Below are 55,363 nucleotides of genomic sequence, written 5' to 3'. Positions count from 1 at the left end.
CGGCGCGCCGCGAACTGGTCGCCGGTGGCCTGGTCGAAAACAAAGTCAAGCGCATCCTGGGGCTGGGCGATACCGTCGACCTGATCAAGGACGACCCCATGGCGGCCGTCAATCGCCGGATCAGCATCCTGGTTCTGAACCGCCGCGCCGAACGGCGCATCGACGAACAGAATTCTGCCGGCCAGGACAGCGTGAAAATCCGCGAACAGCTGGAATTGCTCCGGCATCCCGCTCCGGACCCGGGGAGTGCCGGCAGCGGCTCCGCGCCGCCGGGAAGCTCAGTACCTCAACCAGGGGGCGGTTCTGCCGCGCCGGCCGTCCAGCCGGCGCCTGCCGTTTCCGGGCCGCCGGCTGCGGGCTCCGTCCCTGCGCCGGGCGCTACGACCGTATCCCCTCCGGCAGGGCAATCCACAGGCGCGCCAGCCGCTTCCCCGGCTGGCGCATCGGGCAATCAAGGGTAAGGATGGATCATGAGTGCAGGTGTGGACCTGAGTGAGTTTTTCGATACGTTCTTCGACGAGGCCGACGAACTGCTGACCAATATGGAGCAGCAGTTGTTGAATCTGGACCTGGACCAACCCGACCCGGATGTGCTCAACGGCATCTTCCGGGCAGCGCATTCCATCAAGGGTGGTGCCGGCACATTTGGCTGCTTCGAGGAACTGGCCAAGACCACGCATTTGCTGGAGAACCTCCTGGACCTGATCCGTCATGGGGAAATGCCCCTGCGGCAGGATATGATCGACCTCTTTCTGGAAACCAAGGACGTGTTGACCGAACAAGTCGCCGCTTACCGCGGCTCGGAAAAGCCCGATCAGCAGGTCTACGAGCGTATCTGCGCCCAACTGCGCCAGCTTGCGCTGGAACAGCAGCAAGGCGGTGCGGCGGGAGCGCCCGCTCCGGCCCCGGCTGCGCCCGCAGCGGCCCCTCAGGCGGCTCCTGCCGCTGCAGCGGTCCCGGCCGGCGATCTGCCGATCCGCATCCGGATCAGCCGGATCCAGGACAAGGATGTCGAACCGCTGGTCAACGAGATGGCCCTGATGGGCGAGATCCTGCATCGGGACCACAGTGGCGGCGATCTGTCGCTGTGGTTGCAGACCACGACCCCGGCCGATGATCTCGAAGCCGTCTGTTGCTTCATCGTGAACGCCGACCAGGTCAGCGTGACGCGCGAAGCCGTGCCGGGTGCTGCCCCCGCTGCGGCCGCACCCGCACCCGCACCCGCACCCGCGTCTGCGGCGGCTCCCGCGCCTGTCGCTGCCCCCGCCCCGGCGCCGGCCGCCGAGCATGCGCCCGCGCCCGACGCCGCGGAACCGGCCGGCACCCGGGACGCCGGCGAATCCGCCGACAAGTCGGGCGGCGCGAACGGGGTCAAGGCCCACAAGCCCAAGGAAAGCGGCACCATCCGCGTGGGCGTCGAAAAAGTCGATCAGATCATCAATCTGGTGGGCGAGCTCGTCATCACCCAGGCCATGTTGCTGCAGACGTCCCAGACGCTGGATCCGGTCCTGCACGATCGCCTGCTCAACGGCATCGAACAGCTGGAACGCAATGCGCGCGACCTGCAGGAAGCGGTGATGTCCATCCGCATGATGCCGATGGACTACGTCTTCAGCCGTTTCCCGCGCGTGGTGCGGGAAAATGCCACCAAGCTGGGCAAGCGCATCCGGCTGGTCACCAAGGGCCAGGCCACCGAGCTCGACAAGAGCCTGATCGAGCGCATCATCGATCCGCTCACCCATCTGGTGCGCAACAGCCTGGACCACGGCCTGGAAACGCCGGACGTCCGCATCGCCCAGGGCAAGGATCCGGAAGGCACGCTGATCCTGTCGGCTCAGCACAATGGCGGGCAGATCATCATCGACGTGATCGACGACGGGGCCGGCCTGAACCGCGAGCGCATCCTGAAAAAGGCGATCGCCTCCGGCTTCCCGGTGTCCGAGGCCACGCCCGATGATGAGCTCTGGCAATTGATCTTCGCGCCCGGATTCTCCACGGCCGAGAAGGTCACCGACATTTCCGGCCGCGGGGTCGGCATGGACGTGGTCCGGCGCAACATCCAGAGCATGGGGGGGCACGTGCAGCTGTCCTCCCGCAAGGGTGAAGGCACCACCACCCGGATCGTCCTGCCCCTGACGCTGGCCATCCTGGACGGCATGTCGGTCAGGGTCGGCGAGGAAACCTTCATCCTGCCGCTGTCCCACGTCACCGAATCCATGCAGGCCACGGAGGACCAGATCCACCGCATTTCCGAGACCGAGCAGGTCCTGCACGTGCGCGGAGAATACCTGCCCATCGTTGCACTGCACGAGGTCTTCAATGTGGGCCAGGCCGAAACGGATCTGACGCGGGCCATCGCCGTGATCCTCCAGGCCGAGGACCAGCGCTTCGCGCTGATGGTGGATCACCTGATCGGCCAGCATCAGGTCGTGGTGAAGAATCTCGAAACCAACTATCGCAAGGTGCCGGGCATTTCGGCGGCGACCATCCTGGGCGACGGCAGCGTGGCCCTGATCGTCGATGTGTTTGCCCTGCGCCGCACAACCTCGCTGCGGGCGGGCGCGGCCGCCTGATCTTCATCCCCAATTTGGAGCCATCATGAATCAAGCCACCTCGAAGCAGGAACAGGGAGAAACCCAGGGCAAGGAATTCCTGATCTTCACCCTGGCCAACCAGGAATACGGGATCGACATCCTCAAGGTGCAGGAGATCCGCGGCTACGACAGCCAGACCGTCACGCGCATCGCCAATGTGCCGTCCTTCATCAAGGGCGTCACCAACCTGCGCGGCGTGATCGTGCCGATCGTCGACCTGCGCCTGAAGTTCAACATGGACAATGTGGAATACACCTCCCAGACCGTGGTGGTGATCCTCAACGTCCGCTCCAGGGTCGTGGGCGTGGTGGTGGACGGCGTGTCCGACGTGCTGATCCTTCAGCCGTCGCAGATCAGCGCGGCGCCGCAGTTCGGCTCTGCATTCTCCACGGAGCATCTGACCGGCATCGGCACCGTGGGCGAGCGCATGCTCATCCTGGTCGATATCGAAAAACTCATGACCAGCGAAGAAATGGCGCTGGTCGAAGAAGCGGTCGCCTGAACGGGCGGCCTCGGCTTTTCTCTCCGGCGGTTACATTCACTGGGTCTCGATCTTATGCAATCAGGCGGAAAATCGCTCATTGGCGCGCTTAAAGTCCGCACCAGCCTGGTTCTGGTGCTTGTTTTTTTCTTCTTCATGCTCATTTCCGGGGCGCTGCTGGGCGTGCTGTCCCTGAAGATGAACAACGAGGCGCTGCAGGAAATCGCGGGCGACGATGAAACCGTGCGGTTGCTGGACGATTCGGTCGCCCGCTACCGCGAGGTCCAGATATTGCTGGGCCGGACCCTGGGCAGCATCGTCATCAACAGCGATCTGGCCAACAGCGCCATCCTGTCCGAGTGGGGCAGTGGCGGCGATTCGTCGACCGGGGCCGGCACGCTCAGCGACAGTTCGCGGGCGCTGATCGCCCAGGCCGAAACCCGTCTGAAGGAAGCGCGCGAAGCGCTCGACCGGTTCCATGCGGCTGCCAAGGCGCACATGACCGATCCCCAGCAGGCCGGACAGATCGAGCAGATCGTCCAGACCTATGCCCAGTTGCTCGACAAGGAACTGCCGCCCGTGCTGGTGCAGCTCAAGACCGGGAATATCGAGCAGTACGAGAAGCTGCAGACCGAAAACATCGACCCCGTCGAGCGCCGCTTCGAGCAGGCCGTCCAGACGCTCAAGCAGTATCAGCAGGAACAGACCGCCCAGGCGGTCCAGGACGAGGCCGCGCATCTGCGCCTGGTCATCCTCATCGTCGGCGTCTCCATGGCAGTGGCCCTGATCTTCGCCGTGGCCGCCTACCTGTTCCTGCAACGGGTGGTGCTGCGGCCGCTGCGCCTGGCCGGCCAGCATTTCGACCGCATCGCGGCGGGCGACCTCACCGAGGCCATCCATGTGCCTTCGAGCAATGAGATCGGCGTGCTCTACATGGCGATGCAGCGCATGCAGGACAGCCTGGTGCGCATGGTGTCTTCGGTGCGCAATGGCGTGGGCGAAATCCGCCTGGGCGCCCAGGAGATCTTCGCCGGCAACACGGATCTGAGCAGCCGCACCGAGCAGCAGGCGGCCTCCTTGCAGCAGACCGCCGCCAGCATGGAGCAGCTCGCCAGCACCGTGCGCCAGAATTCCGACAATGCCGCCCAGGCCGATCAGCTTGCCAAGACGGCGGCGGACGTGGCCGAGCGCGGCGGAGCCGCCGTCACCAGCGTGGCCGAGACCATGGCCGGCATCACCCAGAGCTCGAGCAAGATCGCCGAGATCGTGAGCGTGATCGACGGCATCGCCTTCCAGACCAATATCCTGGCCCTGAACGCGGCAGTCGAGGCCGCCCGTGCCGGCGAGCAGGGCAAGGGCTTTGCCGTCGTGGCGGGCGAAGTCCGGTCGCTCGCCCAGCGCAGTTCCCAGGCTGCCAAGGAAATCAAGACGCTGATCGACGATTCCGTGGGGCGGGTGCGCGAAGGTTCCGAACGCGTCAAGGACGCCGGACAGATCATGGGCGAGATCGTCCGTTCCGTGCAGGGCGTCACGGCCATCATGAACGAGATCTCCTCGGCCTCCCGCGAGCAGGCCGACGGCATCAGCCAGATCAACTCGGCGGTCAACGACATGGACCACGTTGTGCAGCAGAACGCTGCCCTGGTCCAGGAAGCGGCCAGCGCTGCCGGGTCGCTGCAGGACCAGGCCGAGCATCTCAGCATGGCCGTCGCCGCCTTCCGGCTGCAGGAAGGAGGGCCGGTCATCGATGTCCAGGGCGGGCAACTGGGCTATACTCCGCGCGCCGGCCAGCCGGCCCTGGCGCTGGAGCAGGCCTGATCCCAGCACGTCCCGCCACGACACCGCCATGATCCACGACGCGCCCACTGCTTCCTATTTTTCACAGCCGGCCCTGCCCAAGGCCGATGCAGCGGACCTGGCGCGCGCGGTGCAGGTGCTGCATCGGCGGGCGGGCATCATCCTGGGCGATCACAAGAAGGACATGGCGGCCCGCACCCTGGGCCTGCGGGCCCACCATGCGGGATCTTCCACGGTCCGCGCCTATCTGGACTACCTGGAACAGAACCCCCAGGCCGACGAATGGGATCGCTTCATCAGCGCCTTCACGATCAACCATACGGCCTTCTTTCGCGAGCAGCACCATTTCCGCATTCTTGCGGATTTCGTGCGCAAACGGCGCAAGCCGATCTCCGTCTGGTGCTGTGCCTCGTCCACCGGCGAAGAGCCCTACACCCTGGCGATGACGCTGCACGATGCCTGCGGCCAGTCCGAGACCGGCCTGTCGGTGCTGGCGACGGATATCGACACCCACGCCCTGGCCCAGGCTCGCAAGGGGGTCTATACCCTGGATCGCGTCAAGCCCGTGCCCCCGGAATTCCTGAAACGCTATTTCCTGCGCGGGACGGGACGCCAGGCCGGCATGGCCATGATCAAACCGCTGATCCGCAACATGGTGACCTTCGAAGAGCTGAATCTGGTGGCGCCCAGCTGGCCGGTCAACCAGAAATTCGACGCGATCTTCTGCCGCAACACCATGATCTATTTCGATAAACCGACTCAGACCCGGATACTGGAGCGCTTCGTGCCCCTGCTCAAGCCGGGCGGCCTGATGTTCGCGGGCCATTCGGAAAATTTCACCTACCTGACCAAGTCCCTGCGCCTCGAGGGGCAGACGGTCTATTCCGTCGCCTGAGCCGGGGATCCCGCTGAAAAATGGCCGTCAACAAGAAAATCCGTGTGCTGTGCGTCGATGACTCCGCCCTGGTGCGCAGTCTGATGACGGAAATCATCAACAGCCAGCCCGATCTTGAGGTCGTGGCCACTGCGCCCGATCCGCTCATCGCGCGCGAGCTCATCAAGCAGCACAACCCCGATGTCCTGACCCTGGATGTCGAAATGCCGCGCATGGACGGCCTGGACTTCCTGGAACGGCTGATGCGGCTGCGGCCCATGCCGGTGGTGATGGTGTCCTCGCTCACCGAACGCAATTCCGAAGTCACCATCCGGGCGCTGGAACTGGGCGCGGTCGATTTCGTCACCAAGCCCAAGCTCGGCCTGCGTGATGGTCTGATGGACTATGGCGACATGATCGCCGACAAGATCCGGGCCGCCGCCCACGCGCGCCTGCGCCCGCGTCCGGTCCATCCCTCGGACGAACCTGCCCGGCCGCGCCTGTCGGGCAATTTCTCCACGACCGAGAAACTGGTCATGATCGGCTCGTCGACGGGTGGGACGGAAGCCATCCGCCACGTCCTCGAACCCCTGCCGGTCAACAGCCCGGCGATCATGATCACCCAGCACATGCCGGCCGGTTTCACCAAATCCTTCGTCCAGCGCCTGGACGGCTTGTGCGCCGTGCAGGTCCACGAGGCGGAAGATGGCCAACGTGTGCTGCCTGGACACGTCTACCTGGCCCCGGGCGGCGTGGCCCACATGAAGCTTGCGCGTTCCGGGGCCAACTATGTGGTCAAGCTGGAATACAGCGATCCCGTGAACCGCCACAGGCCTTCCGTGGACGTGCTGTTTCATTCGGCAGCCCAGGTGGCCGGCAAGAACGCCATCGGTGTCATCCTGACCGGCATGGGCAAGGATGGCGCCCAGGGCCTGCTGGCGATGCGCCAGGCGGGCGCGCGCACTTTCGCCCAGGACGAGGCCAGCTGCGTCGTCTTCGGCATGCCGCGCGAAGCGCTGCTGATCGGTGCCGCCGAGGAAGCCGTCCCGCTGGACGAACTCAGCGAACGTATCCTGAAGAGCGCCGGTTCCTTCGGAAACCGGGTTTGACGGGTTTGAACAGAGGCACCGGGTACCCGAATACCCTGCTTTTTTTATTGATTGGAGAGTGATCCGTGGTACAGAAAACGATGAAAATCCTGGTCGTCGACGACTTTCCCACCATGCGTCGGATCGTCAAGAACCTGCTCAAGGACTTGGGGTTCGAGAATGTCGACGAAGCCGAGGATGGCGCCATCGCGCTGGAAAAGCTGCGCAACGGCGGCTTCGAGTTCGTGGTGTCGGACTGGAACATGCCCAACATGGATGGGCTGACCATGCTGCAGAACATCCGCGCCGATCCCAACCTGGCCAGCCTGCCCGTGCTGATGGTCACGGCCGAAGCCAAGAAGGAAAACATCATCGCGGCGGCGCAGGCCGGCGCCAACGGCTACGTGGTCAAGCCCTTCACGGCGGCCACCCTGGAAGAAAAACTGAACAAGATCTTCGAAAAACTCTGATCGGAGGCGCATCATGACGACGGATCAATCTTCCGGTCAGCAGGATTTCGTGGAACCTTCCATGGATCTGATCCAGCGCATCGCGCAGCTTACCCGCACCTTGCGCATGAGCATGCGCGAACTGGGCCTGGACCAGGCCATCAAGGACGCCGCCCATGCCATCCCCGATGCGCGCGACCGCCTGCACTATGTCGCCCAGATGACCGAACAGGCCGCCAACCGGGTGCTCAACGCCGCCGAGCAGATCCAGCCCTGGCAGGATTCGATGCAGCGCGAGGCCAAGGCCCTGGATGCCCGCTGGCAGGACTGGTTCGATCATCCGGTCGAACTCGACCATGCGCGCGAGCTGGTGGATGACACGCGGTCCTTCCTGAAGGACGTTCCCGAAAAGACCCAGGCCTCGCAGAACAACGTGATGGAAATCATCATGGCTCAGGACTTCCAGGATCTGACCGGCCAGGTGATCATGAAGATGCTGGGCGTGATCGGCGCCATCGAAACCGAACTGGTCCAGGTGCTGATCGACAATGTCCCGCAGGAAAAGCGCGAGGAAACCAAGACATTGCTCAACGGCCCGGTGGTCAACGCCGCAGGCAAGAACGACGTGGTCACTAACCAGGACCAGGTCGACGACCTGTTGGCAAGCCTGGGATTCTGACGCACTGCCGGCGCTTTCGCCCGGTTTTCCGCTTTTTGATGGCATCCTGCCGGGGGTTTTCCCTGGACTCTGTGACAACAGGGTAAGATGTAAGTCTCGTGTAAGGTCTGAAACCCAATATGAACCGAACCGGGCGGGGCTGTTGTGATCCGGGGGGGTTCGTGTCGTGGCCGGTGTCGGCCCCTTCTTCACAAAGGAGGCAGCATGTCCAATATGCGCGGAAGGTACGTGGGTCTGGGGCGTCTGCTGCGGCAGCTGCGCCGCGGCCGGGCAACCTTGAATGACCGGGCCTGGACCTTCAGCCCCCTGGCCCTGCCGGTCGGGCGCTTCCTCGGGGCGTTGCGCGAGCGCTTCATCGTCATGCGCCAGTCCAGCATCCGCATCGCCATCAATGCCGCCCGCCTGCAGTCGCATACCCAGGCCTGCCAGAGCATGGCCGACGAGCAGGCCAGCGAAGCCGAAAGCCTGTCGGCCCAGGGCACGCAGATCGCCAGCCTGTCGCAGCAGACCAACGATATCGTGGTGGCTGCTGCCGATGTGTTCCGCCAGCAGCTCAAGGACCTGCGCTCCACGCAGGAACAGCTCGCCGACCTGCATCGACGCGTGGCCCGGGTCACGACCCAGATGCAGTCCTTCGCGGAAGTCATCGCCCAGCTCAGCCACCGTGCGCGCTCGGTCGAAGACACCAGCCGCCTGATCAAGGACATCGCCCTCCAGACTCATCTTCTGGCCCTGAATGCCGGGGTCGAGGCCGCGCGCGCCGGAGAGGCGGGCCGGGGCTTTGCCGTGGTCGCCAGCGAAGTCGGCAAGCTGGCCGAACGTGTCAATGCGGCCACCGGCGACATCGTCCAGCATACCGGCGAAATCCTCGGCCTGGTGTCCGACACCGAGCAGCAGAGCCAGTCCATCCATGCAGACATGCGTGCCTCCGACCGCCTGGTGGACGACTTCGACCGACAGTTCGACGGCCTGGTGCGCGAACTAGGCAGCGTCGGCGCCCAGCTGGACGACATGGCCGAGCATGTCGCCCAGGTCAACCAGACCAACCAGGACATGAGCCAGTCCATCGGCCGCATCGCCGACCACAGCGCCATCCTGCGCCAGCGCATGCAGTCCATGCGCGAGCAGGTCCATGGCGTGCGCAGCCAGACCGAAAGCCTGCAGGAAATGCTGGCCGCCTGGCGTACAGGCGACACGCCTTTCGATGACCTGGCCGCCTGTCTGGGCCAGCTGCGCGACCGCTGCGTCGGCCTGCTGCGCCAGGCACGTGCAGAAGGCCTGGATATTTTCGACAAGGCCTACCGCCAGATCCCCGGCAGCCAGCCGCCGCGCTATCACGTGGCCTACGACAGAGCCATCGACCAGGCCCTGCAAGGCATTCTCGATACGGTGCTCGATCAGGTGCCGCATGGCTACTATGCGATCCTGGTGGACACGAACGGTTATGCCCCGACGCACAACCGCCGCTACGCCCGTCCGCCCACCGGCGACCTGGCGCACGACATGCTGCATGTACGTGACAAGCGCCTGTTCGACGACGAGATCAGCCGGGGCGCGATCGGCAACAGGGGCGGCGTGCTGTGCCAGACCTACATGCGCGATACCGGCGAAATCATCACCGACGTATCTGTGCCCGTGGACCTGGACGGCACCCGCTGGGGGGCTGTGCGCATCGGCCTGGACTACCTGCAGTTCGAGCAGGCCGTCTCCCCGGTCGCCGTGCCCGCCGCGGCCGCCCAGCTTGCAAGCCCTTGAATTGCCGCGCCTAACACGCTTTTATCCTTGCTTCGCCGAGACAGCCTGGACACTACAATCCAGGCTGTCTGCATTGTCGTCGGCTGAGCATGGCCCAGGATAGCGATCTCGAGAAAACAGAACCAGCGACCCCGCGGCGCCGTGAAAAGGCGCGCGAGGAAGGCCAGGTTGCGCGTTCGCGCGAGCTGGGTACGTTCCTGGCCCTGATCTGCGGCATTGGCGCCTTGTGGCTCGGCGGCGAGAAGATGTTCCGCACATTGCGTGGCATCATCCTGAACGGACTGTGGTTCGATCCCCGGATCACGCGCGATCCCCAGGTCATGCTCAACGTGGCGGGCGATTCGGCCTGGCACGGCTTGCTGCTCGTGCTGCCGATCATGGCCTTGCTGCTGGTGGTGGGCATCTTTTCCTCCGTGGCGCTGGGGGGCTTCCTGCTCTCGCCCAAAGCCCTGGAGCCCAAGTTCGAGCGGCTCAACCCGCTGGCGGGCATCAAGCGCCTGTTTGCCATGCAGACCCTGATCGAACTGGTCAAGACCCTGGCCAAGGCCGGGCTGGTCGGATTCGTCGGCGTCAAGGTCATCTGGGCCTACCGGGGCGACATGCTGGGCCTGTCCCACATGGCGCCTACCGAAGCCCTGGCGCGCGGCCTGGACCTGGCCGCCCTGTGCTGCCTGCTGATCGCCTCGTCGTTGATCATCATCGTGTTGATCGACGTACCCTGGCAGATATGGAACCACGCCAAGCAGTTGCGCATGTCCAAAGAGGATATCAAGCAGGAGCACAAGGAAAGCGATGGCGATCCCCACGTCAAGGGGCGCATCCGCCAGCAGCAGCGTTCCATGGCCCGGCGGCGCATGATGAGCGCCGTGCCCGATGCCGATGTGGTCGTCACCAACCCGACGCATTACGCCGTGGCGCTGCGCTACCGCGAAGGGCAGGGCGGGGCGCCCGTCGTGGTGGCCAAGGGCACGCGCCTGATCGCCGCTCAGATCCGCGAGCTTGCCAGCCAGCATGGCGTCGCCCTGCTCGAGGCGCCGCCGCTCGCGCGCGCCCTGTATCACCACGTCGAGATCGACCGGGAGATCCCGGTCGCCCTGTACGCCGCCGTGGCTGAAGTCCTGGCCTGGGTCTATCAGCTGCGCAACTGGCAGCCCGGCTCGGGTACACTGCCGCAGGCGCCGCAGGACCTGCGCGTGCCGCCCGAACTCGATCCGCAACATGGACCTGGACAGGTTCCAGTCCCCGCCTCATGAACAGTTTCCTGGATTTCCTCAAGACCCACGGCTCCGGGCATGCCCGCCTGATGGCCGGCCCCGTGCTGATCCTCATGGTCCTGGCCATGATGATCCTGCCGCTGCCCCCCTTCATCCTGGACCTGCTGTTCACGTTCAACATTTCCCTGTCGGTGATGATCCTGCTGGTGGCCATGTTCACCCGCAAGCCGCTGGATTTTGCTGCCTTTCCCTCGGTGTTGCTGTTCGCCACGCTGCTGCGGCTGTCCCTGAACGTCGCTTCCACCCGCGTGGTGCTGCTCAATGGCCACAAGGGGCCGGCAGCGGCTGGCCAGGTCATCGAGGCTTTTGGTCATTTCCTGGTGGGGGGGAACTTCGCCGTCGGCATCGTGGTGTTCATCATCCTGGTGATCATCAACTTCACCGTCATCACCAAAGGTGCGGGGCGCATCGCCGAAGTCGGCGCACGCTTCACCCTGGACGCCATGCCCGGCAAGCAGATGGCCATCGACGCCGATCTGAATGCCGGGCTGATCGGCGAGGAAGAGGCCCGCCGCCGCCGCGCCGAAGTCTCCCAGGAAGCCGAGTTCTACGGCGCGATGGACGGCGCCAGCAAGTTCGTGCGCGGGGATGCGGTGGCCGGCCTGCTGATCATGGTGATCAACATCATCGGCGGCCTGATCGTCGGCATGGCCCAGCACGGGCTGTCGGCCTCCGACGCGGGCTCGGTCTATACCCTGCTGACCATCGGCGACGGCCTGGTGGCACAGATCCCGGCGCTGGTGATCTCCACCGCGGCCGGCGTGGTGGTCTCGCGCGTTGCCGACGATCAGGACGTCGGGCAGCAGATGATGGGGCAGCTGTTCTCGAACCCCAACGTGATGTTCATCACCGCCGGCATCCTGACGCTGATGGGCCTGATTCCCAACATGCCGCACGTGGCCTTCCTTCTGCTGGCCGCCATCATCGGCGGCGGCGGCTGGCTGCAGCACCAGCGCCAGCAGCGGGAGCTGCAGGCCGCAGCGGCCGAGCCGGGCCAGGAACAGGTGGCGGCCGCAGCCGCTGCTGCGGAAGCCAGCTGGGACGACGTGTCTCCCGTCGACCCGTTGGGGCTCGAGGTTGGTTATCGCCTGATCTCTCTGGTGGACCACCAGCAGAATGGCGAACTGCTGCACCGCATCCGCAGCCTGCGCAAGAAGTTCGCCCAGGAAATGGGCTTCCTGCCGCCCGTCGTGCACATCCGGGACAACCTGGAAATCAAGCCGACGGACTATCGCATCCTGCTGTTCGGCGTGGAGATCGGCCGCGGTGTCGCCCAGACCGGACAATGGCTGGCGATCGACCCGGGCGGTGTGACGGGCACGGTCCAGGGCACGCCCACCAAGGATCCAGCCTTCGGCCTGCCCGCGTTCTGGATCGATCCGGCGCTGCGCGAACAGGCGCAGATCGCGGGCTATACCGTGGTCGACGCCGCGACGGTGGTGGCCACCCATCTGAACCACCTGATGCACCGCTACGGCTCACGCCTGCTGGGCCGCCAGGAAACTCAGCAGTTGCTCGATCACGTCGCGCGCGACGTGCCCAAGCTGGTCGAGGATCTGGTGCCCAAGACCGTTTCCCTGCCGCAGTTGCAGAATCTGCTGCGCAGCCTGCTCGACGAGGATGTGCCCATCCGCGACATGCGCAGCATCCTCGAGACCGTTACGGAACATGCGCCCCGCCTGGCCGCACTCAATCCGGCGGGTACCGGCCCGAACCTGGACGAACTGCTGGCGCAGGTCCGCGTGGCGCTGGGACGCGCCATCGTCCAGCACTGGTTCGCGGGTGAAACCGAGCTGCGTGTGATCGGTCTGGATGCCCGCCTGGAACGCGTGCTCATGCAGGCCTTGAGCAGCAGCGGCGCGCTGGAGCCCGGGCTGGCGGAAAACCTGCTGGGCGACGTCGAGCGCGTTGTCCAGGGGCAGGAAGAGCGGGGCGATGCCCCCGTGCTGGTGGTGCCGCCGGTGTTGCGGGCTTCGCTGTCGCGCTTCCTGCGCCATCACCTGCCGCACATGGCAGTCCTCTCCAGCGCCGAAGTCCCTGAAGAGCGTATCATTCGGGTCACTGCTGTCGTCGGCGGGAGTCCTGCGTGAACATCAGTCGTTTCTTCGGTGCCACGAACCGCGAGGCCATGCGGCAGGTGCGCCTTGCGCTTGGCCCCGATGCCCTGATCATTTCCAACAAGCGGGTCAACGGCGGGGTCGAAATCCTCGCCACCGACCAGACCTCGCTGCCGGATGGAGGCAGCGCTGCCGCTTCCGCCCAGCCATCGCCGCCGCCCATGGCGGCCATCCGTCCCGCCGCGCCGCGTGCCGGTACGGAGCATGCAGCCGCTGCTCCGGGAGTGGACCTGATGGACGCCATCGGCGAACTCAAGGGCTCGCTCGAAACCCGCATCGACGAATTGCTGTGGGGCAGCCAGTTGCGCCGTTCCCCCCAGGCGGTGATGTTGTTCCAGAATCTGCTGCGTTCCGGTTTCAGCACGGCGCTGCTGCGGGCCATGCTCAAGCGCATGCCCGAGCAGGCAGCCGCCAGGGCCGCCTTCCAGTGGGCGCGCAACGAACTGATCGGCCACCTGCCCGTGCTGCAGTCCGAAGACGCCCTTTGGCAACCCGGACTGGCGCTGGCGCTGGTGGGGCCCACGGGCGTGGGCAAGACCACCACGGTGGCCAAGCTAGCTGCTCGTTGCGTGCGCCGCAGCGGCCCGGGCAGCCTGGTGCTGCTGACCACCGATACCTACCGTATCGGCGCCCACGAGCAGCTGAAGATCTATGGCCAGATGCTGCGTGTGCCGGTGCATGTCGTGCAGGACGTGCACGAGATGCGCCGGATCATGCAGACCGTGCGCCCCGACCAGACGCTGCTGATCGACAATGTCGGCATCAGCCAGCGCGATCGCTATATCCACGAACAGGCGGCGCTGCTGGCCGGTGCCGGGCGCACGGTCGAACGTCTGCTGGTGCTCAATGCCGTCAGCCACGGCGATACGCTGGATGAAGTCGCCCGATCCTACGCCGGCGATGGCGGCACGCCGTTGCGCGGTTGCATCATTTCCAAGATCGACGAGGCCTCGCGCCTGGGGCCGGCCCTGGATACGGCGATCCGCTACCGGCTGCCGATCCATTATGTGTCGAACGGCCAGAAAGTGCCGGAAAACCTGCTGTTCCTGTCGGCTTCCGATCTGGTGGACCGGGCACTGGCGCCGGCCCAGTCCAATCGCACCCTGTATGCCCCTTCCGAGGCAGACCTGGCGGCGTTGTTGTCCATGACGCAGCCGGCCGACAATCCGGCTGCCGCCGCCGAGCGCCGCCGCCAGCAGGTACTGCTGCCGCAGCTGCTGACCGGCTCGGCGCATGGCGAGGCGCTGGGCATGGGGCAGCTGCAGGCTGCCGTGGCCCTGCAGGACGAGGACCCGGTGTTGTCCGAAGCCTATGATTTGTGGCGCAGCCGAGCCGCGGGCAATCTGCCGCCGGCCGCCGAGGCCATCGAACACCTGCGGCGGATCGCCCATGGCGGTCTGGAAGAAAGCCAGCCTGCCGTGGTCGTGCATGCGCGCCTGCCGCTTGATTGGCCGGGCCGGCGCGGCACCTGGTCCGGGGCTGCCTGGTTCGATGGCCAGGGCCGGCCGCTGGCTGCGGCCACCCAGCAAGTCGGCCTGGCCGATGGTTGGCATACACCGCAAGGTGCCTGGTTCCTGCCACCTGGCCGTGTACAGGCTGGTGGAAGTGTTTCCCCGGAGGGCGGCCGGCCGGAGACGCCGCGCATAGATCGTCTGTCGGCGCCTTCTGCGGCCGATGCGTTGCTGGCGCAGATCGAGGCCGAGAGCGGTGATGGGGCAAACACAGTCTGTCATGTGTTCGATGGTGGCAGCCAGGTCTTGTTGCGCGCCCTGAGCGCACGCGGCAGTTGCTGGCTGGCTGCGGCCGGTTCCCGTGCCCGGGTCTACCTGGACGATGAGCCCGCCGTTCTGTCCGCTGCCGCCCAGACGTTGATGTACCAGCCACTGGATGCACAGACGTTCTGGCCGTTGCTTTCGGCAGCCGGACTGGAAGAAATCCGGCCGGCCTGGTGGGCGGCTGTGGGCTTGGCAGAGCTGCGTTCTCGTGGCGAGCCCGCCTTGCCTGTCCGCCTGTTCAGCCTCAGGGCGGTGGATCCACGGGACGGGCGCCTGCTGAAAGTCTGGCATGCCCTTGCCGGGATGACAGTGGATCCCGATCCGGGCCGGATCGCTCAGGCGCTCATCCTGCGGCAGGAATGCCATGCGGCCTGGCGCCAGGCTGTGCCGCTGCTGGCCGAAAGCGGCCGCGAACCGTTGGCCGACCGGGCGGTGTTTGCTGCCCAGATGGGGCTTGCGGCCTGGCGGTTGACTCAGGATCCGGCGCTGGCGCCCGCGGCCCAGGTCGTTGCCCGCATGCTGGGCACGGAGCGGCTGTCGCCGCGCCATGCCCATGCCGGGCTGCTCAAGCTGTATGCCCTGAAGGAATTGCTGGCGAATTGACGGAGCCCCGGCGCGGCCTTCTGGCCGCCGATGCCGGGCGTTATTTCAAGGGCGGCGCAGCCGGCCGCGCGCGTCGTACAGATCCTGGCTGATCAGGGAATGCAGGGTATCCAGCGCCCGCTGGTTGTGTTCCATGAAGGTGCGCAGCACCTGGCCATTGTCGCGGTTCAGCCGGCTGGCCCGGCCGACGCGTTCGAACAGTGCGTCGAAGGCCGTGCGCAATTCAGGATGGACGGCGCAGACGGCATCGATGCCCGCCGCGTCGTCGGCTTGTCCCAGTTCCCCGAGCAGACGGACGCGGTCCCGGTCCAGGAGGCTCAGGCGTTCGGCGTAGTCGTTCTTGCGCAGTGTCAGTTCGGCCAGGGTGAGGTTCGAGGGCTCATCCAGCAAGCTGGCGGATTCGGCTTCCAGAGCCTGGATGAATTCATCCAGCAGGGCCGACTGGGCCTGCACGCATTGCAGCAGGGTGTCCGCCAGGCTCATTTCAGCAGATCGCGGACACTGGCAAGCAAGCCATCGGCGATCCGGCTGGGGTCGATCTTCAGTTCCCCGGAGGCCAGGGCGTCGCGGATCTGCTGAACCTGCTCGGTGCGGACATCGGCATCGCTGTCGTTCAGCGCGGCCAGGTGGCGGGCAGCCGGGCTAAGATCAACCGCCGAGCGGCTGCCGGAGCCTGTGCCGGATGCGGCATGCGAGGCCGAATCGCTGCGCGTTCCCCCGGCCACCCCGTTCAGCAGGGGATTGGACGAAGTGGAATTGATTTTCAAGGCTCGCCTCCGGCTTGGGTGAAAAGGATCATTGGTGCATCCCTGGTAACGGCTGGCAGGGCGGATTCTTTAGGCACCGCCGGAACGCCCCGCGCGCGGCCGGTTTCACATCATAACCTGGACTGTGTGGGCATCGATCACCGTGCCGGTGATGATCTGTCCCCCACGGGTGCGAACCTGGATCTGAGCGCCGGGCCCGCCGGATTCCAGGGCCTGGCCTTCGCTGGTGGCAACAAAGCCCACGCCGCGCGCGACGGTTCGCACCTGCTGGCCGCGCTGGATCGCATTCGGGTCGCGCAGGGCGCTGGATTCGATCGGGCTGCCGGCGCGGATGCGGCGCGTGGTGATCCAGCCGACGATGTGGGCGGGGTCGCCGATCAGCCGGCGATTGCGCAGCAGATCGCCTTCCCGGGTGTCCAGGTCGTCGAGGCTCAGGACCTCGTCGCGCCGGATCAGGCGGTTGGCGACGAAATAGGTGCCCAGGATTTGCACGCTCGCCTGGACATAGATCGTCCAGGGCTGCGGCGCCAGGCAGCGGACGCCCACAGGTGTGCGCGGCTGCAGCCCGGAGCCCGCCAGGAAGGTTTCCATTCGTTCGCAGGCCGGCTGGTTCACGATCCGGGGCGGCTCCACGCTGATGATGGCACGCCCCGGCCAGGACGCCGCCCGGTCTTGCAGCAGGGCTTCGGCCTGGGCGACGACGGCGGCAGGGTCCTGCAGGGTCGGGCGGGCCGTCTGGGCGCGCGCCAGTGCGGGCAGGGCCGTGGCGAACAGCAGAAAAGGCAGGAACAGGAAAGCGCGCATGGCCTCATTGTAGTGTCTCGGGTGGTTGCCCGGATCTTCCGGCCGGACCCGGTGGGACGCTGGCGCCCCGGCCGCTCCGGGCCGAGGGCGCGCATCAGCCGAATAGGGCTTCAATCCCCGCTTTGTTTTGGCGTTTATCCCCCGAGAGGGGACCGTACTATGGTGGCGTGCGAAAAAGCCGCGAATGGTCAGGGGATCATTTGGTGCACGGTGGCAGCGCACACTGCTCATCCGTTTCAGTGTAAAGCCATGATCGATCGAATCGGTAAGGACTTCGAGTTCTATCAGAAGGCCCTGGCCCTGCGTCAGCAGCGGCAGGAAATTCTGGCGTCCAACATCGCCAACGCCGACACGCCCAATTACAAGGCGCGCGACATCGACTTCAACGCCACCTTGCGCGAAGCCATGGGCGAGGGCGGCCTGCCGCGCCTGCCGGACACGTCTCTGACGCTGACATCGGCGCGCCATATCCCGGCCAAGGCCCACAGTCAGTGGCCTGCCCAGGAACTGTACCGTGTGCCCGCGCAGCCCAGCCTCGACGGCAATACGGTCGAAATGGATGCCGAACGCACCCAGTTTGCGGACAACACCATGCGCTACCAGACGGACCTCCAGGTCCTGAACGGGCGCATCAAGTCCTTGCTGGCCGCAATCCAGCAATAACCGGCCCCGCCACGGAAACTGCCATGTCCACCTTCAGCATCTTCCAGATCGCCGGTTCCGCGCTGTCGGCCCAGTCCCAGCGCATGAATGTATCGGCCAGCAATATCGCCAACGCCGACAGCGCCGTCGGGCCCGACGGCCAACCCTACAAGGCGCGCCAAGTCGTGTTCCAGATGACGCCTTCGGCCCGGTCCGAGGCCGTGGGCGGCGTGCGAGTTGCATCGGTGCTCGAAAGCAATGCGCCCCCGCGAGTCCAGTATGATCCCGGCAACCCGCTTGCCGACGCCCAGGGCTATGTCACCCTGCCCAACGTCGACGTCGTCGCCGAAACCGTCAACATGATCTCCGCCTCGCGGTCCTACCAGGCCAACGTGGAAGTCATCAATACGGCCAAGACGCTGATGGCCAAGACCCTGACCCTGGGTCAATAAGGAACCCCGCCATGTCCACCGTCAACGACATCTACGGCTCGAACGCCGCCTCCGCACTGGCCAATGCGCAAAGCAGCAACGTGATGGGCGACACCCAGGACCGCTTCCTGAAGCTGCTGGTCACGCAACTGCAGAACCAGGATCCCCTGAACCCCATGGACAATGCCGAGGTCACTTCGCAGATCGCGCAGCTGTCCATGGTCAACGGGATCCAGAGCCTGAACAATACGCTGCTGGCGCTGTCCGGCCAGATGGACATGTCCCAGTCCCTGCAGGCCGCCAGCCTGATCGGCAAGGACATCCTGTATCCGGGCGAGAAGATCTCGCTGGGCAGCGATCCCGACACGGGTGCCAAGTCCGCCACGCCTTTTGGCATCGACCTGATGTCCGGCGCGGCCAAGACCAAGGTATCCATCCAGGATTCCGCGGGCAAGGTCGTGCGCGAATTCGAATTCGACGCCCAGGACGCGGGTATCTACCCGATGACCTGGGACGGCCTGGACAGCGCCGGCGCGCCTGTGCCGGACGGGGCCTACACCGTCCAGGTGACCGCATCCGACGACAAGGGCCAGCCGGTCTCCGTCCAGGCGCTTACTTCGGGCCACATCAGCAGCATTGCCTATACCTCCGAGGGCCTCAAGCTGAACCTGGCGCTGGGGCAGAAGATTTCCCTGCTGGACGTCCGGCAGGTCATGTAATCCAGACGGCAGGCGCGGGACGCGCCGCTGTTTCCACGAATCAACGCATTACGCACTGAAAGAGGTCAACCATGGGTTTCGGACAAGGTCTTAGCGGATTGAACGCCGCCTCGCAGAACCTGGACGTCATCGGCAACAACATCGCCAACTCCGGCACCGTGGGGTTCAAGGCGGGCAGCGCCACCTTCGCCGACGTCTACGCCAGTTCGCGCATCGGCCTGGGCGTGCAGGTCGCGTCCATCAATCAGCGCTTCACCACCGGGATCGTGTCCACGTCCGGCAACCAGTTCGACATGGCCATCGACGGGGCCAAGGGCCTGTTCGTGGTGACACAGCCCAACGGCGCCATGCTCTATACCCGCAACGGCCAGTTCCTGGCCGACAAGGACCACAGGATCGTCAACGCCCAGGGGCAGCAGCTCATGGGCTACGCCCCGGGCGGCACCAACCTGATCGGCATGACTGTGCCGGTGGGGAACATCGCGCCGCAGGCGACCAGCACGATCACCAACAAGGTCAATCTGGATGCGGACGCGGATGTGATCGATCCTACGGTCAACCCGTTCGACCCGACCCAGGACAGTAGCTTTTCCAAGATGGTCCCATTGACGGTGTATGACTCACTGGGGAACTCACACGAAGTTCAGCAGTACTATGCCAAGCGGGATGTGACTGTCGGTCCTCCGGATGTCAATAATTGGGATGTCTACGTAGTGGTGGACGGAGTCGTGGTGGATGGCGCAGGGGCTCCGGCAACGGCTCCTTATGCTCCTTTGCACAGTCTGGAGTTCGATACGGCAGGCCGCTTGGATCCTGCAACGGCCAGCTATACGTTGAATTTTCAAGTCCCGGCGTCGGGGGGGGCAGCAGCGGCAGATCTGGCTATTGCCGTTAGCTACGCCAATTCCACCCAGTTCGGCGGCAGTTATTCCCAGGATTTCATCCAGAACGGCTACGCCACCGGCGAATACGCCAGCATGTCCATCGGTTCCAACGGCGAACTGATCGCCAATTACACCAATGGCGCCAAGCAGGTCATGGGCACGCTGGCCCTGGCCGATTTCAGCAATCTGCAGGGCCTGCAGCCGGTGGGCGGCAACGCCTGGGCCGAGACCGCCAATTCCGGCCAGCCGATCTTCGGCACGCCGGGGTCGAACGGCCTGGCCACCATCAAGGGCCAGGCAGTGGAAGAGTCCAACGTGGACATGTCCCAGGAACTGGTCAACATGATCATCGCCCAGCGCACCTACCAGGCCAACGCCCAGACGATCAAGACGCAGGACCAGGTCCTGCAGACCCTGATCACGATGCGTTAAGCGGATAACCGGGCATGGATCGCATTCTCTACACCGCCGCCAACGGCGCGGCCCGCATCCTGGAGCAGCAGTCGGTCATTTCCAACAACATGGCCAATGTCTCTACGACCGGGTTTCGCGAACAGATGGCAATCTACCGGTCCGTGCCGGTGGTGCCTCAGGCGGGCGAGCTGCCCACGCGAGTCAGCACCGTGGCATCCACGCCGGGCAGCCACTTCCGCCAGGGCATCATGGTCGAGACCGGCCACGCCCTGGATGCGGCGATTTCGGGCGACGGCTGGTTCGCCGTGCAGACGCCTCAGGGCGAGGCCTACACCCGGGCGGGCGAATTCGCCGTCAACGAGCAGAACCAGCTTGTGACGCAGACCGGCCTGCCGGTGTTGTCGGCCGACGGCGCCCCCATCGAGATTCCCGAGCGCGGCAGCGTGACCTTTGCCACGGACGGCCAGATCAGCGCCCTGGGCGCGGGCGACAATCCGCGTGACATCCAGCTTCTGGCGCAGTTGAAGCTGGTCAATCCGCCCAAGGACCAGCTGATGCGCGGCGACGATGGCCTGTTCCGCACGGCGGGGGGACAGCCCGTCCAGCCGGACGAGGCCGTCAAGATCGCACCCGGCTTCATCGAAAAGAGCAACGTCAATCCGGCCGCCGCGATGGTGGCCATGATTTCCAACGCCCGCCAGTTCGAACTGCAGATGCAGGTGATCAAGAACGCCAGCACCAACGAAGAGCGCGGCAATTCGATTCTTTCGGCGGCGGGCTGACCCCGGCGCCCCTGAACAGGACCCAGCGACATGATACGTTCCCTGTGGATCGCCAAGACCGGTCTGGAAACCCAGCAGACCAGCATGGACGTGATCTCCAACAACCTGGCCAACGTCAACACCACGGGCTTCAAGCGCAGCCGCGCCGTGTTCGAGGATCTGATGTACCAGACCATGCGCCAGCCGGGCGCCAGCGTCGGTGCGGCCAACCAGCTGCCTTCCGGACTGCAGATCGGCACCGGCGCGCGCACTGTCGCCACCGAGCGAATCCACACCCAGGGCAATCTCAAGGAAACCGGCAACACGCTGGACGTGGCCATCCAGGGCAACGGTTTCCTGCAGGTGGAAATGCCCGACGGCTCCTTTGCCTACACGCGCGACGGCAGCATCCAGCGCGACCAGAACGGCATGCTGGTGACCGCGGGCGGATATCCCATCCAGCCGGGCATCAATATTCCCGACAATGCGCTGTCCATCACGATTGCCCGCGACGGCACGGTGTCCGTGACCCAGCCGGGCGCGACCGGCACCAACGTCGAGGTCGGACAGCTGCAGCTGGCGACCTTCATCAATCCGACGGGCCTGCAGAGCATGGGTGAGAACCTGTATGCGGAAACCGACGCCTCGGGGCCTGCCAACCTGCTGCAACCCGGACTGGACGGTGCGGGGGTCCTGCTGCAAAACTACGTCGAGACGTCCAACGTCAATGTGGCCGAGGAACTGGTGAACATGATCACCACCCAGCGCGCCTTCGAGATGAACAGCAAGGCAGTGCAGACGTCCGACCAGATGCTCGCCCGCCTGACCCAGTTGTAATCAGGATGTCCATGAAGGGATCGAGTCGTTTGGCGTGGGCGGCGGCGCTCGCGCTGGTGCTGTCCGGATGCGCGCTGGTGCCGCCCGAGCCGATCGTCACGGGGCCGCTGACCGCGCCGCCCCCGACGCCGGTCCCGCCGGCTGCGGAGGCCAATGGATCCATCTACCAGCCTACCGCCTACGGCAACTATCCCCTGTTCGAAGACCGCAGGCCGCGCAACGTGGGCGACATCGTCACGATCGTGATCCAGGAAAAGACCAACGCCGCCAAGAGCGTCGGCACCAGTACCGATCGGAACGGCAGTGCCAGCATGAACATCGGCCTGGCCCCGGCGATCCTGCCGACCGACCTTGGTCCCAAACAGAACTTCGAGACCGGCAGCGGCAATAAATCCGAAGGCAAGGGATCCAGCAGCGCGACCAATGTGTTCAGCGGCACGCTGACGACCACCGTCATCGGTGTGCTGCCCAACGGCAACCTGCAGGTTGCGGGCGAGAAGCAGATCGCCATCAACCGCGGCAGCGAATACGTGCGCTTTTCCGGCGTGGTGGATCCCCGCTCGATCACGGGCAACAACACGGTATCTTCCACCCAGGTGGCCGACGCCCGCATCGAATACCGCAGCAAAGGCGTGATGGACGAGGTCCAGACCATGGGCTGGCTGCAGCGCTTCTTCCTCAACATTGCCCCGTTCTGACGCCATGGCCGCAACGCTGATTCCGATTTCCTTCTTCGCGCGCCGCCTGGCCGTCGGCGCCCTGGCCCTGTGCCTGGGGGCACTGCTGTTTCCCGGCGTCTCGCAGGCCGAGCGCATCAAGGACCTGGCGTCCTTCACCGGCGTGCGGGAAAACCAGTTGATCGGCTACGGCCTGGTCGTGGGCCTGGATGGCAGCGGCGACCAGGTGCGCCAGACGCCCTTCACGCAACAGAGCCTGACCAACATGCTGTCCCAGCTGGGCATCACCGTGCCGCAGGGAACCAACATGCAGGTCAAGAACGTCGCTGCCGTCATGGTGACGACGCGGTTGCCGGCCTTTGCCCAGCCTGGCCAGAGCCTGGACGTGGTCGTGTCGTCGATGGGCAATGCCAAGAGTCTGCGGGGTGGCACGTTGCTGATGACTCCTCTGAAAGGCGCCAATGGCCAGGTCTATGCGCTGGCCCAGGGCAACCTGCTGGTGGGTGGTGCGGGAGCTTCCCAGGGCGGTGCGAGCGTTCAGGTCAATCAATTGAATGGCGGCATCATCCCCGGCGGCGCCATCGTCGAGCGTGGCGTGCCCACCACCTATGTCCAGGACGGCGTCGTTCGTCTGGAGCTGAACACCAGCGACTTCGGGGTCGCCCAGAATGTCGTGGCGGCGCTCAACCGCAGGTTCGGCGCGCAAACGGCGACCGCCCTCAATGGCCGCACCATCGAATTGCGTGCCCCCACCGACCCGAAGGCCCAGCTTGCCTTCCTGTCCCAGGTGGAGAACCTGCAGGTCGGCCTGCCGCCGGCCCGCGCCCGCGTGGTGATCAATGCCCGCACCGGCTCGGTGGTGATGAACCGCACCGTCACGATCGACGAAGCCGCCATCGCCTACGGCAACCTGTCGGTCACGATCAGCCCGCAGCAGCAGGTCAGCCAGCCGACCACGCCTTTTGGCGGCGGCGAGACCGTGGTGACGCAGAATACCCAGATCGAGATGCGCAGCGAAGGCGGTGCCATCAAGCGTGTCACCACCAGCGCCAATCTGGCCGATGTGGTCCGCGCGCTGAACGCGCTGGGTGCCACCCCGCAGGATCTGTTGTCCATCCTGCAGAACCTGAAGAGCGCCGGCGCCTTGCGCGCCGACCTGGACGTCATCTGAGGCCGCCCATGGGATTCGTGCTGCATTCGCCTCTGCCCAGCATGGACGCGACGCCTTCGGCGCTGGATTTCAGCAGCCTGAACGCCCTGAAGCGCGGCGTGCAGGTCGGGGGCAGCGCCGCGCGCGACCAGCAGCGCGAGGTCGCGCGCCAGTTCGAGGCGATCTTCATCCAGATGATGCTCAAGCAGGCGCGCCAGCAGTCGGCGCAGATGCCGTCCCTGTTCGATTCCCAGGCGACCCGCATGGCCCAGAGCATGAGCGATGAGCAGGCCGCGCTGGCCATGGCCAGCCCCGGTCTGGGACTGGCCGAGGCGCTGATGGCGCAGATGCGGGGCGGGGTGCTGAAGGAGCCGGCGGATCCCCTGGCGAATCCCCCCGAAGCAGCCCGTTCGCGCCTGCCCGGCCTGCAGTCGCGCATCGGCGAGGGCCGGCGTGAAATGGCCGATTCCATCGGTTCCCTGATCGATCGCCTGGCACGCGGCGGGGCTGGCGACCGGATCGGAGGCGCCATTCAGGGCGCTCCCCAGCATATCCGCTCTTTCGTGGACCGCATGGCCGCTGCCGCGGAACTGGCGGCCCGGCGCAGCGGCGTGCCCGCCAAGCTGATTCTCAGCCAGGCGGCGCTGGAATCCGGCTGGGGCGAGCGCGAGATCATGCGTCCCGACGGCCGCAGCAGCCATAACCTGTTCGGCATCAAGGCCGGGAGCGGCTGGCGCGGCGACGTGGTCAATGTCATGACCACCGAATACGACGAGAAGGGCGTCGCGCACCGGATGTCGCAGCCGTTCCGCGCCTATGGATCCTACGCCGAGTCTTTCCAGGATTATGCCGAGTTGATCGGCAGCAGCAACCGTTACAGCAAGGTCGTGGCCGCACCGACGGCAGAGGCCGCTGCGCGGCGCATCCAGGAGGCCGGCTATGCCACCGATCCGGGTTACGCCGACAAGCTGATCTCCATCATGGGATATTTCAATGCGCGCTGAAGGCGCGCGGTGTCCTCCCCCGGCCTAAATTTCCAGGCGCGGATGCCGTTATGGTCAGGGAAGAATTACGGTGTGCGCCCACCCGGCGCGCACGCAACCGATAGGATTGCAGCATATGAATCTGGCGAATCTCGGCAAGGCGGGCCTCCTGGTCGCGCAAAACCGTCTGCAGACGGCCGGGCACAACATCAACAACGCCGCGACCGCGGGCTACAACCGCCAGACTGTGCTGTCGCAAACGGCGGGTGCCACGCCCACCTCGGCCGGCTGGATCGGCCGGGGTGTGCAGGCCGTCAGCGTGCAGCGGTCCTATGACAATTTCCTGCAGAACCAGCTCACCAGTTCCCTGACGCGCGGCGCGGCGCTCAAGACCTACGGCGACCAGATCAGCCAGATCAATAATCTCGTGGCCGACCGGACAGTGGGCATTTCCCCGGGCATCCAGCAGTTCTTCGACAGCCTGGATGCTGTGGCTTCGGCGCCCGCCGATGTGGCCGCGCGCCAGGAACTGATCGGCCGGGCCAACAGCCTGGCGGCGCAGATCCGCGATGCCAATGCCTTCCTGGACAACCAGCGCATCAACGTCAATACCCAGGTCGATACCACCGTCAAGCAGATCAACAGCTACCTAGATCGCATCCAGGACCTGAATCGGCAGATCACCACCGCCAAGGCGACCAATCCGGGGCAGCCACCCAACGACCTGCTGGATCAGCGCGATCAACTGGTCAGCGAACTGGGCCAGCTGGTGGACGTCAAGGCCTACGAGCAGGACGACCGGGTCAGCCTGACGATCGGCAACGGCCAGACCGTGCTGGGCGGGGATTCCGTCTACTACCTGGAAGTCCATCCGTCCAAGGCGGATCCGGCCCGCCTGGCGGTCAACTACACTACGAAGGATGCTGCGGGCAATACCATTCCCATCGAGATGGATGATTCCCGCATCACGGGCGGCAAGCTGGGCGGCCTGCTCACCTTCCGCTCCGAGGCCCTGGACGCCACGCAGAACGACCTGGGTCGGATCGCCCTGGGAATCTCCATCGCCATCAACGAGCAGCACGCAAAGGGTTACGACCTGTCCGGCACGCCGGGCGGCGAGTTCTTCAATGTGGGCACGCCCAAGGCCATCGGTAACGAGAAGAACAGCGCCACGGCGGGAACCCCGGCCACCGCGTATGTGCCCGGCGAGTTGTCCAAGATCACCAATCAGGATTACCGGGTCGAATACACCGGGCCGGGCGCAACGGATTACACCGTGACCCGGGTGCCGGAAGGCACGACGGTGACACCCGCAGTCGCGGGCACGACGCTGAGCTTCGACGGCGTTGAAATCGACGTGAACGGCATGGCGCCGTCGGCGGGCGACAGCTGGCTGATCCAGCCCACGCGCGATGCCGCGTCCGCGATGACGGTGACGATCACCGATCCGGCCAAGTTCGCTGCAGCAGGGGAAGTGTCCCCGGGCGTGGGCGCCGGCACCGCCAATGGCGACAATGCCCTGGAACTGGCGGCTCTGCGGTCCAAGAAAATCCTGGCGAATGGCTCCATGGGCATGAACGAAGCCTATTCGCAGCTGGTCAACACCGTAGCGGTGAAGACGCAGCAGAACACCACCGCGCAAAAGGCCCAGGAAACCCTGATTTCACAGAATTTTTCGGCCCAGCAGGCCGTCTCAGGCGTCAACCTGGACGAGGAATACATCAACCTGCAGCAGTACCAGGAACAATACCGCGCTGCCGCACGCTTGATCGATACGGCCTCGACCCTGTTCGACACCTTGCTCGCCCTGCGCAACTAAGGCGCCCAAGTTCAGGAATTCATCATGCGCATCAGCTCCAGCCTCGTTTTCCAGACCGGTCTGAAGACCATCAACGCCCAGCAGTCCGACCTGCTGCATCTGTATCAGCAGATCGGCACCGGCCAGAAGATGGTCACCCCGGCCGACGATCCCCTGGGCGCGTCGCAGGCCATCAACCTGTCGCAATCCCAGGCCCAGAACGCCCGCTACGCCGACAATCGCGCAGTGGCCAATCAGAACCTGGGTACGGAGGAAGACGCGCTCAACTCATTGACGCTACTGCTGCAGGACGTACGCACCCGACTCGTCGAGACCGGCAATGGCACGCTATCGGACGCTGACCGTAGCACCCTGGCCGGTATCCTGCGTCAGGCCCGAGACACGGCCCTGGGAGTCGCCAACACCACCGACGGCAATGGACTATATCTGTTTTCTGGCTCCAGGGGGGACATCCCAGCCTATGATGCGAGTGGCAACTATAGCGGCGATGATCTGCAGCGCTTGATCCAGGCCGACCAGACCCGCCGGATCGCTGGTAGCGATGTGGGTGCCGATATCTTCGAGCGCGCCCAACCCGGGACGCGGGATTATCTGTCGGCAGCCGGCGCCGGCAACACCGGCACCGCCGTCCTGGGCCGCGCAGCGATCACGGACAACACGCAGGGCAACGCCGACGCCAAATTCTCGTTCAGCATCCAGTTCGATCCCACCGGTACCAGCTATACGGTGACAACCACGGACGTGTCGTCGGATCCCCCAGGCGCGCCCGTTGTTGGCTTGCCTCAGCCCTGGACGCCGGGCCAGACGTCCCTGGATCTGGGGCAGGGCACTACCCTGGAAATCAAGGGTGAGCCGGCGGGTGGCGACACCTTTACGGCTGAACCCCTGAAGCATTCCACAGGCCTGAACCTGTTCAAGGCCTTGGGCGATCTGGCCGATGCGCTGGAACAGCCCGCTCAGGGAGACGACCGTGCTCTGGCCAGTTTGCGCAACCTGATGAATACCACATCGCAGACGATGGCCACCCTGTACGACAACGTGTTGACAGTGCGCGCTTCCGTGGGCGCACGCATGAACGAACTGACCGCCCTGGATAACTCTGGCGCTCAGCGCAACCTGGGCTATGCCAAGGCGCTGTCCGACATCGAGGACCTGGACTACTACGAAGCCACCACCCAGCTCAGCCTGCGCAAGATGGCGCTGGAAGGCGCGGGTCTCGCATTCCAGACCATCCAGGGCCTGAGCCTGTTCAACCGGAACAAGTGATCCGGTCGCCGGATTTCCGGCCTGGCATTCGGTATACCGGGGTTGCCTCGCAATCCCGGATGGCTCCGACCCCTGATCGGGGGCCTGGGGCAATCCCGACGAATAGGGCCTACAAGGCCCTATTTTCTTAGGAAGCATCCCGGTGCCGGCATGGCATGCTGGGATACCGATGAGGTAGAGGCGACATGAAGAAGATATCCATGACGTTGTCCCTGCGGGCCCGGCTGACGCTGGTCGTGGCGCTGCTGTCTCTTCTGACGTTTGCGGCGGTGGGCAGCGCCTGGTTCGTTCAGCGGGAAAGCCAGCGCACGGTAGGGCAGCTGTCCGCGATCGGCGTCCAGGCGAACTCCGACGTCAAGAATGCCTACATTTATGCCCAGCAGGCCGCCACCCAGGTCGACGGGGCGCTGAATATCACCAACGAAAAACAACGTCTCTGGGAACTTGGCCAGGCCGATCAGTTGCTGAAGCGGTCGCGCGACAGCATGCAGTCGCTGCAGGCATCGGCCGCGCTGACCGGTTCGACTGGGGAATCCCTGCAGCACATGCTGACGGCATCCTTCAACGACTACTGGACGCAAGTCGAACAGTTGCGCGATTTCGCTGCCCGGCAGGATGCAAAGGGCTTCGAGGCCGTGAAGCGCGGCCGGCTGCGCAATGCGGCCCGGGGCATGGACCGGGTTTTCGGCCAGTTCGACAAATTCATCCAGGACCGCAGCTCGGCCTCGCGCGACGAACTGGCGCAATTGTTCCATCGGGCCAATATCGGCATGCTGGCGCTGCTGGCCGTGGCCGTGGTCCTGGCGCTGCTGGCCTACCGGACCTTGATCCGCACGGTGTTGCGGCCCCTGCAGGCCGTGGGGCGTCATTTGCAGCGTATCGCGGGCGGCGACCTGCGCGTATCCATCGTGCCGCGTTCCAATGACGAGATCGGCTCCTTGCTGCGCGGCCTGAAGACGATGCGCGACAGCCTGGAAACCATGATTTCCGGAGTGCGGCACAGGATGGGGCAGATGGCCGGCAGCGCCCAGCGCATCGCGGCGGGCAACCTGGACCTGAGCAGCCGCACCGACGAGCAGGCGGCCGCCTTGCAGCAGACGGCGGCGAGCATGGAGCAACTGGCCAGCACCGTCAAGCAGAACGCAGACAACGCACAGCAGGCCAATCAGCTGGCGCATTCCGCATCCCAGGTGGCTTCGCGCGGCGGCGAAGTGGTGGGGGAAGTCGTTGCCACCATGAAGGGCATTTCGGACAGTTCGCAGAAGATCGCCGACATCGTGGGGGTGATCGACAGCATTGCCTTCCAGACCAACATCCTGGCCTTGAACGCGGCCGTGGAAGCCGCACGCGCCGGCGAACAGGGCCGCGGCTTTGCCGTGGTCGCGGGCGAGGTCCGGGCGCTGGCCCAGCGCTCGGCGGGCGCCGCCAAGGAAATCAAGGCGCTGATCGAGGATTCCGTCGGCCGGGTCGGCGCGGGCTCGTCGCAGGTCCAGCGGGCGGGCGAGACCATGAAGGAAATCGTCGAGGCCGTGACTCGTGTGTCGGACATCATGAGCGAGATCACTGCAGCCACCATCGAGCAGTCCTCGGGCATCGATCAGATCAACCTGGCGGTTGCGCAGATGGATTCCGTGACTCAGCAGAATGCGTTGCTGGTGCAGCAGGCGGCGGAATCGGCCGGATCGCTGGAATCCCTGGCCGCCGAGGTCAACCAGGCGTTGGCGGTGTTCCAGGTGGACGATGCGGCTGCCGGTCATCAGGAGATGCCGCCACTGGCGGCCGCACCGACCGCACCGGCGCTGGCAAACGGGTCTGCCGGGGACGCCAATCCGGAGACGGCCCCGCCCGCCGTGCCGGCATCCGCACCGCCTCGGGCCGCTGTGCGAAAAGATCGCGCCGTGGCACCTCGGCTGCCCGCCGCGCGCATGGCCGCGCTCGCCACTCAGGCGGCGCGGGAGGAAGAATGGGAGGAGTTCTGAACATGAGATTTTTCTTGGCACGGCCTGCGCACCGGCGGGTTCCGGATGAGGGTTTTCCGCGAAACGGACGGTTGCGCCTGGCTGTGCTGGCTGTTTCCGCTGCCTTGCTGTCGGCCTGCACGTCCACAGGCGCATCGTTCCAGTCATCGGGCCTGGACCGCATCGTCGTGGGCCGCACGACCATGGAGCAGGCGTCCGGCTACCTGGGGGCCCATCCCGTGGATGTCTGGCGGCAGGGGGATACCACGCTGGCCCGCTGGGCCTACAAGGGCTCCGTCGCCACGGACGCCGTTTATTTCCGTCAGGAGGCCTGGCTGCGCTTCGGTCCGGACGGCACATTCCAGCGCATGGAAAATTCCGTCAATCTGCCGCTGAACCGACGCCCCCGGACAGCCGAAGAGGCCGATCAGCAGGCCCGGGCAGAGGATGCAGCCCGTCAGGAAGCTTCCAGGCCGCCGGTCCAGACTGTTGCCGCCCCGGCGGCCACGGAAGGCGCCAGCGAAGCCGTGCCTGTCGCCGTGCAGGCCGGCGATGCCATCCAGCCCGCGTCGCTGACCATCCAGCCGCCCGCTCCCGCGGCCTCCGGTGCCAAACCTGCACGAACACGGGCAGGGAGTGCGCCGGCGCGCCGGGCCGCCACCGGCAAGGCCCGATCAGGCCAGGCAAAGAAAAGCACCGCGGCAGCGGATCGGAGCCACTCGCCCGCTGCCAATCCCTTGCTGCCGGCCGGCACCAGGGTGATTCCGGGAGTGACCTATCCGGTCAGGAAGGGGAATTGAGAGGGCGGGGCAGGGCGATCGTCCGATGGCCCTGTGTTTCCCGCTGGTTCTGGCGGTTCTATAGCCCGGCCAGGCTGCGCGCGATGCGGGCCATGGCCTGGTAGCCGCCTTCGAACAGGCCGGCCAGGAAGTCGCCGCTCTGGGGCAAGACGATGGCCAGCATGATCAGGCCTGTGGTTAGGGAAATCGGGAAGCCCACGGCGAACACCGACAACTGCTGGGCCGTGCGGTTCAGGATGCCCAGCGACAGATTGATCGTCAGCAACACCACCACCAGCGGCAACGCGAGCAGCATGCCGGAAATCCAGAGCTGGGAGCTCCAGTCCAGCAGCGCACCCCAGCCATCGGTCATCAAGGGAGCGCCCACGGGCAGCAGATCGAAGGTGCGCACCAGGCCGTCGAGCATCAGCAGGTGGCCGTTGACCGCCAGGAAGATCAGCATCGCCACGAGATTGATCAGGCGCGACAACACCGCCGTATTGGCGCCGGTGGCCGGATCGAAGAACGAGGCGAAAGCCAGGCCCATCTGCAGGCCCACGAACTCTCCGGCCATCATTGCTGCAGTGAAGACCAGCCGCATGCACAGGCCCAGCGCCATGCCGATCAGCACCTGCTGGACGGCGATCAGCAGCCCGCCCCAGGAGGCCGGAGCGATGTCCGGCATGGTACCGAGCAACGGTGCACAGACCACGGTGATGACGACCGACAGGCCGATCTTCACCCGCATGGGCACAGTGGATTCCCCCAGGACTGGCGCCAGCGCCACCAGGCCGGCGATGCGGAACAGAGGCCACAGCAGGCTGTTGATCCAGTCGTAGAGCTGTCCGATCTGGAAGGAAATCATGGCCCAGCGCAGCCGGGCCCTACGAGGCCAGGCCGGGGATGGAGTCGAGCAGCGAGCGGATGTAGTCCACCATGGTGCTGAGCAGCCAGGGACCGAGCAGCACCAGGGTGACGCCCACGGCCAGCAGCTTCGGAATGAACGACAGCGTCATTTCGTTGATCTGCGTGGCCGCCTGGAAGATGCTGATGATCAGGCCCACGGCCAGGGTCGTCAGCAGCAGGGGGCCCGCCATGGTCAGTGCGACGCGCAGCGCCTGGTAGGTCATGGACATTACGGCTTCGGGCGTCATGTCGGGCCTCCTATTGGTAAAAGCTGCGGGCGAGCGAACCCAGCAGCATGTGCCAGCCGTCGGCCAGCACGAACAGCATCAGCTTGAAGGGCAGCGAGATCGTCACTGGCGGCACCATCATCATACCCAGCGCCATCAGCAGGCTGGCGACCACCAGGTCGATGATCAGGAAGGGGATGAAGATCGTGAAGCCGATCTGGAAAGCTGTCTTGAGTTCGCTCGTCACGAATGCGGGTACCAGGACGCGCAGGGGAACGGCCGACTGGTCTTCCAGGGGGCCGACGCCGGCCATTTCCGCGAACATAGCCAGGTCCGATTCGCGGGTCTGGCGCAGCATGAAGGTCTTGAGCGGCTGGCTGCCCCTGTCCAGCGCCTGCTCGAAGGTGATCTCGTCGCGCGACAGCGGCTGGTAGGCCTGGGCGTAGATCTGGTCGAAGACCGGCGACATGCTGAAGAAGGTCAGGAACAGGGCCAGGCCCACCAGGACGGAGTTGGGGGGCGAAACACCCGTACCCAGCGCGTTGCGCAACAGGCCCAGCACGATGATGATGCGGGTGAATCCGGTCATCATCAGCAGCGCCGCCGGCAGGAACGACAGCATGGTCAGCATGACCAGCGTCTGGACGCTGAGCGACCAGGTTTCGGAGCCGTTGGGTCCCGGCGTGGCGGTCAGGGCGGGTAGGGTGGCCTGCGCCAGGGTGCTGGCGGGCCAGAACAGGATCAGCGCCAGTCCGGCCAGCAGCCAGGGCGCCGAGCGTGCGGCGTAAGAAGTGGAGTGGCGCATCAGGAACCGGGGAGGGCTTTGCCGAGGGCCTCGGCGAAGTCCCCGGGCGAGGCGTCGCCGGCCCCGGGGGCGTTCGGCAAGGTATGCAGGAGGGTGATCTGCTGGGCGGTCACGCCCAGCACCAGACGGGCGTCCTCGACCTGGACCAGGGCGACCGAACTGCGCGCCCCCAGGCTGAGCGTGCCGAGCACGCGCAGCCGGGCGGACTGGGCACGCCTGGGCAGCCAGCCGCCCCTGCGGGCCACCCAGGCCAGCACCAGCAGCAGGCCCAGGATGAACAGCAGGGCGAGGATGACGCGCAGGATCTGGTCCTGGTCCATGGCGGATCAGCGGCGGTTGTTCAGCCGCGCGATGCGGTCCGAGGGGGTGATGATGTCGGTGACGCGGATGCCGTATTTTTCGTCCACGACCACGACTTCGCCCTGGGCGATCAGGTAGCCGTTGACGTAGATATCCATAGGCTCGCCGGCCAGGCCGTCGAGCTCGACCACCGAGCCCTGGCCCAGCTGCAGGATGTTCTTGATCGTCAGGCGCGTGCGGCCCAGTTCCACCGACAGCTGGACGGGGATGTCCATGATCATGTCGATGTCGCTGTCGCCGTCGGCCGCCTGGCCGGACAGCGGCTGGAACACCTGGGCAGCAGCGGGTTGGGCCGCCGATGCCGAGGTCGCGGCGGTCTGCTCGGCCAGGGCCGCGGCCCAGTCGTCCTCGGCGCCCAGGCCGCTGGCCTGGGTGGGCTGGTCGTGTGCGGACTGCTGTTCGGCCATGGCGGCGGCCCAGTCGTCCTCCACGGAACCACCGGATGCCTGATCCGGCAGGTTAGGGTCCTGGGTGTCGTCTTTGTTGTCGCTCATCTTTTGGTGCGGGCTAGCAGTTTGTCGGAGTCGTCGGGCGTGGCGAGAACCTTGCGCACGCGCAGGGCATAACGGCCGTTGAAGGTGCCGTAGCCGCATTCCAGCACGGGAACGCCGCCTACGCGGGCCGTGACGGTGGGACGGATGTCGACCGGCAGCACGTCGCCGACGGCGAGATGCAGCAGTTCGGCGATGGATGTATCGACCCGGGCGAATTCCACGGCCAGTTCGACCTCGGCGTTGCGGACCTCGCGCGAGAGCTGTTGGGTCCAGCGCTGGTCGATCGCATCGGAGGCGGCCTGCTGGAGCGGACGCGTGAGCAGGTCGCGGATGGGTTCGAGCATGGAATAGGGCAGGCAGATGTTGAGCTTGCCCCCGGCGGCACCGAGTTCGATGTTGAAGGAAGCCACCACGACGATGTCGTTGCTCGAGCTGATGCTGGCGAACTTGGTGTGCATTTCCGAGCGGAGGTATTCCAGCTCCAGCGGATAGACGGATTCCCAGGCCTCGCGGTAGCAGTCCAGCGTCAGGCTCATCAGCCGGCGGATGATGCGCTGCTCGGTGTTGGTGAAGTCGCGGCCTTCGATGCGGGTGTTGTAGCGCCCATGGCCACCGAACAGGCTGTCGATGACCAGGAAGACCAGGTTCGGGTCGTAGGTGAACAGGCTCGTGCCGCGCAGCGGCTTCATGGCCACCATGTTCAGGTTGCTGGGCACGGGCAGGTTGCGTTCGAAATCCGAGTATTTCTGGATCTTGATCGCGTTGACGGTGATGTCGGCGTTGCGGCGCATGAAGCCGAAGAACATCGAACGCAGGCGGCGGGCGAAGCGTTCGTTGATCAGCTCCAGCGTCTGCATCCGGTGCCGCACGACACGGTCCGGCGATCCCAGATCATAGGAACGAACCCCGTCCTGGGATTCGTCCGTGGCTTGCTGGCCCGAGGACTCCTCGCCGGTGACGCCTGCAAGCAGGGCATCGACCTCGTCCTGGGAAAGCATGCTCTGATAGACCATTACTGCACCACGAAAGCGGTGAAGAGCACGTCGGCGACCATCGGGCCGGGCAACTGCGCAGCGAACGGACGCGCGAGCGTGGTCTTCAGGTCGTTGGCCAGGGCCTGGCGGCCCTCGGACGTCTGGATGAGGGGCAGTTGCTGCGCCGAGAGCACCTTGAGGATGCGATCCCGGACTTCAGGCATGTAGTCGGTGATTTGCTTGCGCGAGGCTTCGTCGCCCAGGCGCAGGGTGATCGCGGTGTAGAGGATCCGGTTGTGGACTTCGCCGTACAGCGTGACCGTGAAGGGATCGAGCTCCGCGAAGATCGGCGCGGGAACCATCGGCTGCGGCGCGGGCGCCTGGGTGGCCTGTCCGATCATCGAGGCCGACGGGGTGCCGGGCGCGCTGTCCCTGCTCGTGAACCACATCGTGGCGCCGACCGAGGCGCCGATGACGATAATCAGCAGGAGAATGAATTTGAGTAGCCTGAGCATGGTTCCGGGGTTAATGCGTCACGATGACAGAGGGGCGAAATGAGGCATTGTAATGCGAGGCCTGCCCAGGGAAAGAGTAAGTAATCACGCGAAAGTGTCCACCAGCGCATCCGGGCGGGAAATCGTTCGGGAGGCCGCGGGCGCTGCCTGCAGGGCAGCGGTCTCGACGGTGCCGCCATCGAGGCTGAAGACGGCTCCGCCGTCCCGGGCCGGCGACGCCTGGCCCTGGGTATGGGCCTGCTGACCTGGTTGCTGGTCGCCGACATCCGCCTGGCCCAGCGACAGGCCCGCCTGGGCCAGTTGCTGCTCCAGGTGCGGCAGGGCGTTTTCCAGGGCGTGGCGCACGCTGGCATGCGGCGAGACGAAAGAGGCCTGGGCGATGGAATCGCCCACGTGCAGCGTGATGTGGATCGGCCCGAGTTCAGGCGGGTTGAGGTGCATCTGCACCGTATGGCCCGAACCGGCGATGTTCTGGGTCAGTTGCAGGACCTGACGGCTGAAATCCTGGGGCCACTGCGGACTGGAGAGCGGAGTGGACACGGCAACGGGTGCTGCGGCCGGTGCAGGGGTTGCCGCTGGCAGCAGCGATGCGCCAGCAGGAGCGCCGACCGACGACAGGGCCGCGTCGGGCGTTGCCGACTGGACCGCTTCCGTACCGGCAGCGGAACGAATCCGGAAGGCGGGTGCGGCTGCCTGGGCTTCGGCGGCGGACGGCAGTGTCCGGGCCTGGTCCGGCGCCTGGTGCTGGAAAGATACGGTGCTTGTGCGGGTACGGCCGGATTCCCGCTGGCTTGCCGGATCGGTCGCAGGCGCGCTCAGCGGCTCGCGTGCAGCCGAGGATGTGGCGGCGACTGCGTCGGCACGCGGCATGCGGATGCGGATGCGGATGCCCGCGTCCGTTTCTTCGTTCGTGTCGGAGTCGAGGGTTGCGCCGAGCGCATCGGCCGGCGCGCGGCCGGCCAGGTCGATCGGGAGACGGTCTGCCTGAGGACCATCGGCGCCCTGACGGGCAGCCGAGCCGACGCGGGCGGCATGGGGGTCGGTGGCGGCAGCAGCCTGCATCAGAGGCAGGGCAGCGCTGTCCAGGATCAACGCCAGGGTTTCGTCAGGCCCGAGGGGATCCCGCCGTTCGGAGGCTTCCGCATCAGCCTTGCCGGCACGCCGGGACTCGGTCTGGCGCGACTCGGCAGGACGGGCAGTTGCGCCGTCCCGCTGCTGCGACAGCACATTCGAGAAGGCCGGGGTGTCCGCCGCGCCCGCATCCGCGCCGCGCGCCGGAGCGTCCGGGGCCGGGGGGCTGGGGCTGGTAACGGGAGGGACGGGTATGTTCATGGCGTGTGCGGATTCAATGCGGCTGTCGTGTTCGTCGGTACAGGCCGGCCGAGATTTCGTCGCTGGCGCGCTGTTCGCGGCGTTGCTCGCGGTATTGCAACTGGCGAACCTGGCGCGCCTTGAGGGTTTCGTAGGAGTTCAGGCGGCGCTTTTGATCGTGCCATTGCTTGCGTCCCGCCTCGATGCGCACGTCGATCTGGGCAATGATCGTATTTTGCTGGGAAATCGCCTCGTCCAATGTGGCGATAAACTGCCTAAAGTTATGGTAATTCGAGGCCGATACGCCCTGCTCGGTGGTGTTCTGCAGACGCTTCGTATAGTCGGCGCGGTAGCCGTCCAGCGTGTTCAGCTGGCCCTGCGCCTCGCGCCGGCGGGCACTCAGTTCGGACAGGTTCCGGCCGGCCTCTTCGAGCTTGTCCTGGGTCAGGCCGATCAGCACATCCAGCGGTGTTTCGGGGCTCATGGTGCAGTCTCCTGACCCAGCACGCCAGCCAGCGCGGCCACCGCGGTGGAATAATCCACCCGCACGTCGATGCCTTGCTGCAGGTAGCCTTCCAGCCAGGGATAGCGTTCGATGGCCTGGTCGATTTCCGGGTCGTTGCCCGCCGTATAGGCGCCGACGGCGATCAGGTCGCGGTTGCGCTGGTAGCGGGACATCATGCGCTTGAACAAGTGTACGTGGCGGAACTGGCTGTCGGGCACGATGGCGGACATGACCCGCGAAATCGAGGCCTCGATGTCGATGGCCGGGTAATGGCCGGATTCCGCCAGGCTGCGCGACAACACGATGTGGCCGTCCAGGATGGCGCGGGCCGAATCCGCGATCGGATCCTGCTGGTCGTCGCCTTCCGTCAGCACCGTGTAGAACGCGGTGATGGATCCGGCCGGTCGGTCGCCCTGAGGGGCGCCGTTGCCCGCGCGCTCCACCAGCGTCGGCAGCTTCGCGAACACGGAGGGCGGGTAGCCCTTGGTGGCCGGCGGCTCGCCGATGGCCAGGGCGATCTCGCGCTGGGCCATGGCGTAGCGCGTCAGGGAATCCATGATCAGCAGCACGTGCTTGCCCTGGTCGCGGAAGAATTCCGCCAGCCGGGTGGCGTAGACCGCGCCCTGCAGGCGCAGCAATGGCGACACATCGGCCGGTGCCGCGACCACCACGGATCGGGCCAGGCCGTCGGCACCCAGGTTCAGTTCGATGAATTCCTTGACTTCGCGGCCCCGCTCGCCGATCAGCCCGACGACGATCACGTCGGCCTTGGTGTAGCGGGCCATCATGCCCAGCAGCACGCTCTTGCCCACCCCCGAGCCGGCGAACAACCCCATGCGCTGGCCGCGGCCAACCGTCAGCAGGCCGTTGATGGCACGCACGCCCACGTCGAGCACGGTATCCACGGGCGCGCGGGTCAGAGGATTGATCTGCAGGGCGGTCAGGGGCGCCATGTCCAGGTCTGCGGGCAGGGGCTTGCCGTCCAGCGGGCGGCCGGCGCCGTCCAGCACGCGGCCCAGCAGGGCGTTGCCGACCGGCAAGTGGCGCACCTGGTCCGTGATGATGGCGGCGGCATCGGGCGTGGCGGCGGGATCGTCGGGCAGCGGGACGGGATCCAGCCGCAGTGTCTCGGCGGGAATGATGCGCGCGCCCGGCGGCAGGCCGGTGATGTCGCTTTGCGGCATCAGGTAGAGAGTATCGGCGTGGAAGCCGACGACTTCGGCGTCGGCCCAGCGGTCCTGGTCGGGCGACACCTGGACCTTGCAGGCAGCTCCGACCGGCAGTTGCAGGCCGGTGGCTTCGAGCACCAGGCCGGTGGCGCGCGTCACGCGCCCCTGCCGGCTGGTCGGCTGGCGGGCGGAAACCCGCTGCTCGCAGACGGCGAGCTGCGCCCGCCAGCGGGCGCCGGGGGAGCGAGTCGCTGTCTCTTCCTCGGTCATGGCTGACCGCCGTCCTGCTGGCCCAGCGCGGCAATGATGCGCTGCCAGCGTGTTTCGAGTGTGGCGTCCACGGATCCCAGGGCGGTTTCGGCGATGCAGCCGCCACGGGTGATGCTCTCGTCGGCGCTCAGGCGATAGCTTGCCGGGTTCGGCGCCTGCTGCAGGAAGGCCTGCACCAGTTCGAGATCGTCGGGGTGCAGCCGCAGCCGCAGCGCGGCACCCTGTTCGGGCCTGGCCTGCATGACTTCGCGGACCAGGTCCAGGATATGGTTGGGATAATCGCGGATATGCGTGCGCAGCACCTGTTCGGCGATGCGCACGGCCAGGTGGATGACCGACTGGCCGACTTCCTCCTCGATCCGGTTCAGCGCGGTTGCGCAGGTACGGGCCATGCCGTCCAGCCGGGTGGCCTGTTCGCGGGCCAGGGTGGCGCCTTCTTCGAGGCCCCGGGCGTACCCCTGGGCATGGCCTTCGGCACGGCCCTGTTCCAGGCCCTGGGCGTAGCCTTCGGCACGGCCTTGTTCCAGGCCCTGGGCATGGCCTTCGCCACGGCCCTGCTCGAAGCCTTCCGTCCGGCCCAGCGTCAGGCCTTCTTCGCGCGCCTCGGCGAGCACCTGGGCGCGACGCCGTGCGAGTTCGGCCTGGTGGCGCGGGTCGCGGTCGGTTGCGCGGCGGCCGAGGGTCGGCCTGAGCGCTTCCAGGGATTCCATTTCCCAGCGCTGCCAGCGGGCTCGCGTCGCCAGATCGATGGAAGGCCCGGGCTTGTCAGACATATTCGTCGTTGCCCATCGACAGGTTGATCTGGCCGGCATCGGCGAGCTTGCGGGCCACCATCAGGATGGCCTTCTGCTCGGCCTCGACACGCGACATGCGCACCGGGCCCTGGGCTTCGAGATCGTCGCGCAGGATTTCGGCCGCACGGTTGGACATGTTCTTGAAGAACTTGGCGCAGAGTTCTTCGCTGGCGCCCTTCAGGGCGATGGTCAGCGAGGCGGTGTCGATTTCCTTCAGGATGAGCTGGATGGCGGTGTCCTCGACGTCGACCAGGTTGTCGAACACGAACATCTCGTCGATGATGCGCTGTGCCAGGTCGGCGTCCATCTCGCGCAGGCTGCTGACCACGGCCTCTTCTTCGGCCGTGTTCATGTAGTTCAGGATCTCGGCGGCGGTGCGCACGCCGCCCATCTTCGAGCGCTTGGCGCCCTGGCCGGACAGGACCTCGTTGAGTACTTCCGTGAGCTCGTGCAGGGCTGCCGGCTGCACCCCGCCGAAAGTGGCGATGCGCATCATCACGTCGTTGCGCAGGCGATCGTTGAGCAGCGCCAGGATCGCGGATGCGCGATCGCGCTCCAGGTGGACCAGGATGGTGGCGATGATCTGCGGGTGCTCGTCGGCAATCAGCTCGGCCACGTTGGCGGGCTCCAGCCAGTTCAGCGCGTCGATGCCCGAGCCCGTGCCTTCGCCCGCCTCGAGGATGTCCTCGATCAGGCCTGCGGCGCGGTCGGTGCCCAGCGCCTTGGTCAGGACGGAGCGGATGTATTCGTCGGACCCCAGGGTCACGGCCATGAACTGGTCTGCTTCGCGGCGGAAGTCTTCCAGGACCTGGTCGACGTCGGCCCGCGTGACCTGCTTGAGATTGGCCATGGCCGAGCCGATCTGCTGGACCTCGCGCGAGGAAAGGTACTTGAAGACTTCGGCCGCCGCATCCTCGCCGATGGACATCATCAGGATGGCGCAGCGGGTCAGGTCGTTGTCAGGATTTGGCATTCTTGGGATCCATCCATGAACGCAGCACCATGGCGACGGCGCGCGGATCGCGCTGGGCCAGCTGGCGGGCGGTGTCCAGGTTTTCCTCGTAGCGGTTCATTTCCGAGGCACGCAGTTCTTCCTGGCGGCGCTGTTCGCGCATGGTTTCCAGGTGGGCCTCGTTCTTGGCGCGCTCGACCTGGGCATTGGCGAAGCCCTGGACGATTGGCCGGACGACGGAGCGCCAGATGAAGAACAGGATCGCCAGGATCAGGAGCACCTTGAGGGCTTGCAGGGCGAGGCCGCGGTATTCCGGGTTTTCCCAAGGCTTGAATTGGGGTTCCTGGTCGGTGAAGGCGCTGTTCACCACGCTGAGCGTATCGCCGCGTTCGGCGGAATAGCCCATGGCCTGCTTGACCAGCGCATTGATGTTGTCCATCTCGGACTGGTCCAGCGGAGCCGGTTCACCGTCCTTGTCGCGATAGTTGACCACCACGGCCACGGACAGGCGCTGCAGCGTGCCCAGTTCGTGCTTGACATGGCTGATCGTGCGGTCGACCTCGTAGTTGATGGTCGCGTCGTTGCGTACCGAACCCGGGCTGGAGCGGGCCCCACTGGCCACGGGGGTGCCGTTGATTGCGGTCGGGCCGCCGGCCTGAGCCGTGGCGGCTGCCCCCTGGGCTGCCTGTCCCTGTGCGCCTTGTGCAGTGGCGGGCGTCTGGATCGGCGCCGTGGCGTTGGCCGGCGGCTCGTTGGACAGGGCGCCCGGGATGCCCTCGGGCGGCAGCATGCCGTTCTGCGCCGAATCGCTGGTCTGTTTGCTGCGGATGGCAGCCGAGCCGGGAGTCTCGTTGGGGCGGTAGGTTTCGGATGTCTGCTCGCGCTGGGAGAAATCGACGGCGGCACTGACCTGGGCGCGTACGTTGCCAGGGCCGACGATCGGGTTGAGCAGGGTCAGGATGCGTTGGGCCGTGCGCTGCTCGATGTCGTTGATGAAATTGCGCCGGGTGCTGTCCATGCCTGCCTCGCCGCCCGGCGAGGACATCAGGTGGCCGTCCTGGTCGACGATGGAGACGGATTCGGCGCTGAGCTTGGGCACGCTGGAGGACACCAGCCAGGCAATCGCCGAGACCTGGGACTCGCTCAGGGTGCGGGAGGGGTAGAGCGTCAGGAGCACGGAGGCGGTAGGGGCTTCGCGTTCGCGCACGAACAGGGATTGGCGCGGAATGGCCAGATGCACGCGGGCGGACTTGACCGGCTGCAGAGCCTCGATGGAGCGGGCGAGTTCGCCTTCGAGGGCGCGCTGGTAGGTGATCTGCTCGGAAAACTGGCTGGCGCCGAACTTGGGCTCGTCCAGCAGCTCGAAACCCACGCTGCCGCCGCGCGGCAGGCCTTGTTCAGCCAACTGCAGGCGCAGTGCATAGACCTGTTCGGCTGGCACCAGGATGGTGGCGCCGTTGTCGGCGAATTTGTAGGGGATGTTGCGCTGGTTGAGAACGGAGACGATGGCGCCGCCGTCGCGGGCTTCCACGTTCGAGAACAGCGTACGGTATTCGGGCTCGCGCATCCACAGGGCGGCGACGACGAGCAGGGCCACGATCGCGGCACCCAGGCCCAGGAGCACCGGCCGGGGCAGGGCCGCCAGCCGCGCCAGGGCGGGGTTGCGGTTCATCCAGTCGGCAATGGGGTTCATCGGATGGAAGATGCAGAAAAGGCCGCCAGGGCGCGCCCGGGCCAGAAACCGATGGTCTGGATGATGTGCATGCTGTGTTGCGGCAGAATAATGGGATGTTGGCGGCCATTATGGCGGCGATTCGCATTCCGGCAAGCCCTGAAAAACCCCGTTTTTGGGGCTTAGTTAGGATGATCCGTCCGGTTTGCACGTCTGCCGGGCAAACGGGGGAACTGCCCGTTCTTATCACCGCTATTGCGGGGCTTGCCGTCGCGAAGCGGGCCGTATAGTACCTTATCGGCCGCGCTGTGTGATCGGTGCGGTGTGTATTTCCGCTTATCTTCCAAAGTTGTCCGCCATGTTGACTTCCCAGGCTCTCGCCAACGTAGAAAACCTGCTCGCCCAGATGCGCGCCGTTGCGCGCGAGTCCCAGGGCCTGTCGGCACAGCCCGCAGCGCCTGCCGAAAGCGGGGGATTCTCGGCCGAGCTGGCCCGTTCCCTGGAACGCGTGTCCCATGCGCAGAATGCCGCCAATACCCAGGCCAGGGCCTTCGAGATGGGCGATCCGGATATTTCCCTCAGCAATGTGATGATCGACCTGCAGAAGGCCGGCCTTGCTTTTCAGGCGACCGTACAGGTGCGGAACCGTCTGGTGGAAGCCTACAAGGAAATCGCCAATATGGCGGTCTGATTCCCGTCCGGTCCCTGCGGGGCCGGGCAGCGCGGTTCGCAAAACCCGCCGGGCGGCAGCCGTGCGGGTTTTTGTTTTTCGGGGCCAATGGGCGGTGCCCGGTCAGACCATCGGACCGTGGGCTTGAGACGGTCCGGCCGGCGGTGTTTGTTCCATGGGCGTGATCGGCTCATCCTCGTCCGGGGAGCGGCGCACGACGCCGCCTTCGGTGTCCAGGGCGTACAGCCAGGCCAGCAGTTCCGCGATCGCAACGTAGAGCTTCGGAGGGATGTGCGCATCCAGGTCCACCTGCATCAGCAGGCTGACCAGTTCGGGCGATTCGTGCACATAAAGGCCATGTTCGCGCGCCGTGCGCACGATGGTTTCTGCCAGTGTGCCATAGCCTTTGGCCACGACCCGTGGCGCGGAATCCGACGGATCGTAGCGGATGGCGACCGCGCTGGGGCGGTTGGGGTCAGGATGCGGCGACTTCATTTTCCAGGGAATCCGGTGGCTGAGGTTCGGGGCCGTCGTCCCGTGCCTGGACCGACAACTGGCTGGTCTGCAGACCCTGGGCCAGCAGCCGGGCGCGCAATGGCTCGATGGCGGGGGTCAGCCGCTCCGCGGATTGGGGGGCAGTCAGCCGCATGATCAGTTGATCGCCGGACAGACTCAGGCGGGCCTGGATGTCTCCCAGAGTGGGCAGGTGCAGGTTCAGTCGGGTGGACCAGTGCTCGTCCTGAAAATCGCGCTCGTCCTCGTCGCCCTGCGGGCGGCGGCGGACCTCCCATTCCATGTCGGCCCCCGGCCATGCCTCGCCTTGCCAGAGGAAACCCTGGTTGGCGAGCGCCTCGAGCTGCTGGCGGACCAACAACTGGGCCTGCGGATCGATGCCCGGGACGGGGGGGGTAGGGTTATGGCTGGCCGTTGGGTGCGCCTGCGCAGGTTCCGGGGCCGGACCGCTTGCAGTGGGTGCGACGGCAGCCGGTGCGGTCTGTTGGGCCGCCCCCTGGGCCGCAGGTACGGGTTGCGGCGGGATGCGCCCCTGCGGCTCTTGCCGCAGTTCCTGGACCGTGCCTTTGCCCGTGGACAGCTGGGCGAGATGAGATTCGTAGAACAGGCCGCTCGTTCGTACGGATTGCGACAGCGCGTGGGCAAAGCGGGCGGGCAGTGCGCCTGGTTGCCCCAGGGTGGTCGCAAGCTGGGCCCAGGTCTGGTTGATGCTGCCGGCCGGGGTGGATTGGGTTCCGGGAAAGGGCGCGCCTGCGCTCGTGCCGCCGGGCAGGCCGGGGGCGCTGCCGCCTGTCTTCGGGCCTGCGCCGGCCTCGGGCAGCAATGGTGATTGTCCGCGCACGGCCTGACCTTCCTGGGGGTACTGGTTCAACAGGGCGAGGATGATGCGGGCGGCATAGCCGAGCGTGGTCGGTGCGGATTGGGTGGTGCCGTTGAAGGTCGTGCTGCGCCCGAGCAGGTTGTCCAGCTTCATGTCCCGCACGGCCTTGCCGACGGCGGTCTGCTGGCGTCCCTGCTGGGTGGCCCTGTCTACTGTTTCCCGGGGATGGCGCTGGGTGGGGTTCTGCGGCGCGTTGGGATTTTCGGTATTGCCGGGCTGGGGGACGGCCTGCGGGCCGGCTCCCGAAACGAGATTGGCCTGCTGGCCCAGCGTGGTGCCCAGCACGGCATCCAGGCGCTGGATCAGTAGCGTGCCAAGGTTTGAAGGGGCACCGATGCTCATGGCGGGGTGATTCCTGGGCGGATGCCTAGTGCGGGCGCACCGTGCTGTAGTACGCTTGCAGGACGGTGCGCTGGCGTTTGAATGTGCCCAGCAGGTGGCTCAGGCGTTCGAGCTCGGGTGCGATCAATTGGCGGATTCGGGCATCGTCGTCCAGGATGCGGGTCAGCAATTCCCGCCTGGCGGTTTTCTGGTCGTCGTCCAGCGGGTCCAGCGCCTTCAGGCGCTCGACTGCTTCCTGATAGCGGGCACCGAGCTCCACCAGTTCGTCCCATTCCTGAGTCTGGGCCTTGTTCAGCATCTGGCCGGACAAGTCGGCGATTTCCTGGTAGCGCTCGAGGATGGAGGCGTGCGGCGTGCTCAATGGCGGGATTCCGGTCAGTGGCTGGGGGGCGGATCGCCGAATTGGGGATCGACGGCCGTGTGCCAGGCACCGGCCAGGTCGGTCAGCATCTTCTCGGCCGTATCGAGTTTGGCTTCATCGCTGCGCAGATTGGCGAGCATCAGGTCGCGGATGATGAGTTCGTAGGACGAGATCAGCAGGCGGGCGACTTCGCCGCCGCGTTCTGTATCCACGCCCGCCTTCAGGCCGGAGTCCACGATGTCGATGGCCTTGGACAGGGCCTTGCCGCGTTCCTGGATGTTGCCGTTGTGCATATGGTGGCGGGCCTGGGCGATGGCCGTCAGCGCGCCCCTGAACAGCAGCGAGATCAGGCGCTCGGGCGAAGCGCTGAGAACTTCGGTCTCGAGTCCGATATTGGCATAGGTGCCGGTGGCGCGGGCTGAGCGGGAACGGGGCGCGTAGGTCATGGCCGGTTATTTGCTGTTCTTGCTGCCGTTGAGCGCGCTGAGCTGCTGCGACAGGTAGCTGCTGAGGGAGTTCATCTGGCTGACCATGGCGTCCAGTTGTGTGAACTGGGCGCGGTAGGTCTCCATGCGCTGATCGATGCGGTCGGAAGTCGCATCGTATTGCTTCTTGATGTCGGTGATGGTCTTGTTCAGGCCTTCGGTGGTGGTGCTGAAGATCCCGTCGGCCTTGGTGAAGGCGTTTGCCGCAGTATCCACCCGGGAACCGATGCCGGTGCCGCTGGTGAACAGGGACTTGACGCCGTCGAGGTTCTCGGACAGAGCCTTGGACAACTTCGCGTCGTCGATCTTCAGTTCGCCAGTCTTGGGGTCGGTCGTGATGCCGATCTTCGACAGATTGAGATTGCTGGATGGATCGAATGACCCGGACAGGGCGTCGCGCATGCGTGTCTGGACCGAGCGCGCGACCGAATCGCCGGTCAGGGCCGACGAAGTCTGGGCATCGACGTTGTAGGCGGTCAGCGTCTTGATGGTGCCCAGGAGATCGTTGTAGGCCTTGACGAAGTCCCCGACAGCCTTCTTGGCGGCGCCGTCGTCGCGGCTCAGGGTCAGGCTGGCGGCGCTGGTCGTGGTCTGGTTCAGCGTCAGCTTGACGCCATCGATCACGTTCTCGATGGTGTTGCTCTGGCTGGTGACCGCGATGCCGTTGATGGTGAGCTCGGCGTTGGTGGCGTCCTGGACCGTGACGCCCGCCGTGGAGCCGCCCCCGCTGTAGCCCAGGAAGGCTTCGAGGTCGGCATTGCCATCCACCGTGATGTTGGTGACCGATTTCTGTTCGCCGGTTTCGCGGCTGGTCAGCAGCAGGCGGTACTGGCTGCCGGGTGTGCCGTCGTTGACGATGGTGGCATTGACCCCGATGTCCTTGTCGGCGTTGATGGCGGCCACGAGCTTGTCCAGGGATGTGCCCTTGTCGCTCAGGTCGATGGACTTTTCGGTGCCGTCGATGGTGATCTTCAGGGTGCCGCCGGTGCCGATGTCGGTGGTGCGGTCCGCCCGGCCGGCATAGACCAGGGTCTGGGCCGAGGCAAGCTGGTCGACCTGGATGGCGTACTGGCCCGGGATGGCCGCACTGGTGGCCGTCGCGGAAAAGGCATCCGAGCCGGATTTCACGGCGAGCGCCCCGAAGGTGTCGGTCTTGCCGACGGCCTGGGCGGCCTTCTGGAGGGACGCGACCGCGTCCTTCAGCTTGCTGTATGCGGAGAGCTTGGCTTCCGCCGCGGTCTGCCGGCTCTTGATGGTGTTCAGAACCTGGCTTTCGTTGGTTTGCAGCTTGTCGAGCAGGTCGGACAGGGGCAGACCGGACAAGCCGAGGGAAGAGACTGATGCCATGGTGTGATTCTCCGTTCAGCCATTATGCCCCGGTTCGGCGGCGGCAAAGGCGATGTATGGGGTGAGATTTCGTTTCAGATTCGGCGATCAGGCCTTGGTGTCCACTCCGGAGCCCTGCAGCTGGACGATCATTTTGGCGACCCGGAGGACGGCCTCGGACGGGATCGTGCGCAGAACTTCGCCGGAGGCGCTGTCCACGATCGAGACGACCAGGCGCTGAGCGTCTTCGTCCATGTCGAAGCGGATGCCGGTGGACCAGGCTTTCAGGCTGTTGTTGACGGACTCGAGGGCCTTTTCCAGGGAAGACTGTGGCGGTTCGATCGGCTGGCGCAGTCCGAGCGCGCGCTGGTCGGCCTGCTTGTCGAAGCGGCCGGATTGCGTATCCTCGACAGGCGCCACCTGGACGGCTGGGTCGGGCTGGGCCTGCTGACGCTCGGACATGGGAGCCGCCAGACCCAGGCTAGAAGAGGCCAGTTGGTTTCCAATGGGGTGAATCATGCGTGCTCCTGTCCAGGTGTGCTTGTTCTGTTGCAGAAAGTGTCCGGGACATGTCGCTCGGGATCGGACGCTTCCTGGGTTCTCACTCTGGCATAACGGCAGAATCAGGAAAAGCTTTAGGCGCAATCCCCACAAAGCCTTCATGGGCGATGTTGCGAAGGAGGCCTCGTGTGGCCAGCAGGGGAAATTCCCGGTGGAAAGCCGTGTTGCTTTGGGGAACATCCGGGGCGTTCATGATGCATACTTGCATTTTATGATGTGTTTCACGGATTGTGCGATGCCTCTTTCCGAGGACCAGCTGATTGCCCGTCATGCGCCGCTCGTGCGCCGGCAGGCCCTGGCGCTGATCGGCAAGCTGCCGGCCAGCGTCGAACTCGACGACCTGATGCAGGCGGGCATGATGGGGTTGCTGGATGCCGTGCGGCGTTACCAGCAGCAGGCGGACGCGCAATTCGAGACCTATGCGGTCACCCGCATCCGCGGCGCCATGCTGGACGAATTGCGCAGCCAGGATTGGCTGCCGCGCAGCGTGCGCGCCAAGGCGCGCAGCATCGAAGACGCCATCCGGACGTTGCGTCACCGTCTGCTGCGTCCGGCGACCGAGGCCGAGATCGCCGAAGAAATGGGCCTGAACCTGGCCGACTACCAGGCATTGCTCGAAGAGGCCCATGGGGTTCAGATCCTGATGTACGAAGACCTGGCGCAGCATCGGGAAGACCGTGGCGGCGAAGGTGCGCTGGACACCACGACGGAAGGCGGTGGCGGCAATCCGCTGGATTGGCTGATGCGCGAGAGCCTTCGATCGGTGCTGATCGAGGCGATCCGCAATCTTCCGGAGCGCGAACAGCTGCTGCTGTCGCTGCAGTTCGAGCAGGACCTGAACCAGAAGGAAATCGCTGCCGTGCTGGAAATCACCGAAGGCCGCGTGTCCCAGCTGCGATCGCAGGCCGTGGCGCGCATCCGTGCCTGGCTGGCCAGCCATTCCTGGGAACCCGACGAGGATACCGACGACTACGAGCATCTCCTATAAGGGCAGTCCTCTCGGGCCGCGTGTGCCTTGCGTGCGCAATAAGATTCATTTAATATATATCTTATACGGCACAGGCTGCCGGATTCACAATGGCGAGGGAACCTCATCATGAACATCGATCGTTTCAAGCACCAGCACGTCGAAATTCTCAGCGGCATCAGCTTGCTGCGCCGGTTGTCCCACCAGGGGATCGCTGACCATGCCGTGGACATCGCCCACGAACTGAAGGCCCTGGCCCAGGTCGTCACCCAGCATCTGGCCATCGAGGACCGGATCCTGTATCCCTCGCTGGAGCAAAGCGGCGATGACCGCATGGCGCGCATGAGCGTCGCCTACCAGAATGACATGAAGGGCATCGCAAGCGCCTTCATCAATTTTGCCCGCCGGTGGGGCAATGCCACGCAATTGACCCGCAGCCCGGAAGATTTCCGCGCCGAAGCCAATACGATACTGAGAAACGTGCATGACCGGATGCTGCGCGAAAACCGCGAGTTCTATCCGGCCATCGAGGCGTTGTAGGCGGCGTTGCCGGAAGCAGGGCGGTTGCGCGCGGGCGGGGAATGACGCCGCCCGTGCCGCCCGGCGATGTACGGGTGCGCCGGCCCGGCCGGGTGTTTCCGCGATGAAGCGCGGTTCGTGGTATCAAAACGAATATAATGGCCGGCTAGTTTCCCCCAGCGGCCAAACGAATGAAAACCTCCGAGATCCGTCAGAAATTCCTGTCCTTTTTCGAGTCGAAAGGGCACCAGATCGTGCCTTCTTCGCCGCTGGTGCCGGGCAATGACCCGACGCTGCTCTTCACCAACGCCGGCATGGTCCAGTTCAAGGACGTCTTCACCGGCAAGGACACCCGGCCCTACCGCCGGGCAACGACCGCACAGCGCTGCGTGCGCGCGGGGGGCAAGCACAACGACCTGGAAAACGTCGGCTATACCGCCCGGCACCATACGTTCTTCGAAATGCTGGGCAACTTCAGCTTCGGCGATTATTTCAAGCGCGATGCCATCACCTATGCCTGGACCCTGCTGACCGAAGTCTACGGCCTGCCCAAGGAAAAGCTGTGGGTCACGGTCTACCAGGAAGACGACGAGGCCTACGACATCTGGGCGCAGGAAATCGGCGTACCTCGCGAGCGCATCATCCGCATCGGCGACAACAAGGGTGCGCGCTATGCCTCTGATAATTTCTGGCAGATGGCCGATACCGGCCCCTGCGGCCCCTGTTCCGAAATCTTCTACGACCACGGCCCCGAAATCTGGGGCGGCCCTCCGGGATCGCCCGAGGAAGACGGCGACCGCTACATCGAGATCTGGAATCTGGTGTTCATGCAGTTCGAGCGCGACGCGCAGGGCACGATGCACCCGCTTCCCAAGCCCTGCGTGGACACCGGCATGGGCCTGGAGCGCATTGCCGCCGTGCTGCAGCACGTCCATTCCAATTACGAGATCGACCTGTTCCAGAACCTGATCCGCGCTGCCGCGCGCGAGACCGGCTGCACCGATCTGGCCGACAATTCCCTGAAGGTCATCGCCGACCATATCCGCGCCTGCGGGTTCCTGGTGGTCGACGGAGTGATTCCCGGCAACGAAGGACGCGGCTACGTGCTGCGCCGCATCATCCGGCGCGCGCTGCGCCACGGCCACAAACTCGGCCAGAAAGGCCTGTTCTTCCACAGGCTGGTGGCCGATCTGGTCGAGCAGATGGGCGCAGCCTATCCCGAACTGGCCGCGCAGCAGAACCGGGTCGAGCAGGTGCTGCGCCAGGAAGAAGAACGCTTCGGCGAAACCCTGGAAAACGGCATGCGCATCCTGGAATCCGCCCTGGCGGCCCTGCCGGCAGGGCAGGCGCTAGACGGCCAGACGCTGTTCACTCTGTACGATACCTACGGTTTTCCGGTCGACCTGACGGCCGACATCTGCCGCGAGCGTTCCATTCCTGTCGACCTGGACGGCTTCGAGCAGGCCATGGCGCACCAGCGCGAGCAGGCGCGCGCCGCCGGCAAGTTCAAGGCGGCGGCCGACCTCAGCTATGACGGCGTGGCAACGCGCTTCGACGGCTACGATCACCTGGAAGGCCAGGCCACCGTGACGGCACTGTACGTCGATGGGGTCTCCGTGTCCTCGATCTCGCAGGGCCAGCAGGCCGTTGTGGTGCTGGATGCGACCCCGTTCTACGCCGAGTCCGGCGGCCAGGTGGGCGATACAGGCCTGCTGGCGGGCGCGTCGGCCCGCTTCCAGGTGGCAGACACCCAGAAGATTCAGGCCGATGTATTCGGCCATCACGGCATCCTGGAACAGGGGGCGCTGGCCGTGGGCGACACGGTGCGCACGCAAGTCGATGCGCAGCGCCGCGCCGACACGATGCGCAACCATTCCGCGACACATCTGATGCACAAGGCCTTGCGCCAGGTGCTTGGCGAACACGTCCAGCAGCGAGGCTCGCTGGTCGATCCGGACAAGACCCGCTTCGACTTCGCCCACGATGCGCCGATGACGGCCGAGCAGATCGCCCGGGTCGAAGCCATCGTCAATGATGAAATCCTGTCCAACCAGGCGGTGCAGGCCCAGCACATGGCTTACGACGAGGCCGTGGCCGGCGGGGCGATGGCCTTGTTCGGCGAGAAGTACGGCGACGTGGTGCGGGTGCTGGATATCGGGTTTTCGCGCGAATTGTGCGGCGGCACCCACGTGGCGCGCACGGGCGACATCGGCCTGTTCAAGATTGTCTCCGAGGGCGGCGTGGCCGCCGGCATCCGCCGGGTGGAGGCCATCACCGGGCGCAATGCCCTGGCCTGGGTCCAGCGGACATGCGATACGCTGGACCGGGCGGCCGGCTTGCTCAAGACCCAGCCCGCGGAGGTGCCGGAACGCATCCAGGCGCTGCAGCAGCAGACGCGCCAGGTCGAGCGTGAACTCGAACGCCTGCAAGACAAGCTGGCCGCGGCTGCGGGCTCCGATCTGGCCGGCCAGGCCGTGGACGTTGCCGGGGTGAAGCTGCTGGCTGCCCGGCTGGCGGGTGTCGATCCCAAGGCGCTGCGCGGCATGGTCGACCAGCTCAAGTCGAAGCTGCCCGGCGCGGTGATCCTGCTGGCTGCCGTCGCGGATGACAAGATCAGCCTGGTGGCCGGCGTCAGTCCCGAACTGACGGCGCGGATCAAGGCCGGCGACCTGGTCGGTTCAGTCGCTGCCCAGGTGGGCGGCAAGGGCGGCGGCCGTCCCGATATGGCCATGGGCGGCGGTTCCGATGTAGGTGCGCTGGATGGCGCCCTGGCCGGAGTGCAGTCCTGGCTGGCTGCACGGCTGGAGACGGCATGACGGCGGAATGGCCGCATGCTGACCAGGAGGTCGACGCCAGGGGGCTGAATTGCCCCCTGCCGATCCTGCGCACCAAAAAGGCTCTGGCCCACATGGAAAGCGGTCAGGTGCTGGCCGTCCTGACCACCGATCCGCATGCGGGCCGGGATTTCCAGGCGTTCTGTCAGCAGACGGGCAATGCGCTGCTGGCCCAGCGGATGCGCGAGGACGCGGTCCAGGTGCATTACGTCCAGCGCCGCTGATGTGTTGTTTTTCCCGGCATTTGCAGGCCGTTTCCCCGCATCCATTGCGGATACTGTCTGTCTGATGCTAAAATTTTGCGTTTTTCACAGCATTTTCAAAGGATTATCAATGGTTGTGATTCGTCTGGCCCGCGGCGGCTCGAAGAAGCGTCCCTTCTACAATGTCGTTGCTGCCGATTCGCGTAATCGCCGCGATGGCCGTTTCATCGAACGCGTGGGTTTCTACAACCCCGTCGCCGGTGAAGGTCAGGAAAATCTGCGCCTGGCCCTGGATCGCGTCCAGTACTGGGTGGACAATGGCGCCCAGCTGTCCGATACGGCTGCTCGCCTGGTCAAGGAATATTCCGCCAAGGTTGCGTCCGCCGCCTGATTGCGGTCCCGTCGTGCCGGCAATGGCCGATACCGCTTCCCCGGGCGCTGCGCTGCCGGACAACCTGGTCGAGGTCGGCCGGGTGGTCTCGGCCCATGGCGTGCGCGGCTGGCTGAAGATCCAGCCTTATTCTCCCCAGGCGGATGCCCTGCAGGGCGCTCCGGTCTGGTGGTTCAAGGCGCCCGATCCCGCCCTGGGAACGGGCGCTTCGTCGCGTCCGGAAGGTATGAACATCCGCACCTGCCGCCGCCAGGGGGGGCAGTTCCTGGTCGCCCAGGTCGACGGGATTGCCGACCGTGACGCGGCTGAGCTGTTGCGCGGATACACCGTCTGGGTTCCCAGGGCGGCGTTTCCCTCGACAGGCGAAGACGAATACTATTGGGTCGACCTGATCGGCTGCGATTTTCACGGCGTTGGAGATGACGGTCCCCGCCTGCTGGGACGCGTCGACCAGGTGCTGGACAATGGCGCCCATGCCGTGCTGCAGGTGGCTCTGGGAGCGCCGGATGCCGACGGTGTCTTTCGCCCGCAGACCGATGCCCGCGGCCGGCCGCGTCACGTGCTGGTGCCTTTCGTGGCGGCACACGTGCAGCATGTCGATCTCCAGGCCCGCCGCATCGACAGCGACTGGCCGGCCGATTTCTGAATATCCGCATCCCGGATGCACCAGCCCGCCTGGGCGGCGCCTTGCCTTTCGTTCCCGTCCTTTCGGCCCGTGCCATGCGATTTGACCTGATCACGCTGTTTCCCGAGATGTTCGCTGCCGTGCGCGACCAGGGCGTCAGCGGCCGCGCGCATGCACGCGGCATCTGGTCCCTGGTGACCTGGAATCCCCGGGATTTCACGACCGATGTGCACCGGACGGTGGATGACCGGCCTTATGGCGGGGGACCGGGCATGGTGATGCTGGCCGAACCGCTGTCCCAGGCAGTCGAGGCGGCGCGTGCCGCCCGCCTGCAGGCAGGCGCCGACACCCCGGAAGCGCCCGCGCCCGTCGTGTTGTTGTCGCCGGCCGGCCGGACCCATGACCAGGCCGGCGCCCGGCGTTGGGCGGACGGCACGGGCGCCATCCTGATCTGCGGCCGCTACGAGGGGATCGACCAGCGTTTCATCGATCGCTGCGTCGACGAGGAAGTCTCGCTGGGGGATTTCGTGCTGTCGGGCGGCGAGCTGGGGGCCATGGTCCTGATGGACAGTGTGGTGCGGCTGCTGCCCGGCGTGTTGCACGATGCCGAATCCGCCGTGCAGGATTCCTTCAATCCCGCCCTGGACGGTTTGCTGGACAGTCCCCATTACACGCGGCCCGAGGTCTGGCGGGGCGACCCGGTTCCCGAGCCTCTGTTGTCCGGCCACCATGCCCGCATCGCGGCCTGGCGGCGTGAGCAGTCCCTGGCGTTGACGGCAGCGCGCCGGCCCGAGTTGATCGAACGTGCGCGGGCGGCAGGCCGCCTGGACGGCAGCGACGAGCGTGTGCTGGAACAGGCTGGCCGGGATTCGAAGCCAGGCGGCAAGGGGTAGCTGGCTAGGGTCGTGCCCCCAGCGCCTGCAGTGTCCGGCTCCCGGGGCGGGCATAGTATTGCCTGGATACCCAGGCTGCTTCGGGGCCCGTGGGCGCCGAGCAATCGGTGCCGGGCGGGCAGGATAGCGGGTCGTCTTGCGCATAGCGCAGGTAAATGGCGGTTTTGCGCGCTGTCTGTTCCGCATTCAGGTTGGCCTGCAGTTCCTGGCTGGGATAGTTCAGATAGGCGGTGCGGGAATACGGCCCCGGGGCAAACGCCATGGCGGCTTCCACCAGCCGGGCACCGGCGATATGGTCCGGGTGGTCGTGCCCGGCGCAGCGCCAGCACAGCGACCGGTAGGGAATGGTGATCGAAGGATCCATCAGGCGGACGTCCTGGGGGCGTTCCTGACGGATCAGATCGGCCAGCAGGTGGACCAGTTCGCCGCGCGTGTAGATATCGGGGTAGGGAGCATATGACCGTACGCGGGCGTGGGGCACGGATTCGAGCCGGCTCAGGGGAGTGAGACTGCCCCAGCCGGTGCCCAGCCAGGGATCGGGCAGGCGCAGCATGATGAGCTGGATGCGCGGATTGGCGCGCAGGGTATGGCGCACCAGTATGTGTGCACCGACCGCCAGGCCATCGGTGTTCCAGGCGTCGGCAGTGCCGGCCATGTCGGCATAGGCGGCCTTGATGCCGCGCTCGCGCGCCAGGGTATAGTCCAGCCCCTTGCCCCGGTCCCCGGCCGTCAGATAGACAGTGTGTACGCAGCGCCCCTGACGGATGGCGTCATCCTGATCGGGATTCATGAACAGCAGGTCGTCGTCGGGGTGTGCGACGAAGCTCAGTACCTTGCCTGCCGTGCAGTCTGCGGCGGCCTGGGGCACGGCCGGCGCGGCGGTCTTGGGGGCAGCCTGCCGGGGCGCCGGCAGAACCGCTCCGGCGGCCATGGGCAGGACGAGAGCCAGTGCGGCCAGGAAATTCACGGGCGGGCGGGACCGGCGGATCGGGCGGCGAAAGAGCGGTCCGGACGCCGATGGAGGGAAGATCATGGTTCGGGGAGTTGTTGCGTAGGAAGCCATGTCGCCGGCGGTGTCAGCGCCGCCTGGAATAGGCCAGGATCACGATGCAGGACAGCACGATCAGGCCGCCCAGCAGTTGGCGGCCGTCGAAGGCCTGGTCCAGGATGAGCCAGCCCAGCGCCAGGCTGGCGACCGGTTCGGCGTTCATGACCGGGGCGTTGCGCGCCATGTCCAGCCGAGGCATGAGGATGAACAGAGTGCAGAAACCCGTTGTGTAGCACAGAGACAGGGCCGCCAGGGCGATCCAGCCGACGGGACTGTCGGGCGTGCGCATGCCGTCGGGCATGAACTCGGCGGCGCCTGCCGCCAGCATGGCGCAGAAGACGATCAGGATGGTGTACAGACTGCGCACCGGGCCTGCCAGGGTGGCGAGCCTGTGCTCGGTGATCCACAGCGCGCAGGCAAAGAACGAGGCGCTGCCGAAGGCCAGCAGGACGCCTTCCACCCAGCGCAGGCCCAGGGGATCGTCGTTACCGAGCAGGCCGGGCAGGTCCAGGACCAGCGCCAGTCCGAGCAGGATCAGTCCCATCAGCAGGCTCGCGCGCCGGCTCGGTCGCTGGCCGCCGAAGGCCCAGGTCAACAGGGCGAACAGCAAGGGAAACAGGCTGTTGATGAGCAGCGCCAGGGCGACCGGAATCCGGGCGACGGCGGAATACAGGCAGAAGCTCTGCAGGGCGAGCAGCAGGCCCAGCAGTGCCTGCCACGGTGCCAGCCCGGCAGGCAGGCCCAGGCTCTGGCGGCGCCACAGCACGATGCCCAGCAGCGCGGCCAGGCTGGCCCCGGCACGGCATGCGACTCCCAGCAGCACGCCCGCGCCGTCGTCGAATGCGACGCGGGCCGCAACGTGGTTGGTGGCGAAAATGGCGCTGATGAGGATCAGGGTGCCGACGGCCAGGTGGCGAGGCAGGAGGGATGGACCTGAGTCGGATGCCATGGAATCAGGCCGGCAGACCGCGGGAGGCCGATTCGACGGAGCGAGATTTGGTTTCGGATTGCATCATGAGAAATGGGTGCAGCCATGTCGGGCGCATCGGGGGTGAGTCGGAGAATGCGCGAAACGCCATCGAAGGGCGCTCGGTGGCTGTCAGGAAATTTTACGAAATGCCTGTCGGGAAGTTAAGGCCTCGGGCCGGTTGAAGGCGAACGCCGCCGCCCGGTGTCGTGTGTTCGACACGCGGGCGGCGGATGACAGGCAGGCGGGACCGGGATCAGGCGGTCAGAAGGCCGGAAGCAAGGGGACCGGAGAGGCGTTGGGCTCGCTGGCTGGCTTGATGCCCCGGCGTGCCCGGATGGGCCGATGCGTCGAGGTGGAAGAATGCCACCAGATCGACCAGGGTGTCGGCCTGTTCCTGCAGGCTGGCCGCGGCGGCGGCCGATTCTTCCACCAGGCTGGCGTTCT

The 55,363-nt window shown here is 65.8% G+C and carries 57 protein-coding genes and 1 pseudogene (1 of these 58 cut by a window edge); 33 read left to right on the top strand and 25 right to left on the bottom strand.

What is annotated here, in order from left to right; translation table 11 throughout:
• From motB to flhF, 12 genes are all read left to right on the top strand, one after another.
• Nucleotides 1-461, top strand: the 3' portion of a protein-coding gene (gene motB / locus ABD022_RS04575) for a flagellar motor protein MotB (RefSeq protein WP_414647383.1). 667 nt of this gene lie to the left of the window's left edge; only the last 461 of its 1,128 coding nucleotides appear in the window; the start codon falls outside the window, past its left edge; its stop codon occupies nucleotides 459-461.
• 9 nt (nucleotides 462-470) lie between these two features.
• A complete protein-coding gene (gene cheA / locus ABD022_RS04570) occupies nucleotides 471-2,573 on the top strand; it encodes a chemotaxis protein CheA (RefSeq protein ID WP_325123712.1) in 2,103 nt (700 codons plus the stop codon).
• 25 nt (nucleotides 2,574-2,598) lie between these two features.
• Nucleotides 2,599-3,096 (top strand): chemotaxis protein CheW, encoded by a 498-nt coding sequence (locus ABD022_RS04565; protein ID WP_325123713.1) that lies wholly within the window; start codon nucleotides 2,599-2,601, stop codon nucleotides 3,094-3,096.
• 54 nt (nucleotides 3,097-3,150) lie between these two features.
• Nucleotides 3,151-4,893 carry a methyl-accepting chemotaxis protein gene (locus ABD022_RS04560; RefSeq protein ID WP_343820249.1) on the top strand — a complete coding sequence of 581 codons (1,743 nt, stop codon included), beginning with the start codon at nucleotides 3,151-3,153 and terminating at the stop codon, nucleotides 4,891-4,893.
• A 31-nt stretch (nucleotides 4,894-4,924) separates the two neighbouring features.
• On the top strand, nucleotides 4,925-5,767 hold the full coding sequence (locus ABD022_RS04555; protein ID WP_414647385.1) for a CheR family methyltransferase: 843 nt from the start codon (nucleotides 4,925-4,927) through the stop codon (nucleotides 5,765-5,767).
• Nucleotides 5,768-5,787: 20 nt separating this feature from the next.
• Nucleotides 5,788-6,855, top strand: coding sequence for a protein-glutamate methylesterase/protein-glutamine glutaminase (locus tag ABD022_RS04550; protein WP_325123716.1), 1,068 nt, complete (start codon nucleotides 5,788-5,790; stop codon nucleotides 6,853-6,855).
• 65 nt (nucleotides 6,856-6,920) lie between these two features.
• Entirely contained in the window at nucleotides 6,921-7,304 is a 384-nt protein-coding gene (gene cheY / locus ABD022_RS04545; protein ID WP_325123717.1) for a chemotaxis response regulator CheY, read from the top strand.
• Nucleotides 7,305-7,317: 13 nt separating this feature from the next.
• The gene (gene cheZ / locus ABD022_RS04540; RefSeq protein WP_325123718.1) at nucleotides 7,318-7,962 is read left to right on the top strand and encodes a protein phosphatase CheZ; all 645 of its coding nucleotides are present in this window, start codon (nucleotides 7,318-7,320) and stop codon (nucleotides 7,960-7,962) included.
• Nucleotides 7,963-8,166: 204 nt separating this feature from the next.
• Nucleotides 8,167-9,717, top strand: a complete 1,551-nt coding sequence (locus ABD022_RS04535; RefSeq protein WP_325123719.1) for a methyl-accepting chemotaxis protein — start codon at nucleotides 8,167-8,169, stop codon at nucleotides 9,715-9,717.
• A gap of 89 nt (nucleotides 9,718-9,806) precedes the next feature.
• On the top strand, nucleotides 9,807-10,970 hold the full coding sequence (gene flhB, locus ABD022_RS04530; RefSeq protein WP_325123720.1) for a flagellar biosynthesis protein FlhB: 1,164 nt from the start codon (nucleotides 9,807-9,809) through the stop codon (nucleotides 10,968-10,970).
• Entirely contained in the window at nucleotides 10,967-13,081 is a 2,115-nt protein-coding gene (flhA, locus tag ABD022_RS04525; protein WP_325123721.1) for a flagellar biosynthesis protein FlhA, read from the top strand. The genes flhB and flhA overlap by 4 nt, the downstream gene beginning before the upstream one ends.
• Complete coding sequence (gene flhF, locus ABD022_RS04520; RefSeq protein WP_343820245.1) at nucleotides 13,078-15,486, top strand: flagellar biosynthesis GTPase FlhF; 2,409 nt, start codon at nucleotides 13,078-13,080, stop codon at nucleotides 15,484-15,486. Before flhA ends, flhF begins: the two co-directional genes overlap by 4 nt.
• Nucleotides 15,487-15,531: 45 nt before the next feature.
• On the opposite strand, the gene ABD022_RS04515 is transcribed toward flhF, so the two are convergent.
• The 3 genes from ABD022_RS04515 to flgA all read right to left on the bottom strand — a co-directional run bounded on the left by ABD022_RS04515 (nucleotide 15,532) and on the right by flgA (nucleotide 17,057).
• Nucleotides 15,532-15,969 carry a flagella synthesis protein FlgN gene (locus tag ABD022_RS04515; protein WP_325123723.1) on the bottom strand — a complete coding sequence of 146 codons (438 nt, stop codon included), beginning with the start codon at nucleotides 15,967-15,969 and terminating at the stop codon, nucleotides 15,532-15,534.
• Nucleotides 15,966-16,253: a flagellar biosynthesis anti-sigma factor FlgM gene (gene flgM / locus ABD022_RS04510; protein WP_325123724.1), complete on the bottom strand. Its 288-nt coding sequence runs from the start codon at nucleotides 16,251-16,253 to the stop codon at nucleotides 15,966-15,968. Before flgM ends, ABD022_RS04515 begins: the two co-directional genes overlap by 4 nt.
• Before the next feature lie 105 nt (nucleotides 16,254-16,358).
• A complete protein-coding gene (gene flgA / locus ABD022_RS04505) occupies nucleotides 16,359-17,057 on the bottom strand; it encodes a flagellar basal body P-ring formation chaperone FlgA (RefSeq protein WP_343820243.1) in 699 nt (232 codons plus the stop codon).
• A 249-nt stretch (nucleotides 17,058-17,306) separates the two neighbouring features.
• Between flgA and flgB the strand changes: the two genes are divergently transcribed.
• The 13 genes from flgB (at nucleotide 17,307) to ABD022_RS04440 (ending at nucleotide 30,398) form a co-directional block, all read left to right on the top strand.
• Nucleotides 17,307-17,720, top strand: a complete 414-nt coding sequence (gene flgB, locus ABD022_RS04500; protein WP_343820241.1) for a flagellar basal body rod protein FlgB — start codon at nucleotides 17,307-17,309, stop codon at nucleotides 17,718-17,720.
• Nucleotides 17,721-17,743: 23 nt separating this feature from the next.
• A complete protein-coding gene (gene flgC / locus ABD022_RS04495; RefSeq protein WP_325123727.1) occupies nucleotides 17,744-18,151 on the top strand; it encodes a flagellar basal body rod protein FlgC in 408 nt (135 codons plus the stop codon).
• 11 nt (nucleotides 18,152-18,162) lie between these two features.
• A complete protein-coding gene (locus ABD022_RS04490; protein ID WP_343820239.1) occupies nucleotides 18,163-18,849 on the top strand; it encodes a flagellar hook capping FlgD N-terminal domain-containing protein in 687 nt (228 codons plus the stop codon).
• Between the two features lie 71 nt (nucleotides 18,850-18,920).
• Complete coding sequence (gene flgE, locus ABD022_RS04485) at nucleotides 18,921-20,165, top strand: flagellar hook protein FlgE (protein ID WP_325123729.1); 1,245 nt, start codon at nucleotides 18,921-18,923, stop codon at nucleotides 20,163-20,165.
• Between the two features lie 14 nt (nucleotides 20,166-20,179).
• Nucleotides 20,180-20,929 (top strand): flagellar basal-body rod protein FlgF, encoded by a 750-nt coding sequence (gene flgF / locus ABD022_RS04480; protein ID WP_343820236.1) that lies wholly within the window; start codon nucleotides 20,180-20,182, stop codon nucleotides 20,927-20,929.
• Nucleotides 20,930-20,959: 30 nt separating this feature from the next.
• Nucleotides 20,960-21,745 carry a flagellar basal-body rod protein FlgG gene (gene flgG, locus ABD022_RS04475; protein ID WP_325123731.1) on the top strand — a complete coding sequence of 262 codons (786 nt, stop codon included), beginning with the start codon at nucleotides 20,960-20,962 and terminating at the stop codon, nucleotides 21,743-21,745.
• Between the two features lie 5 nt (nucleotides 21,746-21,750).
• A complete protein-coding gene (locus tag ABD022_RS04470) occupies nucleotides 21,751-22,443 on the top strand; it encodes a flagellar basal body L-ring protein FlgH (protein WP_414647384.1) in 693 nt (230 codons plus the stop codon).
• Nucleotides 22,444-22,447: 4 nt separating this feature from the next.
• The gene (locus ABD022_RS04465) at nucleotides 22,448-23,593 is read left to right on the top strand and encodes a flagellar basal body P-ring protein FlgI (protein WP_325123733.1); all 1,146 of its coding nucleotides are present in this window, start codon (nucleotides 22,448-22,450) and stop codon (nucleotides 23,591-23,593) included.
• Nucleotides 23,594-23,601: 8 nt separating this feature from the next.
• Complete coding sequence (gene flgJ, locus ABD022_RS04460) at nucleotides 23,602-24,576, top strand: flagellar assembly peptidoglycan hydrolase FlgJ (protein ID WP_343820234.1); 975 nt, start codon at nucleotides 23,602-23,604, stop codon at nucleotides 24,574-24,576.
• A 115-nt stretch (nucleotides 24,577-24,691) separates the two neighbouring features.
• A complete protein-coding gene (gene flgK / locus ABD022_RS04455; protein WP_325123735.1) occupies nucleotides 24,692-26,374 on the top strand; it encodes a flagellar hook-associated protein FlgK in 1,683 nt (560 codons plus the stop codon).
• A 24-nt stretch (nucleotides 26,375-26,398) separates the two neighbouring features.
• Complete coding sequence (flgL, locus tag ABD022_RS04450) at nucleotides 26,399-27,640, top strand: flagellar hook-associated protein FlgL (RefSeq protein ID WP_343820231.1); 1,242 nt, start codon at nucleotides 26,399-26,401, stop codon at nucleotides 27,638-27,640.
• Nucleotides 27,641-27,840: 200 nt separating this feature from the next.
• Nucleotides 27,841-29,619 carry a methyl-accepting chemotaxis protein gene (locus tag ABD022_RS04445; protein WP_343820229.1) on the top strand — a complete coding sequence of 593 codons (1,779 nt, stop codon included), beginning with the start codon at nucleotides 27,841-27,843 and terminating at the stop codon, nucleotides 29,617-29,619.
• Between the two features lie 2 nt (nucleotides 29,620-29,621).
• On the top strand, nucleotides 29,622-30,398 hold the full coding sequence (locus tag ABD022_RS04440) for a hypothetical protein (RefSeq protein ID WP_343820227.1): 777 nt from the start codon (nucleotides 29,622-29,624) through the stop codon (nucleotides 30,396-30,398).
• A gap of 58 nt (nucleotides 30,399-30,456) precedes the next feature.
• Here ABD022_RS04440 and fliR read toward each other — a convergent pair whose 3' ends face one another.
• The 13 genes from fliR to fliF all read right to left on the bottom strand — a co-directional run bounded on the left by fliR (nucleotide 30,457) and on the right by fliF (nucleotide 41,352).
• A complete protein-coding gene (gene fliR / locus ABD022_RS04435) occupies nucleotides 30,457-31,242 on the bottom strand; it encodes a flagellar biosynthetic protein FliR (protein ID WP_325124233.1) in 786 nt (261 codons plus the stop codon).
• A 19-nt stretch (nucleotides 31,243-31,261) separates the two neighbouring features.
• Nucleotides 31,262-31,531: a flagellar biosynthesis protein FliQ gene (gene fliQ / locus ABD022_RS04430; RefSeq protein WP_325124234.1), complete on the bottom strand. Its 270-nt coding sequence runs from the start codon at nucleotides 31,529-31,531 to the stop codon at nucleotides 31,262-31,264.
• Between the two features lie 10 nt (nucleotides 31,532-31,541).
• The gene (fliP, locus tag ABD022_RS04425; RefSeq protein WP_325124235.1) at nucleotides 31,542-32,315 is read right to left on the bottom strand and encodes a flagellar type III secretion system pore protein FliP; all 774 of its coding nucleotides are present in this window, start codon (nucleotides 32,313-32,315) and stop codon (nucleotides 31,542-31,544) included.
• On the bottom strand, nucleotides 32,315-32,635 hold the full coding sequence (gene fliO, locus ABD022_RS04420) for a flagellar biosynthetic protein FliO (RefSeq protein WP_343820224.1): 321 nt from the start codon (nucleotides 32,633-32,635) through the stop codon (nucleotides 32,315-32,317). The genes fliP and fliO overlap by 1 nt, the downstream gene beginning before the upstream one ends.
• A 6-nt stretch (nucleotides 32,636-32,641) precedes the next feature.
• Nucleotides 32,642-33,169, bottom strand: a complete 528-nt coding sequence (fliN, locus tag ABD022_RS04415; protein ID WP_325124237.1) for a flagellar motor switch protein FliN — start codon at nucleotides 33,167-33,169, stop codon at nucleotides 32,642-32,644.
• Entirely contained in the window at nucleotides 33,166-34,182 is a 1,017-nt protein-coding gene (gene fliM, locus ABD022_RS04410) for a flagellar motor switch protein FliM (RefSeq protein WP_325124238.1), read from the bottom strand. The genes fliN and fliM overlap by 4 nt, the downstream gene beginning before the upstream one ends.
• On the bottom strand, nucleotides 34,182-34,658 hold the full coding sequence (locus ABD022_RS04405; RefSeq protein ID WP_325124239.1) for a flagellar basal body-associated FliL family protein: 477 nt from the start codon (nucleotides 34,656-34,658) through the stop codon (nucleotides 34,182-34,184). Before ABD022_RS04405 ends, fliM begins: the two co-directional genes overlap by 1 nt.
• An 84-nt stretch (nucleotides 34,659-34,742) precedes the next feature.
• Entirely contained in the window at nucleotides 34,743-35,990 is a 1,248-nt protein-coding gene (locus tag ABD022_RS04400; protein WP_343820221.1) for a flagellar hook-length control protein FliK, read from the bottom strand.
• A 13-nt stretch (nucleotides 35,991-36,003) separates the two neighbouring features.
• On the bottom strand, nucleotides 36,004-36,453 hold the full coding sequence (gene fliJ, locus ABD022_RS04395; protein WP_325124241.1) for a flagellar export protein FliJ: 450 nt from the start codon (nucleotides 36,451-36,453) through the stop codon (nucleotides 36,004-36,006).
• A complete protein-coding gene (gene fliI, locus ABD022_RS04390) occupies nucleotides 36,450-37,913 on the bottom strand; it encodes a flagellar protein export ATPase FliI (protein WP_325124242.1) in 1,464 nt (487 codons plus the stop codon). Before fliI ends, fliJ begins: the two co-directional genes overlap by 4 nt.
• On the bottom strand, nucleotides 37,910-38,686 hold the full coding sequence (locus ABD022_RS04385; RefSeq protein ID WP_343820218.1) for a flagellar assembly protein FliH: 777 nt from the start codon (nucleotides 38,684-38,686) through the stop codon (nucleotides 37,910-37,912). The genes fliI and ABD022_RS04385 overlap by 4 nt, the downstream gene beginning before the upstream one ends.
• Nucleotides 38,679-39,680, bottom strand: a complete 1,002-nt coding sequence (gene fliG / locus ABD022_RS04380) for a flagellar motor switch protein FliG (protein WP_325124244.1) — start codon at nucleotides 39,678-39,680, stop codon at nucleotides 38,679-38,681. Before fliG ends, ABD022_RS04385 begins: the two co-directional genes overlap by 8 nt.
• Nucleotides 39,667-41,352 (bottom strand): flagellar basal-body MS-ring/collar protein FliF, encoded by a 1,686-nt coding sequence (gene fliF, locus ABD022_RS04375; protein ID WP_343820216.1) that lies wholly within the window; start codon nucleotides 41,350-41,352, stop codon nucleotides 39,667-39,669. The genes fliG and fliF overlap by 14 nt, the downstream gene beginning before the upstream one ends.
• Nucleotides 41,353-41,692: 340 nt before the next feature.
• On the opposite strand from fliF, the gene fliE reads away from it, so the two are divergent.
• On the top strand, nucleotides 41,693-42,022 hold the full coding sequence (gene fliE / locus ABD022_RS04370; RefSeq protein ID WP_425545199.1) for a flagellar hook-basal body complex protein FliE: 330 nt from the start codon (nucleotides 41,693-41,695) through the stop codon (nucleotides 42,020-42,022).
• Nucleotides 42,023-42,124: 102 nt separating this feature from the next.
• On the opposite strand, the gene ABD022_RS04365 is transcribed toward fliE, so the two are convergent.
• The 6 genes from ABD022_RS04365 to ABD022_RS04340 all read right to left on the bottom strand — a co-directional run bounded on the left by ABD022_RS04365 (nucleotide 42,125) and on the right by ABD022_RS04340 (nucleotide 46,370).
• Nucleotides 42,125-42,496 (bottom strand): EscU/YscU/HrcU family type III secretion system export apparatus switch protein, encoded by a 372-nt coding sequence (locus ABD022_RS04365; RefSeq protein ID WP_325124247.1) that lies wholly within the window; start codon nucleotides 42,494-42,496, stop codon nucleotides 42,125-42,127.
• Nucleotides 42,477-43,736: a flagellar hook-length control protein FliK gene (gene fliK / locus ABD022_RS04360; protein WP_343820213.1), complete on the bottom strand. Its 1,260-nt coding sequence runs from the start codon at nucleotides 43,734-43,736 to the stop codon at nucleotides 42,477-42,479. The genes ABD022_RS04365 and fliK overlap by 20 nt, the downstream gene beginning before the upstream one ends.
• Nucleotides 43,737-43,761: 25 nt before the next feature.
• Entirely contained in the window at nucleotides 43,762-44,097 is a 336-nt protein-coding gene (locus tag ABD022_RS04355; protein ID WP_325124249.1) for a flagellar protein FliT, read from the bottom strand.
• A gap of 14 nt (nucleotides 44,098-44,111) precedes the next feature.
• The gene (gene fliS, locus ABD022_RS04350) at nucleotides 44,112-44,543 is read right to left on the bottom strand and encodes a flagellar export chaperone FliS (protein WP_325124250.1); all 432 of its coding nucleotides are present in this window, start codon (nucleotides 44,541-44,543) and stop codon (nucleotides 44,112-44,114) included.
• A gap of 6 nt (nucleotides 44,544-44,549) precedes the next feature.
• A complete protein-coding gene (gene fliD / locus ABD022_RS04345) occupies nucleotides 44,550-45,929 on the bottom strand; it encodes a flagellar filament capping protein FliD (protein ID WP_343820211.1) in 1,380 nt (459 codons plus the stop codon).
• An 87-nt stretch (nucleotides 45,930-46,016) separates the two neighbouring features.
• Nucleotides 46,017-46,370, bottom strand: coding sequence for a flagellar protein FlaG (locus tag ABD022_RS04340; RefSeq protein ID WP_343820209.1), 354 nt, complete (start codon nucleotides 46,368-46,370; stop codon nucleotides 46,017-46,019).
• A 334-nt stretch (nucleotides 46,371-46,704) separates the two neighbouring features.
• On the opposite strand from ABD022_RS04340, the gene ABD022_RS04335 reads away from it, so the two are divergent.
• The 7 genes from ABD022_RS04335 to trmD all read left to right on the top strand — a co-directional run bounded on the left by ABD022_RS04335 (nucleotide 46,705) and on the right by trmD (nucleotide 52,901).
• Nucleotides 46,705-47,457, top strand: a complete 753-nt coding sequence (locus ABD022_RS04335) for an RNA polymerase sigma factor FliA (RefSeq protein WP_343820208.1) — start codon at nucleotides 46,705-46,707, stop codon at nucleotides 47,455-47,457.
• A gap of 108 nt (nucleotides 47,458-47,565) precedes the next feature.
• Nucleotides 47,566-47,976, top strand: coding sequence for a hemerythrin domain-containing protein (locus tag ABD022_RS04330; RefSeq protein WP_325124254.1), 411 nt, complete (start codon nucleotides 47,566-47,568; stop codon nucleotides 47,974-47,976).
• Nucleotides 47,977-48,146: 170 nt separating this feature from the next.
• Nucleotides 48,147-50,771, top strand: coding sequence for an alanine--tRNA ligase (alaS, locus tag ABD022_RS04325; RefSeq protein WP_343820207.1), 2,625 nt, complete (start codon nucleotides 48,147-48,149; stop codon nucleotides 50,769-50,771).
• Nucleotides 50,768-51,013: a sulfurtransferase TusA family protein gene (locus ABD022_RS04320; protein WP_325124256.1), complete on the top strand. Its 246-nt coding sequence runs from the start codon at nucleotides 50,768-50,770 to the stop codon at nucleotides 51,011-51,013. Before alaS ends, ABD022_RS04320 begins: the two co-directional genes overlap by 4 nt.
• A gap of 109 nt (nucleotides 51,014-51,122) precedes the next feature.
• Nucleotides 51,123-51,383, top strand: coding sequence for a 30S ribosomal protein S16 (rpsP, locus tag ABD022_RS04315; RefSeq protein WP_325124257.1), 261 nt, complete (start codon nucleotides 51,123-51,125; stop codon nucleotides 51,381-51,383).
• Between the two features lie 22 nt (nucleotides 51,384-51,405).
• The gene (gene rimM, locus ABD022_RS04310) at nucleotides 51,406-52,029 is read left to right on the top strand and encodes a ribosome maturation factor RimM (protein ID WP_343820205.1); all 624 of its coding nucleotides are present in this window, start codon (nucleotides 51,406-51,408) and stop codon (nucleotides 52,027-52,029) included.
• Nucleotides 52,030-52,103: 74 nt separating this feature from the next.
• A complete protein-coding gene (gene trmD, locus ABD022_RS04305) occupies nucleotides 52,104-52,901 on the top strand; it encodes a tRNA (guanosine(37)-N1)-methyltransferase TrmD (RefSeq protein WP_343820203.1) in 798 nt (265 codons plus the stop codon).
• 4 nt (nucleotides 52,902-52,905) lie between these two features.
• Here the strand turns inward: trmD and ABD022_RS04300 are convergent, their stop codons facing one another.
• The 3 genes and pseudogenes from ABD022_RS04300 to ABD022_RS04290 all read right to left on the bottom strand — a co-directional run.
• A complete protein-coding gene (locus ABD022_RS04300) occupies nucleotides 52,906-53,868 on the bottom strand; it encodes a PIG-L family deacetylase (RefSeq protein ID WP_343820201.1) in 963 nt (320 codons plus the stop codon).
• A 109-nt stretch (nucleotides 53,869-53,977) separates the two neighbouring features.
• Entirely contained in the window at nucleotides 53,978-54,898 is a 921-nt protein-coding gene (locus tag ABD022_RS04295) for a DMT family transporter (protein WP_343820199.1), read from the bottom strand.
• A 274-nt stretch (nucleotides 54,899-55,172) separates the two neighbouring features.
• Nucleotides 55,173-55,363: pseudogene (locus ABD022_RS04290) on the bottom strand (methyl-accepting chemotaxis protein); the annotation flags it as partial.

It is taken from the genome of Castellaniella daejeonensis (genome assembly GCF_039523555.1).
Classification (GTDB): Bacteria; Pseudomonadota; Gammaproteobacteria; order Burkholderiales; family Burkholderiaceae_B; genus Castellaniella; species Castellaniella daejeonensis.
This window is presented reverse-complemented; position numbering and strand designations above follow the sequence as displayed.

Bases quoted from the DNA above. Each gene is read 5' to 3' on its own strand.
- cheA (WP_325123712.1), top strand. From the start codon at position 471: ATGAGTGCAGGTGTGGACCTGAGTGAGTTTTTCGATACGTTCTTCGAC.
- ABD022_RS04400 (WP_343820221.1), bottom strand. From the start codon at position 35,990: ATGAACATACCCGTCCCTCCCGTTACCAGCCCCAGCCCCCCGGCCCCG.
- ABD022_RS04335 (WP_343820208.1), top strand. From the start codon at position 46,705: ATGCCTCTTTCCGAGGACCAGCTGATTGCCCGTCATGCGCCGCTCGTG.
- fliN (WP_325124237.1), bottom strand. From the start codon at position 33,169: ATGAGCGACAACAAAGACGACACCCAGGACCCTAACCTGCCGGATCAG.
- ABD022_RS04405 (WP_325124239.1), bottom strand. From the start codon at position 34,658: ATGCTCAGGCTACTCAAATTCATTCTCCTGCTGATTATCGTCATCGGC.
- ABD022_RS04550 (WP_325123716.1), top strand. From the start codon at position 5,788: ATGGCCGTCAACAAGAAAATCCGTGTGCTGTGCGTCGATGACTCCGCC.
- fliK (WP_343820213.1), bottom strand. From the start codon at position 43,736: ATGAGCATCGGTGCCCCTTCAAACCTTGGCACGCTACTGATCCAGCGC.
- ABD022_RS04440 (WP_343820227.1), top strand. From the start codon at position 29,622: ATGAGATTTTTCTTGGCACGGCCTGCGCACCGGCGGGTTCCGGATGAG.
- ABD022_RS04445 (WP_343820229.1), top strand. From the start codon at position 27,841: ATGACGTTGTCCCTGCGGGCCCGGCTGACGCTGGTCGTGGCGCTGCTG.
- fliQ (WP_325124234.1), bottom strand. From the start codon at position 31,531: ATGACGCCCGAAGCCGTAATGTCCATGACCTACCAGGCGCTGCGCGTC.
- rimM (WP_343820205.1), top strand. From the start codon at position 51,406: ATGGCCGATACCGCTTCCCCGGGCGCTGCGCTGCCGGACAACCTGGTC.
- fliF (WP_343820216.1), bottom strand. From the start codon at position 41,352: ATGAACCCCATTGCCGACTGGATGAACCGCAACCCCGCCCTGGCGCGG.
- alaS (WP_343820207.1), top strand. From the start codon at position 48,147: ATGAAAACCTCCGAGATCCGTCAGAAATTCCTGTCCTTTTTCGAGTCG.
- flhA (WP_325123721.1), top strand. From the start codon at position 10,967: ATGAACAGTTTCCTGGATTTCCTCAAGACCCACGGCTCCGGGCATGCC.
- ABD022_RS04365 (WP_325124247.1), bottom strand. From the start codon at position 42,496: ATGAAGTCGCCGCATCCTGACCCCAACCGCCCCAGCGCGGTCGCCATC.
- flgC (WP_325123727.1), top strand. From the start codon at position 17,744: ATGTCCACCTTCAGCATCTTCCAGATCGCCGGTTCCGCGCTGTCGGCC.
- ABD022_RS04515 (WP_325123723.1), bottom strand. From the start codon at position 15,969: ATGAGCCTGGCGGACACCCTGCTGCAATGCGTGCAGGCCCAGTCGGCC.
- flgL (WP_343820231.1), top strand. From the start codon at position 26,399: ATGCGCATCAGCTCCAGCCTCGTTTTCCAGACCGGTCTGAAGACCATC.
- fliI (WP_325124242.1), bottom strand. From the start codon at position 37,913: ATGACCGAGGAAGAGACAGCGACTCGCTCCCCCGGCGCCCGCTGGCGG.
- fliM (WP_325124238.1), bottom strand. From the start codon at position 34,182: ATGGTCTATCAGAGCATGCTTTCCCAGGACGAGGTCGATGCCCTGCTT.
- ABD022_RS04340 (WP_343820209.1), bottom strand. From the start codon at position 46,370: ATGTCCGAGCGTCAGCAGGCCCAGCCCGACCCAGCCGTCCAGGTGGCG.
- flgA (WP_343820243.1), bottom strand. From the start codon at position 17,057: ATGCGCGCTTTCCTGTTCCTGCCTTTTCTGCTGTTCGCCACGGCCCTG.
- flgE (WP_325123729.1), top strand. From the start codon at position 18,921: ATGGGTTTCGGACAAGGTCTTAGCGGATTGAACGCCGCCTCGCAGAAC.
- rpsP (WP_325124257.1), top strand. From the start codon at position 51,123: ATGGTTGTGATTCGTCTGGCCCGCGGCGGCTCGAAGAAGCGTCCCTTC.
- flgB (WP_343820241.1), top strand. From the start codon at position 17,307: ATGATCGATCGAATCGGTAAGGACTTCGAGTTCTATCAGAAGGCCCTG.
- ABD022_RS04385 (WP_343820218.1), bottom strand. From the start codon at position 38,686: ATGTCTGACAAGCCCGGGCCTTCCATCGATCTGGCGACGCGAGCCCGC.
- flgJ (WP_343820234.1), top strand. From the start codon at position 23,602: ATGGGATTCGTGCTGCATTCGCCTCTGCCCAGCATGGACGCGACGCCT.
- ABD022_RS04565 (WP_325123713.1), top strand. From the start codon at position 2,599: ATGAATCAAGCCACCTCGAAGCAGGAACAGGGAGAAACCCAGGGCAAG.
- cheZ (WP_325123718.1), top strand. From the start codon at position 7,318: ATGACGACGGATCAATCTTCCGGTCAGCAGGATTTCGTGGAACCTTCC.
- ABD022_RS04465 (WP_325123733.1), top strand. From the start codon at position 22,448: ATGGCCGCAACGCTGATTCCGATTTCCTTCTTCGCGCGCCGCCTGGCC.
- flgF (WP_343820236.1), top strand. From the start codon at position 20,180: ATGGATCGCATTCTCTACACCGCCGCCAACGGCGCGGCCCGCATCCTG.
- fliP (WP_325124235.1), bottom strand. From the start codon at position 32,315: ATGCGCCACTCCACTTCTTACGCCGCACGCTCGGCGCCCTGGCTGCTG.
- ABD022_RS04490 (WP_343820239.1), top strand. From the start codon at position 18,163: ATGTCCACCGTCAACGACATCTACGGCTCGAACGCCGCCTCCGCACTG.
- ABD022_RS04295 (WP_343820199.1), bottom strand. From the start codon at position 54,898: ATGGCATCCGACTCAGGTCCATCCCTCCTGCCTCGCCACCTGGCCGTC.
- fliO (WP_343820224.1), bottom strand. From the start codon at position 32,635: ATGGACCAGGACCAGATCCTGCGCGTCATCCTCGCCCTGCTGTTCATC.
- flgG (WP_325123731.1), top strand. From the start codon at position 20,960: ATGATACGTTCCCTGTGGATCGCCAAGACCGGTCTGGAAACCCAGCAG.
- ABD022_RS04470 (WP_414647384.1), top strand. From the start codon at position 21,751: ATGTCCATGAAGGGATCGAGTCGTTTGGCGTGGGCGGCGGCGCTCGCG.
- ABD022_RS04320 (WP_325124256.1), top strand. From the start codon at position 50,768: ATGACGGCGGAATGGCCGCATGCTGACCAGGAGGTCGACGCCAGGGGG.
- fliR (WP_325124233.1), bottom strand. From the start codon at position 31,242: ATGATTTCCTTCCAGATCGGACAGCTCTACGACTGGATCAACAGCCTG.
- fliS (WP_325124250.1), bottom strand. From the start codon at position 44,543: ATGACCTACGCGCCCCGTTCCCGCTCAGCCCGCGCCACCGGCACCTAT.
- flgK (WP_325123735.1), top strand. From the start codon at position 24,692: ATGAATCTGGCGAATCTCGGCAAGGCGGGCCTCCTGGTCGCGCAAAAC.
- flhB (WP_325123720.1), top strand. From the start codon at position 9,807: ATGGCCCAGGATAGCGATCTCGAGAAAACAGAACCAGCGACCCCGCGG.
- ABD022_RS04535 (WP_325123719.1), top strand. From the start codon at position 8,167: ATGTCCAATATGCGCGGAAGGTACGTGGGTCTGGGGCGTCTGCTGCGG.
- ABD022_RS04330 (WP_325124254.1), top strand. From the start codon at position 47,566: ATGAACATCGATCGTTTCAAGCACCAGCACGTCGAAATTCTCAGCGGC.
- ABD022_RS04560 (WP_343820249.1), top strand. From the start codon at position 3,151: ATGCAATCAGGCGGAAAATCGCTCATTGGCGCGCTTAAAGTCCGCACC.
- trmD (WP_343820203.1), top strand. From the start codon at position 52,104: ATGCGATTTGACCTGATCACGCTGTTTCCCGAGATGTTCGCTGCCGTG.
- fliG (WP_325124244.1), bottom strand. From the start codon at position 39,680: ATGCCAAATCCTGACAACGACCTGACCCGCTGCGCCATCCTGATGATG.
- fliD (WP_343820211.1), bottom strand. From the start codon at position 45,929: ATGGCATCAGTCTCTTCCCTCGGCTTGTCCGGTCTGCCCCTGTCCGAC.
- fliJ (WP_325124241.1), bottom strand. From the start codon at position 36,453: ATGAGCCCCGAAACACCGCTGGATGTGCTGATCGGCCTGACCCAGGAC.